Here is a 55677-nt window from a genome sequence, read left to right on the forward strand (position 1 = left end):
TTAGAAAAAGAGTTAAAAAAATGTGAAAAAGAATTAAAGCTTGAAAAAGACAAGGATAAAAAAGCTTTTTTTAAATCTCAAATTCAAATGCTAAAAAAAGAGCTTACAAAATGCAAGGAAATCACGCCGTTAAACCTTAGCGAAGCACCCTTTGAAATCCCTAACACTTGGGCGTGGGTAAAACTTGGGGATATTTGTGAGATAGTAAGCGGGACTTCTTATAGCAAAGATGATTTAAGCGATGAAGGCATAAGGATTTTAAGAGGCGGAAATATCAACAAAAACACGCAAAATTTAGATTTATTATCTAATGATGTTATTGTCAAAGAAAAACTACTCAACGAAGAAAAATCCATACAACAAGGCGATATTGTTATAACAGGCACAAATGATATAAGTAATATAGCTAAATGTGCATTTGCAAATGCACATTTAAAAAACACGCAAATCGGTGCATTTTTACGCATTATAAGAATTGCAAAAGAGCAAAATGCAAAATATATTTTTTATATTGTGGCAAGTGGATTTTATGAAAAATATATTCAATCTTGCGTGAGTGGCACGGTAAGCAGTCTTTTAAATATAAAAAATGAATATATAGAAAATTTTCTTATCCCCCTGCCGCCATTATGCGAACAGCAAGAAATTGTAAAAAAACTCGATTTGCTCGTTGCACTCGCAAATGATTTTGCTATCACTAAAGAGAATTTAAAGAGAATTGAAAAGAGAATTGAAAAGAGTTTGCTTAAACTTGCCCTAGAGGGCAGCTTAAGCAAACTTTATCGCAGAAGCTCCTCTACACTCTCCGCCTTTAATGAAATCAGCACTTACAACGAAGCCATAAAAGAAAAACGCAAAGAGTTAGAAAAAGAGTTAAAAAAATGTGAAAAAGAATTAAAGCTTGAAAAAGACAAGGATAAAAAAGCTTTTTTTAAATCTCAAATTCAAATGCTAAAAAAAGAGCTTACAAAATGCAAGGAAATCACGCCGTTAAACCTTAGCGAAGCACCCTTTGAAATCCCTAACACTTGGGCGTGGGTAAAACTTGGGGATATTTGTGAGATAGTAAGCGGGACTTCTTATAGCAAAGATGATTTAAGCGATGAAGGCATAAGGATTTTAAGAGGCGGAAATATCAACAAAAACACGCAAAATTTAGATTTATTATCTAATGATGTTATTGTCAAAGAAAAACTACTCAACGAAGAAAAATCCATACAACAAGGCGATATTGTTATAACAGGCACAAATGATATAAGTAATATAGCTAAATGTGCATTTGCAAATGCACATTTAAAAAACACGCAAATCGGTGCATTTTTACGCATTATAAGAATTGCAAAAGAGCAAAATGCAAAATATATTTTTTATATTGTGGCAAGTGGATTTTATGAAAAATATATTCAATCTTGCGTGAGTGGCACGGTAAGCAGTCTTTTAAATATAAAAAATGAATATATAGAAAATTTTCTTATCCCCCTGCCGCCATTATGCGAACAAGAACACATCGTGCAAATTTTAGACACCCTTTTCACACTCAAAAAGGGCTTAAGGGTGGATTAAGAGATAAAATACGCATTAATCAAAGCTTTATCCTCAAAGGCTTGGCATTGAAATTCTTGCTCTTTAAAGCCTAGTTTATAGGAGTTTTGAGGGTCATTTTTAGTGTAGGTGAGGGCGATTTTAAGTGCTAAATTTAAATCCTCCTCGCAAATATCACTACTGACTAAGGAATAAGCGCCGATTAAATCAAATAGCTTAATTTCTTCATATTTGCTTGTTTTCAAAGTCCTTAAAAGCTCGTTTTCAAGCTCGTTACGCCCCACAATCATCTTTGCACCTTTTGGAAGCCTTAAATGGCGTCCGTATTTTAAAAGTTGGGCGTCATTGACCTCCATATTGCTATCAAATTCTTTAAAATCTTTAATTTTTTTCGCAAAACTTTCTAGCGTGAGTAAGCACCCACCGCCCGGGCTTTCAAAGTCATCTATGCCAAATTCCTCTGCCATTTCAAGCTGTCTTTTTCGGCTACGCCCACTTATGCCCTCAAGTTTTGCTCTATCGACCCAGCCTTCTCTTTCGGGCTTGGTTTCGGGCAGGTTTTTCGCACACATAGGACGCAAGATTAAATCCTCCTCATCAGCGGCTAGGCGTTTAACTTTCGCCATAGCATCATTTCTTTGACTCATAGGGCGTTGTCCTAAAACCTCGCCTGTGATGATAAAACTCGCCCCCTCGTCTTTAAGCATAGCAAGGGCTGTTTTAAACATAAAGGCGTGGCAGTCTATGCAGGGGTTAAAGTGCTTTCCGTAGCCATATTGTGGGCTAAAAAGCACTTCTTTAAGATAAGAATTCCTTACATCAATCATTTCAAATTCCGCTCCTACTAAGGCGGCACGGCGTCTCATCTCCTCGCTTTTATCGCTTCTTGAGCCAAAGCCTATGTTGATATTTAAAGCCTTGACCGCTATGCCTTGTGAAGTAATGAGCTTCATCGCTAATAAACTATCCAAACCTCCGCTAAAAAGTGCTAATGCTTTCATAATTTTCCTTTAAAATGATATAAATAAAAATGATTTTTTGCCGATATAAAAAAGTGTAATTGTAGCATAAGGAGTGATAATGAATACAATCAATACTTTAAATGCAACTTTACCAAATTCGCAAAATATCGCGAGTCGTAAGGAAATTTTAGAACTTAAGCAAGAAGAGCAAGATAAAGTTAAAGTCGATGACATCTCAAACACAAATTCGGGCTTTAAGGTGGTGTTTGAAAACAAAAAGGGCGAATTAATGGCGGTGAGAATTAATGAGGAAAATTATCAAAATTTGCAAAATCATTTTAGCTCTTATACAAATTATATCGCTAGAGAGGACGGCTCTATCAGGCTTAATGGTGAGGCAAATGCCTTTGTGGCGGAGTGGTTTGAAAAGGTGAGCGATACGCTTTTTGACGCAAATTCTCTTCTTCAAAATGAGACCAATTTCACTTCTTTAAGCTTTCATAAAAGAACGACACTTGAGAGCTTACAAAATCTAGCCTTGAGTAAGGGGGATAGTTTAGCTAGTGGTGCAAATTTGGAGGAGAAATTAAATTTCGCTTTAGAAAAGGACATTAATCAAGACGGAAAGGTAAGTGAGCTTGATGTCAAAAAAGAAAATTTGAGCGAAATTTTAAGAGGCTTAAAGGAGGCAAGTGGTGGCGGAGCTAATGCTAACACTATGCAAGATAGTGAAAAAATAGAAGTCAAAGATAAAAAAGAAGAGGAGCTTAAGAGAACGCCTTTAGAAAAGGCTTTAGAAGAGGGCTTTGCCTCACTTAGTGCGGAGGAAAAAGCAAAGCTTGAAAGCTCACATCCGCAGAAATTCAAAGAATTTCAATTAGAGCAAAGCTTCACAAAGGATTTAAAAGCACAAATTGCGCGTGGAGAAAGCCCTCTTGTAGATAAGCTTGTCTAAAAAGGCGAGCTTTCTAAACCAAGATCTAGGGGGCTTATATTTTTTTGAGAGAAAATTTGATGCCAAGTTTTAAGGCGTGTTTCTAAAATTTGTGTATCTCTTTCGCTTTTGATAAAACTTAAGGCTTCTTTGTAAAATTCAAAAAGGGCGTTTTCATCAAGCTGTTTTTTAAGCTTTTCGGCGTTTTTATCTAAAAGGCTTAAAAGCTGTTTTTTAAGCCCTAGATGAGGCTTTGTGATAGCAAGGGCGTTAAAAAAGGCAAGATTGATTTTACAAAGTAGGCATAAGAAATCATTAAGATGAGTGATAGTGCCTAAATTTCGAAGCTCAAGTTCTCTAATGTCGCTATCCTCAAGCCCACAACCTGCCAAAACTTTTTCGCAAAGTTCCTTATGCTTAAAACAAGCCTTATCACTCATCGTTAAAAATAAAGCCCTAGCTTCACTTGAAGCTCTAAGAAAGCTTAAAAGCTCTAATTCGCCTAAATGCACCTTGCTTTTTTGCGTTTCTAAAAGAGGGATTTTAGGGGGGTGGCTGGCATTTTTGCTTAAAACGATGAGATTTTTTTCTACGCCTAGAAGTTTTGAGACTAAATTAGTATAAGAATTTGCCACTAAAGGTTCAAGCAAAAAGGTGTATTTTTGCACGGATTCTAAGGCTTTTTGTTTATCAAGGGCGGAATTTATGCTACCCCTTAAAAGCTCTCTTATGTAAAACTCTCCAAGCTCCATAGCTCTTTCTAAAAGGGCGTGAAGCTTTTTAGCCTCATCATTTGCCACAAGCTCGGCAGGATCCTTTCCGCCCTCAAGCAAGACGACTTTGCCATCAATCTTATTAACACTAAGTAAAAAAGCCGAACGAAATGCCGCCTTGCGTCCTGCCTCGTCATTATCAAAACAAAGCAAAACCTTTGCTTCATAACGGCGGATAAGGGGGAGATGATGTTCTGTTAAAGCTGTGCCAAGCACTGCCACAGCGTTAGTAAAACCTGCTTTATGAAAGGCAATGGCGTCCATATAACCCTCGCAAATAATCATCTCTTTTTGCTTTGCTATGCTATCCTTAGCAAGATGAAAGGCGTAAAAAATGCGTGCTTTGTCAAAAAGCACACTTTGGGGAGAATTGACATATTTAGCGGCGTTATTTGCGTTTAAAGTCCTACCCCCAAAGCCTACTAATAAGCCTTTGTAATCATAAATGGGAAAGGTGATTCTATGGATAAAACTCGCATAAAATCCTCCTCTTTCATCTTTTTTAATCGCCCCCACATAAAAGGCGTCCTCGTTTGAAATTTGCTCGTTTTTAAGTAGCCTTAAGCTTTCTTCATTTCCCACTGCATAGCCAAGTTCAAATTTTTTAATGTCCTCATCGCTTAATTTTCTTTGATAAAGATAGTCTAAAACCTCTTTATGTTTAGCTAAATTTTGCTTATAAAAGGCGTTTAAAAGGGGCAAAATGTGCTTAATTTCTTTTTTATTTTCCTCTTTTTCTTTGGTGTAGGTGAGGGTGAAATTACTTAAATGTGCCACTTTTTCTACCGCTTCAGCGAAATTCACTCTTTCAAAGTCCATTACAAATTTAAAAACATCGCCTCCAGCCCCACAGCCAAAGCAATGGTAAAAATTTTTTTGGGTATTGATGTGTAGGGACGGATTTCTATCATCGTGAAAGGGGCAAACGCATACATAAGAAGCCCCACTCCTACGCACCTGGACAAAATGAGAAATAATGCTTAAAATGTCTGCTCTTTGGCTTAAAAGTTCTATGCTATCTTTTGCTATCATAATGAAAATTATACAAAGTTTTGGCTATAATTTGTTAATTTCATTTTGCGGATATTTTATGGATTTTTTCTTTGTGGAATACAGAGACCCCATAGTGGGGCTGATTTTTCTTACTCTGCTTATTTTAGTCGCGGCTTTGGCACATTATGCGTGGAGGATTTTTGCAGACAAAGATGAGGAGCAAAAACTAGAAAAATTTATTAAAAAATTTGAGCTTGAAAACGCCCATAAAGAGCTTTTAAGAAGTGAGAATTTAAGCTTTTCAAATCTTAGCTTTTTGGCTGAAATTTTTACTAAGAGTGGCGAATTTGAAAAGGCAAGTGGAATTTATTTAATCGCTTTGGAAAAAACAAAGGATAAAAACGAGCAAGAGGAGGCTTTTTTAGCTTTAGCGAAGGTCTATTTTAAGGCAGGGTTTTTAGAAAAATGCACCGAAGTGCTTTTAAATGCCCTTAAAATTCGCCCTCGTAATAAAGAAGCCTTAAAACTGCTTAAAATAAGCTATCTTAAGCTTAAAAAATATAAAGAAAATTTAGAGCTTTTGGAGTGTTTGTTTGAACTTGGCGAGGACATTAAGGAGGAAGCTGAATTTATCAAAGCTTTAGCACTTGAAAATAAAGAAAACGCTAAAGAAAAAATTTTAAAGCTTGATGAAAGTTCTGCTTTAAAACGCTACTTGTTTGAAAAATATGGCATTTTTAAAAAGCAAAATTTAGTGCAAATTTGCGATTTGCTTTATAAGAGTAAAGAGCCTATTAATTTGGACGATGAGGAATATTATGAGTTTTTTTATATGCTTGATTTAGTGGAGAAAAAAGAGGGCTTTTCTTTTAAAAATTCACATTTTAAGATGTATCACATTTTAAAGCAAAATCATTTTAAAGCGAGACTTGAATTTTCTTATATGTGTTTGGAGTGTAAAAACATTATGCCGCTTTTTTTCTATCATTGTCCTGTGTGCTATGAATTTAATCGTTGTAAAATTTTATATGAGGTTAAAAACGATGAAACGCGTTGAAATTTATACAGATGGCTCTTGCTTAAATAACCCGGGCTTTGGGGGTTATGCTTATATCGTGCGTTATAAAGAACACGAAAAAGTGGGTGTCGGCGCAGAGGAAAACACGACCAATAATAAAATGGAGCTAAAGGCTATCATTAAGGCTTTAGAGATACTTAAAGAGCCTTGTGAAGTGTATCTTTACACAGACTCAAATTTAATGGTGCAAAGCATTAATGAGTGGCTTGAGGGCTGGGTCAAGAAAAATTTCAAAGGTAGGAAAAATGCCGATTTATGGCGTGAGTATTTATGCGTCTCAAAAGAGCATAAAATCAAGGCTTTTTGGATTAAAGCACATAACGGACATAAGGAAAATGAGCGTTGCGACACTCTAGCAAGAGAAGCAGCACTTAAGCTACAAAGAGAACATAAGGAAGCACAATGGCTAAACTCGAACGCTTAGAAGCAAAGCTAAATTACAAATTTAAAGATAAAAATCTTCTTATCTGTGCTCTAACACACAAAAGCGCAAAGAAAAATTACAATAATGAAAGGCTAGAGTTTTTAGGTGATGCGGTGCTTGATTTAGTTGTGGGCGAATTTTTATTTCATAAATTTAAAAATGAAGCAGAAGGCGATTTATCCAAGCTTAGAGCCGCCCTTGTCAATGAAAAATCCTTTGCTAAAATCGCCACTTCTCTTAATCTAGGTGCTTTTATCTTTATGAGTATAGCCGAGCAAAATAACGGCGGCAAAACCAAGCCATCCATACTCTCAGATGCCTTTGAAGCTCTAATTGGTGCTTTACATTTAGAAGCTGGTTTTATAAAGGCTAAAGAAATCGCACTAAGGCTTATAGAGGAGAATTTCCCTAACATTGACGCAAAGAGCCTATTTAAGGACTATAAAACAAAACTTCAAGAAATCACACAAGCTAAAATGGGCTTAACACCCGAATATGAAACGCTAAGAGCCTTTGGACCTGACCATCAAAAAAGTTTTGAAATCGCCTTAAATTTGGAAGGCAAAGAAATGGCAAGAGCCATAGCAAGTAGTAAAAAAGAAGCCCAGCAAATGGCGGCTAAATTGACCTTAGAAAAATTAGGAGCGTTATGAATACTTTTGGGACAAGATTAAAAATGACAAGTTTTGGAGAATCACACGGAAAAGCCATAGGCGTGGTGATTGATGGTATGCCCTCTAATGTGAAATTTGACGAGGAATTTTTACAAAAGGAGCTTGATAAAAGAAAGGGTGGAAGCAAATTTGCCACGCCTAGAAAAGAAAGTGATGAAGCAGAAATTTTAAGCGGAGTTTTTGAGGGTTTTACCACAGGACAGCCCATAGCTATGCTTTTTCGTAATGAAAACACGCGCTCAAAAGATTATAGTGAGCTTAAAAGCCTTTTTCGCCCCTCGCACGCGGATTTTAGCTATTTTCAAAAATATGGCATAAGAGATTATAGGGGAGGAGGGCGTTCAAGTGCTAGAGAAAGCGTAGCTAGAGTGGCAGCTGGAGCGGTGGCTGCTATGCTTTTGAGGGAATTTAATATCGAGGTTTTAAGCGGAGTTTTTGGTGTGGGCAGGTGCGTTTCGACCCTTAAAAATAATGAATTTGACTTTGAATTTGCAAATAAAAGTGAAATTTTTTGCCTTGATAAGGATTTAGAGGAAAATTTTAAGCAAGAAATTTTAGAAGCAAAAAAGGCAAAAGATAGCGTTGGAGCGGCTGTTTTTACTAAGGTTAGCGGAGTGAGGGCGGGGCTTGGGGAGGTGCTTTATGATAAGCTTGATTCTAAACTCGCTCACGCTTTAATGGGGATAAATGCTGTAAAAGCCGTAGAAATAGGCTCTGGTATAAGCTCAAGCCAAAAAAGAGGCTCGCAAAATAACGACTTTATGCAAAATGGCAAATTTTTAAGCAATCATAGCGGAGGGATTTTAGGTGGCATTTCAAATGGCGATTTAATCGAGCTTAAGAGCTATTTTAAACCTACGCCGTCCATTTTTCTAGCTCAAAAAACGATAAATGAAGACGGCGAAAATGTCTTGTGTGAGCTAAGTGGTAGGCACGACCCTTGCGTGGGTGTGAGAGGAAGTGTGGTTGCTAATGCTATGGTTAGGCTTGTGATAGCTGATGCTTTGCTTTTAAATGCGAGTGCGAATTTAGAGCATCTTAAAGCAATTTATAAAAGCTAATCAAGACGCAAACAATAAGCCTCACCCTCATCTTTAAAGGTGAAAATTTTATCCTCACAAGGATAGCTTATAGAGGCGTTTTGAAGAGGAAATTTGCCTCCTTCAAATTCTTTTAAGAGAAAGGGGAGTTCTTTTAAGAAAACGCGGTGATTTGAAATGCCTCCGTGAGTTAAATCTCTTATGATTTTATGGTCGATGTCCTCTTTTTTAGCTAGATGTAGCTTTGCCTTAAAGCCCATTTTTTCATAAATTTCATATAAAAGTTTTTTATCTTTTGCGGTTTCAAACTCATCTTCACTACTATGATAACTCACATAATGAATATGCCCGCAATGTGTTTTTTGAATTTGTAAATGGGACGGAGTTAGCAAAGAGCGTATTTTATAATGTGCCTTTGTGAAATTATTCTCATTCCAAAAAGTTTTGGTAAAGCAATGTGATGAAAAATCATCTGTGTTTATAAAAAATTCCCCATGCCCTAAAGTCCTACCCATAAACATCTCAAAAAAGGGCAGAGGTGCGCAGGCTATATCAATGACAGCGTTGGTGTGATGAGGGGCGATTTTGGCGATTAAGTGTGCTAAATAGCCTCCATAACATCCGCCCCCATAAATGACGGGTAAGTTACCCCCCCCCCCCCGTGAGTTTTGAGATCTTTTAAAACATTGATATGATCAAGTGCTGCCATAATGCCGTAATTTTGATATTCTTCATTAGGTGGGAGGAGGGTGTAGGTGAGGGTGTTGATTCTAAAATCTTTAGCTAAATTTCCCTTTTTCTTTTCTTTCTGTATGGATTCTTCTATAAATTTTAAAGCTTCTGTACTTGTTAAATTTGCATAGGGTAAGCCTACATCTTGACAAAGCTTGATTAAATTTGCTTTATCCTCTTCAAGTATAGCGATTTGAGCGCTATATTGTTGCTCTAAGTTATTCACGCGACAACAAAAGCAATGATACAGCACATTTACAGCCACCACGCCAAATTTAGAAGCGATTTGTTTTCTAGTAAAATCCATCATTCTCAAATCGGTATTTGTTCCAAAACCACCGATGATGAAAAAGATTGCCTTAGGATTTTGTGGGGAGCTTAGGCGGTATTCAAGCTTGGAATTTCTTTTAATACCAAGTTCTACATCATCACAAGAAGAAATAAAAAATTGCTTATCTATCATTTTTAGCCTTTAAATTTATAAATAAATTTAACATAGCTTTTTAAACTATCATAAAATTTGATAATTTTTAATGCTCCTTAAAAATCATCCCATTTCTTAAGGTTTTATAAGAGATGAAAAAGACTGCAAAAAGTGCTAAAATGAGTGCTAAAACCCCTAAAAATCCATAAAAATACTTAAATTTATAAGTGATAAATAAATCAAAACTTGCTATGCTAAAAGCACGAAAAATAAAGCTATAAAATACACCATTAAGCTTAAAATGCTATGTGTTTGAAAAAGACTATGAAAATCTAGCACAAAAATGCTAGGCGGAGCGATGAAAATAAAAAGCGTAGGGATAAATTTAGTCTCCAAACTTTGCTCAAAAATAAGCCTTTGCATAATCATCGCACTTAAAATAATCCAAAAAAGCACCCTATGGAAAAGAAAAAAAGTAGCATATCTTTTGGTGCATTGATGAAAGCACCACTAAGTGGGACTATTAAATTTCCAACAATGGGGATAAACCACGCAGGAGTTTTCATACTTTCTTTAAACCAAAAACTCATCACATATAAGCTTAAAATAAGCTGTAAAGCACTCGCCACATAAAAACTTCCTAAAATTCCCCACCAAAATCCACTTTCTTTAGAGATAAAATCACTCCAAAACGCTGTAATAATAAGCATACTTATAGGCACACTTGAGAGAAAATTAATCTTAACTTGTGATGTGTGAAATCCTCTTTAAAAGCCTTAAAATGATAGAGTATTTTCGCACCATAACACACAAATAAAAGCGCAAAAACAATCAATGCTAAAATCGCAAAAATAAAGGCAGACCGCGCTAAAAAAGCTTGATGATTAAAAGCCACACTAGCTTTTTTAAACGCAAGAGAAAGCCCTCCAATCCCCATAACCGAAGCAAATAAAACTATGGGAAAATTTGCAAGTTTTGAAATTTTTTCGATATTTTCTTGCATTTTTACTCCTTATCTGCCATTTTAACGCCTTCTTCCCATAAACTATGTCTTTCCTTAATATAGTTAGCATCGACCTTGCCACTAAACATAGCCCCTAAAAGAGGGCGATTTGCTTTAAAGATAAAAGCTGCTAAATGCCCTATAATGCCTAAAATAATTAAAATCATACCAAGATTATGTAGCTGTGCGCTCCAAAAATAAAGCCCCTCGCTTAAATTCCACCCCGCTAAATTTTTAGCCGTTTTAATGAGTCCTGTGATAATTAAAAGAAGCAAAACAAGCCCGATGAAAAATAAGCCAATCTTTGCTCGGGTAAATATTTCTCACTCTTTGGCTCAACCCCTCCAAAAAGCATAACTTTGATAATTTTAAGACTTTTTACTCCATCGCCTTTTTTAGGAAAGATGTCAAATTCCGCTCTAGCTATGTGGAAAAATAAATGAAACGCCACGAAAAAAATGAGGCTAAAAGCCCCTACATAGTGCATTATAAGACTGATATGATAGTCCCCACTCCACGCCATTAGGGGCAATTCGTTAATCATGTATCTTTTTGAAACGGGCATTTGAAACATACCGCTAGCAATTAGCATAAAAGTGCTTACCGCCACACCCCAATGCACGATACGATTTTGCAGACTTTGACTCAATATCATTTTTTTAATTTTTTTCATAACTCTTCCTTTTTTATTTTTCTAGCTTTTGCCACAGCGATAGCCCCAGCTACTACGCCTACAAGAGGTGCGGTTAAAACGCCTTTGATGAGAGTGGAGTCTTCATTGATGAAATTATCCACCTTAACTTTCATATGCGGTGCCCGGTATTTTCATATTTTTTAGCGATGGCTTCATCGATTTTGGTAAAATCCACAGAAGAAATGTAAAAAGTGCTCGTTCCGCCATTTTGCGTATCGCCATAGATGAATTTTCCCTGCTTTTTAGCCTTTTCGACAAGATTAAAATTTTAGCCTTGTCGTCAAAAATTATGGCATTTTTTGGGCATTGTGTTTCACAAGCTGGTTTTTTGCCTTCTGCGAGTAAGTCCGCACACATATCACATTTAAACATAGCACCCCCACCAGCTAATTTTGGAGCGATTTTAAGATAAATTCCAACCCCAGCTTGTCTTTGAGGAATCCCCCAAGGACAGACATCACGGCACTTTGCCCCACCAAAGCAAAAATGTTCATCGATATTAACGGCGTTATTTTTATCCTTAGAAATCACTCCAAAAGGGCAAATTTTTTGACAAGTAGGATCATCGCAGTGCATACAACGACGCGGAATAAAAATTTTTTTAGAATCCACCTCCACAAAGGTCCAGTTATAAGGACTTAAACGGGAAATGTCGTTTTGTTTTTGTGAATAATCCTCATTGATTTTACGCGGAAAATAATTAGGAATTTCTTCCACAGGCTTAGGAAAACGCGCCGCATTTTTCTCCTTACACGCACTTACACATTTTGGCATATCAAAGCCAGTGCAGCCATCGCAGCGGTCTAGGTCTATAATGCTAGCCCTGCCTTTAATCTTACTAAAGTCTAAATTTGCACCTGCGACTAAAACGGGGCTTAATGCTAAGGATTTTAAAAATTTGCGTCTTTGCATAATGCTAACCTTTTAAATAATTTCTAGCATTGTATGTAAATTTAAGTGCTTTGTGTGTAACTTTATTACAAAAAAAGGCTTTTAAAGGCGAGATAAAATGTGTAATGTAAAAATATTTTGCTTTATGTTTCTTATATGATAACAAATATTTTAATACATAAGGAGACACAATGAAAAATGTTATCAAATTAGGTTTGCTTAGTGCAATTGTTGCTATTTTATTCTCTGCTTGTTCAAAGCCAAAGAGTGTGCAATATTATGAAGATCCAAAAAATGCTAAAGAATTGGAAGCTAAAATCAAAGAATGCGATAAAAACGCTAATTCTGCAGAAAATGATACAGAATGTGCAAATGCTTACAAGGCACGATACTCAAAATCACTTCAAAATTTTCAAAATGAAAAACTTACAGACGAAGAAATTAAAAAGTATTCTAAACATAGAGATAATAAATGAATTTTTTCAAACTCTAGGTTATAGAACAAATTATTAATGCCATTAGACAAACAGGAACAAGCGATAAGATTGCTGAACTTTAAGCCTTTATATCTTTAAAGGCTTAATTTTATCTAATGCTACAAAGTCTTTTTCTGTATGTAAAATGCAATTTTTTAAAGTGCTTATAATTTCTGCTCTTTCAAAGCTTCACTTTGATGATGAGCGATTAAAGGCTCGATAAGCTCGTCAAAAAGCCCTCCCTCCATAATGGCATCAAGTCTATAAAGCGTAAGATTAATGCGATGGTCGCTAATGCGGTTTTGTGGGAAATTATAAGTGCGTATGCGTTCGCTCCTATCGCCACTTCCCACTTGAGACTTGCGTGCCTCGCTTTCTTTGGCTAATCTTTCACTTTCTTGCATTTCATAAAGTCTCGCTTTTAGGATTTTCATTGCACTTTCTTTATTTTTATGTTGAGATTTGCCGTCTTGATTGACGACAACTAAGCCACTTGGTATGTGAGTGATACGAACGGCTGAATCTGTGGTATTAACACTTTGTCCCCCGTGTCCTGAAGAGCGCATAACATCGATTTTAAGGTCGTTTGGATTGATTTGAATTTCTATATCATCGACCTCTGGCATAATGGCGACTGTAATGGCTGAGGTGTGAATTCTGCCTTGAGATTCTGTTTGAGGGATTCTTTGCACTCTGTGTGTGCCACTTTCAAATTTGAGCCTTGAGTAAGCTTCTGTGCCTTTAACAAGCATAATAAGTTCCTTAAAGCCTCCCGCACTACCCTCACTTGAGCTAACAATTTCAATCTTATAGCCTCTTAAATCCGCATATCTTGCGTAAGCTTTGACTAAATCTCCCACAAACAAGGATGCCTCGTCCCCTCCCGTCCCTGCACGAATTTCAAGGAAGATATTTTTTTCATCGTTTGGATCTTTAGGTAGAAGTAAGATTTTAATTTCTTCTTCAAAATTGATTTTTTCTTCTTCTAAATTTTTCAATTCTTCTTTAGCAAGTTCGCTAAATTCTGGGTCATTTAAAAGGGCTTTATTATCTTCAATTTGAGTGAGCGTATTAAAATAATCTTTTGTTTTTAAGACTATGGGTTCTAAATTTTTTTGCTCTTTGGAAAGAGAGGTCATTTTTTCTATATCATTAATAATTTTTGTATCGCTAAGAAGAGTGTTTAATTCTTCATAGCGTTTGAGAAAGGGTTGTAATTTTTCCGCTAACATTTAGGCGATTTTGTTGATTAAAAGGGCAAGTCTGCTCACGCGGCGTGCGGCAGTTTGTTTTTTAAGAAAGCCACGACTTACCATAGCGTGGATGCTTTTATTTGCGATTTTAAAAGCTTCGTTAGCTGCGTTTTTGTCATTATTTGCAGCAGCTTCTCTAACGGCTTTTGTGATGTTCTTAAGTCTAGTTCTATAAAATCTATTTCTTTCTGTTTTTTTGATGGTTTGTCTTGCTCTTTTTTCGGCGGATTTGTGATTTGCCATAAAATTTCCTTATCTTAAAAATTAAAAGCTAAATTATATAAAAACAATATTAAAATAGACTTAATTTAAGTAAAAATTAAAACAAAGCTTTCAAAGAAATATCCCAAGCGACTAGATTAAATTTAAGCAAAAAGCCGTAAATCACTGCACATAAAAGCCCAGCAAAAAGCCCTGCTAACATATCATCAAGCATTACGCCTAAGCCACCCTTGACCTTTTTGTCTATTTTGCCGATGATAGATGGCTTAGTGATGTCAAAAAAACGAAAAAAGATAAAGGCTAAGACGAAATTTAAAAGTGAATTTTCTGCACTTGCCGCAATAGCACAAGCTAAAAAAACTCCCGCCACTTCGTCAATGACGATGTGTTTATCATCGTGTTTTTGTGTCTTTTTTTCATAATCATCAATCACGCGTATTGAAGCGATGAAAATCAAAATGGAAAGTAAAAAAAGCGTTTGTTCTCCTAAATATCTAAGCACAAAAAAGGCAGGAATCATCGCCGCTAAAGTGCCAAAGGTCCCCGGTGCTTTTTTCACACTTCCTGAATAAAAAAAGGTTAAATAAAATCTTTGCATTTCACACCATATAAGTCATTTGATGAACTTCTAAAAGTTTTTGGTAAAATTCCTCATCGCTTTTATCTTCTAAAATCCCATCTGTTGGGAAGAGATTTTGGTAAAGTTGCTGCAAATTTTTAAGGCGTTGTGGAAAAAGTGCGCTTAAGATAAGACTTGAAATTTCCTTACGCATAAAAACAGCAGGAGGGATTATACCAGCTCTTAGTAAATCTTTTAAAGAATTGGCATTATAGTGCAAATGATGATGTGTGCCGTGCGGACAAGAGCGTGTTGAGACGATCATTTTGCATTGATCGCAAAAAACAAATTCCGGTAAAATAATCGTTTCTATACCATAATCTTTAGAAAATTCATCAAGAATGCTTTTGGGTTGATTAGCATCGTAAAACATACCCAAACCGCTATGATTTTGCCCTACGACAAGCTTAGTGCAGCCAAGACTTTTTGCGATAATGCTTTCAAGCCCGGGATTTAAGTGTGCGTGAAAAATATTAATATTTTTAAGCGGAAAGACAAAAATGCATTCTTTTGGCAGATAATTTTGAATAAAAGTTTGTAAATATTTTTCTTTAAGCTCAAATTCAAAGCCATTTGCTTCATAGGACTCGATGAGAAAAACTACTACCAAATCAGCCTTATCAATGGTCCAGCGAAAAATTCTTTCATGTGCTCTATGAAGTGGGTCAAAGCTTGAAACAATTGCGGTGATTTTTTGTGCGTTTCGTGCGTTTTTAATGCGATTAAATTCTTGTTTATAAAAGGAGAGTTCATTGCGGTAGAGTTCTATTTCTCCATAGATGTAAAAACTATTTTCATTATTAAGTGGGCAGATGTTTGGATTAAAAATATTGATAAAATTTTTATCATCTTTGAATTTATCTTGATAAATAATATGCCCTACAATTTCGCCGTTTAATTCAAGCTCTAGCAAATCCTTAGGCTTTAAATCTTTCAAAATACTACAATCGCTTGGAGCGAAGCTTAAGGGGTATGGGAAACTTTCATTTTTAAATTTGCCCGTTTTTAAAATTTGCTTACTTTCTTTTTCACTCATCAAGCGTGAGCAAGAGCCTAGTAATCCCTCCTTAATGAGTGAAAGTATGCCAAATTCACTAGAATTAATCTTAATGCTTTTATTTTTTCTTACTGATTTCATATTTTTTCCTTTTTTCCCATAAGGATTTGCGTGAAATTCCAAGTTTTTTGGAGAGTTCTGTGTCTGCGAAAACATTTTGATAGCTTAAAATAATGTGCTTGATATATTCATCTATGGTTAAAATTTCATTATTATTAATATCCTTTTCATTATGATTAAAATCGATACAATGAAATCCAAGCTCTTCGAAATTAAGTTCGCAAATTTTGTGTGTATGGATAATAATAGCTTTATTTTTGACAAATTCTAAAAGTTTTTCTTTTTCATTATGTTTTAAAATTTGAAAATGGCTTAAAAAAAGCACTTTATTTTCTAAATCAAGCTTCATCACCTTATCCACAGAATTTGGCACAGATAAATCGACATAACAAAGTTCTACATTACACTCGTTCATATAGGAAAAGGCGAAAGCATCTGCGTAATTTTGCTTGTTGGTTTGTAAGATAAGAGGGAGTTTGAGTTTTTTATATGAAAAATGTGGTAATTTTACCGCACTAAGACGCGATTTGATATAGTTTTGATAAGTAGAATTAAGCAATAAAAGATGTCTAAAATCTTGATGATGTTTGATTTTTCTTAACAATTCTTCCATCATAAAAGGCTTTTGTATATAATCGCTCGCCCCCATTTTTAAAGGTGTGGAAACGGTGTCTGTGCTAATGTAAGAAATAAGCAAAATGACGATGTTGTTTTTAAATTTTTCCACAGCTTTTAAGAAATTTGGCGTGTTAGAGGAGATTAAAACAATTTCATAGTTTTTTTGCCCTATTAATTCATCATAAGAATTAAAAATTTCGCAACTATATCCCAAATCACTTAGCCTCATCGCTATACTTTGTGCTAAGTAAAGTTCATTTTCTATAATTAAAACTCGCATTATTTAGTCCAATCAAAATATTTTAAATTCACACTTGCTTGCACGGCTATACCCTCACTTCTTCCTATAAATCCTAGCTTTTCTGTGGTGGTGGCTTTGACATTGACTCTAAATTCATCAAGGTCTAAAATTTGGGCGATATTTTTGGCTATTTCTTTTTTAAAATCGCCAATTTTAGGTTTTTGTGCTAGGATTGTGATGTCGATATTAACACAAGTGAAGCCGTATTGCCTTATTTGCGTGTAAATTTGGGCTAAAAGTTTCATAGAATCGGCATTTTTATACTTTAAATCTGTATCTGGAAAAAGCTCTCCTATATCTCCAAGCGAGGAAGCACCCAAAAGTGCATCGCTAAGAGCGTGTGCTAAGACATCGCCATCGCTATGGGCTTTTAATCCCATTGTAGGGTGGATTTCAACCCCTCCTAAAAGCAAAGCGCGTTTTTCTCCAAATTCATGCACATCAAAGCCATTTCCGGTGAAAATATCCTTGCTAGGAACAGGAAGCTTAAGCTTTTTAAGGTCTTCTTTAAAGGTGATTTTACGCGCATTTTCTTCGCCACTTACAAACCAAATTTTACCTCCCACAGCAGCGATAGCCGTGCTATCATCTGTGAATTCTTGTCCTGTTTGAAGAGCTTTTTTAAGTAGGGCGGTGCGGGAGAGTTGTGGGGTTTGTATGAGCTTGATTTTCTCCCTTTGCAAACTTTGTTCATTTTCATAAAGTGCGGTATCACAAACTTTTAAGGTGGGTGTGATACAGTCTGCATTATGGATATTTTCTAAAAGGCGGTTGAATAAATTTTTTGAGATTAAAACTCTTGCCACATCACTTACCATTACAAATTCACTTTCAACTAAATCAAGAGCGTTTTTTAAAGACTGCATTCTGCTTGCTCCGCCTTGCACAAATTCGTAATTTTTTGCAAATTTTTTCATATAAGAAATGTTACTAGATGTAACAATTATCTTTTTAAAAGAATAAAAAGAGCTTAAATTTTTTGTCGCAAAAAGCCAAAGGGGGTCATCGCCTAGGCGGATAAATTGTTTTTTTACGCCCATATTAAAGCGTGTAGAATCTCCAGCTGCGAGCATAATTAAGCTTATATTTGACACTTTTACTCCTTGCAAATTCTTATGTTACTATATTATACACTTTAAGAAGCTAATTTTTAACTTTTTAAGAGTAAAATTTATTTTATTAAGCATAAGGAGAAATGATGATAGAAAAGATTAAAGAAAGACTAGCTAGAGTGAAATATCCTAATTTTGAAAAGGATATTATGAGTTATGGCTTTGTCAAAGAAATCAGAGCAGACGATGAAAAAGCTTACATAAAGCTTGAGATAGTCGCGGCAAATCCTAGCATAGCGGATACTTTGAGAAGGGATATTGATGAAGTCTTAAAAGATCTTAATTTAAAGGACATTAAGCTAGAAATTTTACAACCACAAATCGAAGAAGAGAAAAGCAATTCAAAAAGTGGGAAAAATGTCGCTCCACAGGTTAAAAATTTCGTTATGGTTTCAAGTGGTAAGGGAGGCGTGGGTAAAAGCACGACCGCTTTGAATTTGGCTATTTCTATAGCGAAAATGGGCTTAAAGGTGGGTATAGTCGATGCGGATATTTATGGACCTAATATCCCAAGAATGCTAGGGGAAGTCGGCACTCAACCTGAAGTCGTGGGAGCGAAATTAAGACCTATTTTAACACACGGAATTTATATGATGAGTATGGGCGTTTTGATAGAAGAGGGGCAAGGGCTTATGTGGCGTGGAGCGATGATAATGAAAGCGGTGGAGCAGCTTTTAAGCGATGTTTTGTGGCCTGAGCTTGATGTGCTATTTTTAGATATGCCTCCTGGAACGGGCGATGCGCAAATTACCTCCGCACAGAGTATTCCTATTAACGCTGGTGTGTGCGTTTCTACTCCGCAAATTGTTTCTTTAGATGATAGCAAGAGAGCTTTAGATATGTTTCAAAAGCTTCATATTCCCATAGCTGGAGTGATAGAAAATATGAGTGGCTTTTTATGTCCTGATAATGGCAAAGAGTATGAAATTTTTGGCAAGGGTAATGCTAAAGCTATGGCAGAGCTTTATCACTGTGAGCTTTTAGCACAAATTCCTCTTGAAATACTTGTAAGAGAGGGTGGTGATGAGGGTAAGCCTGTGAGCTTTTATCAAAGTGAAAGTGTGAGTGCGAAACGCTACGCTGAGGCGGCACAAAAGCTTTGGGATTTTATCCAAAAAAATGGCAGTAGTGATAATGCGGCGATTCAGCCTGTGATGAACGGCAAAAGCGCTTGTTCTAGTTAGATTTTAATTTTCGTAAATTTTCTAATAAAATTTTTTCCTCGCCTATGCCTTTAGAATAGTAGAATTTAAGGGCTTGGCTGAGGTATTTTTGCTCGACATATCCTCCAAAGTCGTGTGGATAAAGATAATCCTTGCTTTGTGGAGCGTTATTGTTTAAGTAAGCTGGGATTGGTAGAGGTGGATTATTTCTTACGAAATGCAATGCCTCATTAATGGCTTTATAGCTGGAATTTGACTTCATAGCACTAGCTAGATAAATGACGCATTGTGCTAAAATAATTCTAGCTTCTGGATAGCCTATATTTTTAACCGCTTCAAGTGTCGAAGTTGCTAAGATAAGAGCCTTACTATCGGCATTTCCTATATCTTCACTGGCAAATATCACTAAACGCCTCGCGATAAAATCTGCACTCTCTCCCCCATCAATAAGCCTTGCAAGATAGTAAAGTGCCGCATCGACATCGCTGCCTCTAAGGCTTTTTATCAAAGCACTTGCTAAAAGATAGTGCGTATCTTTAGAGCTTACTCCTTCGCTATTTGTGGTGTTTCTAAGTTTTTTAAGATTTTTAAGATTAATGTGCTTTTGCTCTAAAACAAGCACAAATTCGATTAAATTAAGCATAGATCTTGCATCGCCACTTTTAAGCAAAAAGTCCTTAGCATCATCATCAAGCGTAAAATTAAGGTTTTTTTGCACTTTTTTTAACAAAAGCTCTAATTCCTCCACGCCTAAAGCTTTAAAATGAAAAAGCATACTACGACTTCTTATGCCTTGACTTAGGACAAAATAAGGATTTTCCGTGCTTGCACCGATTAAAATAAGACGATAATTTTCCATAGGGATTAAAAGCATTTCTTGTTGGGTTTTACTAAGACGATGAATTTCATCAATGAAAATGAGAGGTTTATAGAGGCTATTTTTGTAATTTTCTAGGATTTTTCTCAATTCCTCAAGTTTAAAATTTCCTCCATCAAATTCATAAAAATCTAAGCCAAATTCCTTAGCCACCACTCTTGCAAAGCTTGTTTTACCAGAGCCAGCTACGCCAAAAAAGAGACTATGGGGAAGTTTTTGCATCGCAATGAAGCGTTTAAAAACTTCCACCAAATCATTTTGTCCTAAAATTTCATCTAAATTTTGAGGGCGTAATTGTAAGGTTAAAGGCATCACCTATCTTTAAATAAACTAGGACTATCTACCATCACGCCATCGGCTTTTAGCACTTTTGCTTTTTCATAAGCTTGAGGAGTGTTGATGCCAAAAAGTATCACCTTGCCCTCATTTTGTCCAAAACACTCCATAGCTTCATTATCCCAAGTAAGAGTCGTTTCACTCACGCCCTCTCCTAGAGTAAATTTCTCAACCACCTTAACCGCTCTTTCAAGTTCCAAACCGTAATACACATTTTTTTGCTCTTCTGCCTTGCAAAAATGTGTCAAACTTACATCGGCTAGTTTTTTACGAGTTGCACCTCTAGTTGCAAAGCTTGGTATTTCTTTACTTAAAGCAAGTATATAATTATCTTCAGTGGAATAAAGTCGCACTCTATCCAAACTCTTCGTTTTTTTCAAAAGTTCTAACAAAATTTTAGCTTGCTCTTTATCGTTGGCGTCGGGACTTTTAAGGTCGATATAAAATTGCGTTCGTGGAAACTGCTTTAAAACCTCTTCAAGTAAGGGAATATAAAGCTTGTCATTACTATAAATAGCTTTATTAGCTGGAGATTTTGTAATATGAATGCTTTGAAGTTGTTTGGCATCAAATTGAGAAATTTTACCTTGCTTATCTGTTAAGGCACTCAAATCGCTAGGACGATAAAGGACGAATTTTTTATCCTTGCTCAGCTGCACGCTAATCCAAATCACATCGGCTTTGTTTTTTAAAGCAAGTTTAATTGCTGCAAGTGTATTTTCTGGTGCATCAGCTGTGCCAGCACGATGTGCAACAAGCAGTGGATTTGCCGATAAAGTTAAAGCCAACATTAAAACATACAAAACTATTTTCATCAAATTTCCTTACAATTTTGTATAAAATCCTAAAAAATTTAGGATTTTTGTTCTAAAACATAAAGCTTATTTTCTCCATCTTGATAGGATAAAATGTGAATCTTGCCTTCTTTAAAAAATAAGCTTCTTGCATTGGTGATGGTGCTTGGATAAGCTATTACCTTTACAACCTCTTCTTTTGAAGGATTTATAACGGCTATAACATTATGATTTTTACTTAAAGCGTAAATTTTACCATCTTTAAACGCCATAGAGCTTACATATAAATCACCCAAAGTTTTGCCTTCTTTAAGTGCTGCTTTTGGACTAAATTCGCCCGAAAGAACTCTATCTTTTAGAGAAACTTTAGAGATGATGAAGTCTTTTGCGTTTTTGTTATTTGGCACTGTGGCTAGGTAGAAATAATTTGCATCATTTGTCATACTAGCGACATGGTGAAATTTCGCTCGCACTGTATCAAGTCTGCCACGACCTAAATCTTTGCCTTGTCCTTCAAATTTATCCGCTCCTTTGATAAAATCTGCATATTGCAAAACTTCATCGGCGTTTTCATTTTTAGCAAATCTTAAGAAAGATTTATTTGAACCCATAAGTAAGAATTTATCTTGCATATAAGGAATAATGCCTATGATAGGATCAATGGTCGCTGAGAAGTAAGGGTCAAGCTCAAAAGCACTTTTGATATTAAAATTTTCGTCCATAAATGCTACATCAAATTTAGAACTTGCCACAAATTCGCCGTTTATAAAATCAAGAGTGTTAATAGGTTTATCAAAGCTAATATTTTGCTCACTTACGATTTTTAAATCTTCATCAATTTTTGTAAAAGGAGAGTTTTGGCTGTCATTGTCAAAAACAATGCCTAGTTTCTCACTTGCAGGAGCGAAAGCATAATCAGGAGCTTTCACATCGCGTTTTCCTAAGAAAGAGATATTTTGCCATAAGCCGCTCCAGCCTTTATCGCTCCAAATGATGTATTTTGGATTAAGAGTGAATCTTACAGGGTCTCCTTGCCCAACATAAGGAGGCACACCCGTGCTAACAAAAGCTTGAAAAACATTAGAGGCTACGATGAAAGTGCTGATTAAAACAGCGACAAAACTAAATTTAGTCCATTGTCTAAATTTTTCTCCTGCCATTTCTGTCTCAAATGCACTAAATTTCGGGGCAAAAGCAAAAATCACACCTAAAATAAGCACCACAGCCCAAAAGACAACTTCAGCCCAAAAATAAGTATGAATTCCAAACACGGCTAAACCAAAGCCTTGATCTAAGTCTCTGTGAGCGTGATTACCAAAATGGGCGAAAGATTGATAAAGACCAAAAGCTGTCATAATCAAAAGAGCCGCCAAATACTTGCCCTTAAGCCCATAACGCACGATAAAAAGAGCGATTACGCCGATGAAAATCATCGCTTCTCTTTGTCCCCAGCAAAGTGTGCAAGGGCTATCTTTTAAAACATAACCAAAAATTAAATTTGCAATACCAACAGGCAAAAGTATGATTAAAAAGCCCGCTAAACACATTAAAGTGTAGAAATTTTTTGTTTTATTGAGTTCGCACATCTTAGCTCCTTACAAGTTCATAATGGTTAAAAACGCACTGGACTTGTGCCCAACATAATAAAAAATCATAATAGCCCAAGATACCATCACTAAACCAAAAGCAAGTTTTTCTTTTTCTGGTTTTGCTAGGATTAAAACAAGGGCAATTAAAACAAGTAAAAGTTCTAAAAACTCCATTTTGTCTCCTTTAAAATAAAAAGCGCGTAATTTTATAGAAAGAAACATAAGAAAAAATTAAATTTTTATAATTTTTTCATAAATTTAACCCCCCCATAGGCTTGTAATGAATTTTTAATTATTTTATAATCGCATAAATTTTTCAAGGAATTTTTATGAGAATTATTGCGTTAATTTTATGCTTTATTTGTGCCTTATGGGCAAGTCCAAAAGATACGCTCATCGTAGCTGTGGAAAATGAAGCGCCCAAAATCAATCCCGCTTATAGTGAGGATCATGATGCGGTGATAGGTTTGATTTTTTCGGGTTTAATTCGCTTTGATGAAGATATGAAAGCAAAGCCTGATTTAGCAAAGTCTTGGAGCATTAGCAAGGACGGCTTGGTGTATGAGCTTGAGCTTAGAGATGATGTTTTGTGGCACGATGGGGTTAAATTTAGCGCCAAAGATGTGAAATTTAGCCTTGAAGCCTTTAAAAACCCTCAAAATAATGCTGAAATTTATGTCAATTTTAAGGATATTGAAAAGATAGAAATTTTAAGTGATTATAAGATCAAAATCACACTTTCGCGTCCCTTTGTCGGCTTTTTGGACTCTTTAAGTGCTGGTATGCTTCCTTCTCATTTGCTTGAAAATGAAAATTTAAGCACAAGTGAATTTAATCAAAATCCAGTCGGCACAGGTGCTTTTAAATTTGAAAAATGGAAAAAAGGCGAGTATGTCAGTTTGGTCGCAAATGAAAATTTTCATTTAGGAAAAGTGAAGAGCAAAAGACTGATTTTAAGGCATATTAACGATGCAAATGTTGCTGCTGTGGAGCTTAAAAATGGTAAGATTGATGCAGCTTTGATTGACTCTTCTTTATTAAAAAGCTTTGAAAATGATAAAAAATTTAAGGTTTTAAGAGAAAAATCGGCTGATTATAGGGCTTTAATGTTTAATTTGGAAAATGAATTTTTAAAAGATAAAAATGTCCGTTTAGCATTAAATTACGCAGTTAATAAACAAGCCATTGTTGATAATATTTTACACGGATACGGCTTCATCGCCTCACATCCCTTAGAGAATTCTTGGGTAGCACCTAAGGAATTTAAAAGCTATACTTATGATGTAAAAAAAGCTGATGAACTTTTGCAAAAAGCAGGTTTTAAGAAAAATGAAAAAGGCTTGTATGCAAAAAATGACAAAATTCTAAGTTTTGACATTTATACGATGAGCAATGATCCCTTACGCGTGAGTTTGGCTGGAATTTTACAAAGTGAATTTAAGAAATTTGGAGTGGAAGTTAAGGTCGTGGCTAAACCTGCTGGAAGCTTTGATTATTCTAAAGTTGATAGTTTTTTAATAGGCTGGGGCAGTCCGTATGACCCTGACTTTCATACTTATAGAGTGTTTGAAAGCTCACAAGATACAAATAAAAATTCTTCAGGCTGGAATTTTGGGCATTATAATGACAAAAATGCCGATGAGGCTTTAGAAAAAGCAAGAAATTCACTAGATCCTCAAGAAAGAAAAAAATATTATGCCCAATTTATTAACGCTCTTTATGAAAATCCGCCCTTTATTTTTCTAACTTATTTGGATTTTGCTTTGGTTTATAAGGCGAATTTAAAGGGGATTAAGCCACGAATTTTAGGACATCACGGCGTAGGCTTTACTTGGAATATTTATGAGTGGAGTCAAAATTAGTGTTTAAACGCCTCATTTTTGTGGTATTTATCGCCTTTTTTAGCACCTTTTTATGTTTTAGTATGCTTTATTTTAGTAAGGGAAGCATAGCCTATGCAAAAGGCACAAATGCCATAAGCTTGGAGGCGAAAGAACGCCTTGAAAAAAGTTTTGATTTAGATAAGCCCTTATTAAAGCAGTATAGCTCTTGGCTTTTTAAAGCTTTAAGGGGTGATTTTGGCGTATCCTTAATCCACGGCGAGGAAATTGTAAGTCTTATTAAAGAACGCTTTTTTAATACGCTTATTTTAAGCTTGAGTGCGTTTTTTGTTTTATTTTTAGCTTCTTTAACGCTTGGAATTTTATGCTTACTTTATCCTAATTCACTCTTAGAAAAGTTAATTCATATCCTTAGTATGAGTTTTTTTGCTCTACCTTCTTTTGCCTTATCTTTAATTTTTATTTTGTTTTTTGCGGTATTTTTGCAAATTTTACCAAGCTCAGGCACCACAGATATAGGCTTTGAAGATGATATTTTAAATAGAATTAATCATTTAATTTTACCTGTTTGTGTTTTAGTTTTATCTCATTTAGCCGTTTTTATGCAAGTGGCTAAAACTTCGCTTTATCAAAGCTATGAAAAGCCCTTTATTTTGAGTGCTTATGCAAGAGGTCTTAGTCAAATAAGAATTATTTTACACTTTACATTAAAACACGCTCTAAGTCCTATTATTTCATATTTTGGAGCTTGTGCTTTAAGCTTTATGATGAGTGCTTATGTGGTGGAGAGTGTTTTTGCTTATGGAGGACTTGGGAATTTGATGATTGAAAGTATTATTTTTAAGGATTATCCTGTGGTTTTAGCTTTGGTTTTTGTTAGCGTTTTGTTAGCGGGATTTTTTACCTTTTTGGCTGATTTAATTTGTTTATTTCTTAATCCTCGCTTAAGGGGTATCAATTGAAAATTTTTTATCTTTTAAGTCCTTTATTTTTAGCACTTTCATTAGCTTTCTTTACGCCTTTGTTTAGCTCCTATGACCCACATTTTGGTGATATTAATGCAATTTATATTGTTCCTAATTTAAAGCATATTTTAGGCACGGATATGCTAGGTAGAGATTTATTTACACGCATACTTTATGGCATTAAAACTTCTTTTTTTATAGGCTTGTTAAGCTCTTTTTTGACCTTAGTTTTGGCACTTTTTTATGTCTTTGTGGCAAGATTATTTTTTTATACTTTTTTTATGCGTTTGCTTGATATGTTTTTAGCCTTACCTTTTTTACTTTTAATGATGTTTTTTTCGGGTTTTATGAGGGGAAATGATTTGAGTATGATTTTAATAATAGCCTTAACGCATTGGAGTTTTGTAGCGAAACTTTTTGCAAGTGAGTTAAAAAGGCTTGAAAATTTGGAATTTTATCAAGCAGCCTTAGTGCTTGGAAGCACAAAAACTAAGGCGTTTTTTAAGGACTTGCTACCGCCTTGCTTTTCACTTTTATCTGTGCTTTTTGTGCTTAATATTGTGCATGCTATTAGCACAGAGGCAACTTTGAGTTTTTTTGGTTTAGGACTTGATTTTGAAATCGCCAGTTTAGGAAATATTCTAAACGAAGCGTCAAAGGCTGTTTTTATAGGAGCTTGGTGGATTGTTCTTTATCCGCTTTTAGCTTTACTTATTCTTATCTTGCCGCTTTTAGCCTTAAGTGCGTATTTAAGAAAATATTTTGGTGTGAGCTTATGATTTGTTTGGAAAAATTAAATTTAAGTTATGAAAATACAAGACTTTTAAGAGATATTTCTTTAAATTTACAAGAAGGAAAACATTTGGCGATTATGGGCGAGAGTGGGAGTGGCAAGAGTCTATTTGCTAGGGCTTTAATTGCTTTATTTTCTCAAAATTATCGTTTAGAAGCCAAGCAATTTTTGATTAATGAAAAAAACCCTACCAAACTTAAAAAGAAAGCCTTGCAAGAGTTTAGAAGTGAAGTTGCTTTAATTTTTCAGGACGCACAAAATAGCTTTTATCCTTATCTTAATTTGGGAGATCTTTTTCACATCGTTTTAAAAACACACACAAATTTAAATGCAAAAGAGCGTAAAAGCAAAGCTTTTGAATGTATGCAAATGCTAGGATTAAAAGACTTGGAACTTTTATGGCACTCTTTTGCATATCAGTTTAGCACGGGTATGGCAAGACGCATACAATTAGCTCTAGCTCTTTCAAGCTCCCCAAAATACTTAATTTGCGATGAGCTTACTGCTTCACTTGATAAAGAAAATGAGCAAAAATTAATCGCACTTTTAAAAAATTTGCAAAAAAGTTTAAAATTTATCCTTATCACGCACGATTTTAACTTACTTTCTTTGTGTGATGAGCTTTTATTATTTGAAAAAGGAAGCGCGAAGCAGTTTAAGGTGCAAGAGTTTTTAAATTCACAAAATGCACGGCTTAAAGCTTATAAGGAATTTAATGTTTGAAGTGCGTCATTTGGCTAAAAATTATCCTTTAAAACGCCACTGGTATCTTAAAGAAGAGCAAAGAAGTATTTTTGAAAATGTTAATTTTAGCTTAAATTTAGGCGAGAATTTGCTTATAAGTGGAGAGAGTGGAGCAGGTAAAAGCACTTTGGCTAGGGTGCTTTGTGGTTTAGAAAAACCTAGCTTTGGAGAGGTTTTGTATAGGGGGAAAAGTATGCATTTGGGTGAAAATTTACATTTTAAAAAAGAGGTGCAATATGTCTTTCAAGATCAAAAATTAGCTCTCAATCCTTACAGAAAGATTAAAAGTCTTATAAATGATGTGTGGGAAAATTTTGCTTTGAAGAAAGATGAGGTTTTTTTACAAGAGCTTTTGGGAAATTTGAATTTAAAAGAAGAAATTTTTGCACTCAAATCGACACAATTAAGCGGAGGAGAAGCCAGTAGAGTAGGACTTTTAAGGGCTTTTTTGTTGCGTCCTAAAATTTTGATTTTAGATGAGCTAACGAGTGCTTTAGATATTTTAAATATTGTTAAAATTGTTGAATTTTTAAAAGAATATCAAGAGAAAAACGCCATTTCTTACATTTTTATCACACATCAAGAAGAATTTTTTAAAGATTTTGCGTATAAAAAAATTATCATTTAAATTTAGATTAAGTTAAAATAAAAATTTCGTAGTTTTTTACTCTTATATAAGTTTTGATTTTAGAAAAATTATGTAAAATTCTTATAAATTATTTTTGAATTTAAGGAAAATAAATGACTCATATGAGTGTGGCGCATCCTTATTTGGGTATTTTTATTATGCTAGTTCTTGCTAGTGTCATTTTTTTTGGTTTAGTGTTTTTGGCTTCAAAAATCGGCAATAATTTTGCCGCAAAGAACCGCAAAAAGCTAGGACTTGGAATTTATGAGTGTGGTCCCATCCCTGTTAAACAGGCTAATAAAATTAATTCTCAATTTTTTGTTTTCGCGTTAATTTTTATTTTGCTTGATATTGAGGTTGTTTTTTTATTTCCTTGGGCGTTGATTTTTAAAGATTTGGGCTGGTTTGGACTTTTGGAGATTATTATTTTTCTCGCACTTTTGGCGGTGGGATTTTTATACGCATACAAAAAAGGAGGCTTTAGATGGCAGAGCATCAAGTAAATTATGCTAGTGGTTTGCCTGTGGTTTTGACAAGTGTTGATAAGCTTGTGCAGTGGGGTAGGAGCAATTCTTTGTGGGCGTTATCTTATGGCTTGGCTTGCTGTGCGATTGAAATGATGGCAGCGGGGGGTTCAAGGTATGATTTTGACCGCTTTGGGACTATTTTTAGGGCTTCACCACGCCATAGTGAAGTGATGATAATCGCAGGCACACTTTGCAAAAAACACGCCGAATTTACACGCCGTCTTTACGATATGATGCCTGATCCTAAATGGGTGATTTCTATGGGAAGTTGTGCAAATACGGGCGGTATGTTTAACACTTACTCCACTGTGCAAGGTGTGGATAGGATTATCCCTGTTGATATTTATGTGCCAGGCTGTGCTCCGCGACCTGAGAGTTTTCAATTTGCCTTAATGATTTTACAGAAAAAAATTCGCAAAGAAAAGGCTTCGCGTAAAATTCCACCTAAAAGGCTTGTGTGATGAGAAAATATAGCGATAAAAAAAACGCTCAATTAAAAAATTATTATGAAGATAGATTTTACCACGCTCCGCATACGAAAAAATTGCCTGTGGAGGAGAGTGCTTTTAAAGATTATGAGGTTTTGCTTAAAAAGGAACTTGAGCTTAAGAGTTCTTTTGTGGAGCTTGATTTTTGGGTGCTAGAAATTCAAAAAGAGGACAATGTCAAGGCTTTAACCTTGCTTAAAGGCTTAGGATTTGAAGTTTTCACGGAGGCTAGTGCTGTGGATTTTGTCGCTTCAAAAAAGGGTTTTGTGGTATTTTATCAGCTTTTAAATTTAAAGCAAAAATTAAGAGTGAGGGTAAAAACTTTTGTCGGCGTTAAGGAAAGGGTGCAAAGTGTCGTAAGTGTGTTTAAGGGAGCTAATTGGAGCGAGAGAGAAATTTATGATATGTTTGGTATTTTTATCGTGGGGCATCCTAATTTAAAGCGTCTTTTAATGCCTGATGATTGGTTTGGACATCCTTTTTTAAAGAGCTATCCTTTGCAAGGTGATGAATTCGCAAAATGGTATGAAATTGATAAAATTTTTGGTAAAGAATATCGCGAAGTGGTAGGTGAAGAGCAGAGGGATCCGGGCTTTGCCGATGATAAAGACACGCTTAATTTTTCAAGGCTTTATCACGAAACGCAAAAGGGTGCTTTGCAAAATGAAAAATCTTTCAAACAAGAATATCAAGAAGAAAGTGGCGTAGCTTTTGTCAAAAAAGTCAAACGCGACCAGGCTAAAATTTTGGATAAAAGGCGTTAAAATGCAAATTCCTAGTAAATTAAAACCTTATTATGAAAATATCGCTTTTGAGAGAGATGATACCAAGATGATTATCAATCTAGGTCCCCAGCACCCCTCCGCACACGGAAATTTACGTCTTATCTTAGAGCTTGATGGGGAGCAAGTTACCAAAGCGCGTCCTTGCATAGGCTATATGCATCGTGGTATGGAAAAAATGGCGGAGAATATGATTTACCAAGAATTTATCCCCACAACTGATAGGATGGATTATATCGCTGCTTCAGCAAATAATTATGCTTACTGTGCTGCGGTTGAAAAGCTTTGTGGGCTTGAAATTCCACGCCGTGCGGCTGTGATTCGAATGATACTTTTAGAGCTTAACCGCATTGCCTCGCATTTGCTTTGGCTTGCTACACACGCCTTGGATATAGGGGCTATGAGTGTGTTTTTGTATTGTTTTAGAGAGCGTGAGTATGTGCTTGATTTGATAGAAAGATATTGTGGGGCTAGGCTAACTCACTCTTCGATGCGTATTGGTGGAGTGATGCTTGATTTGCCTGATGGTTTTTTGGACGAACTTTTGGCTTTTTGTGCGAAATTTCCAAACGATGTGAAAGATTATGAAGCGCTTTTAGATGATAATAGAATTTGGCGTTTAAGAACAGAAAATGTTGGACTTGTTACCAAAGAGCAGGCGATGAATTGGGGTTGTTCTGGCGTGATGCTTCGTGGAAGTGGAGTGTGCTATGATATTCGCAAAGAAGAGCCTTATTTGCTTTATGATGAGGTGGATTTTGGTGTGCCTTACGCTACGCAAGGGGATTCTTATGCAAGATATAAAGTCTATATGCAAGAATTTAGAGAGAGTCTTAAAATTTTAACGCAGTGCGCTAGACTTTATAAGGACACTCCGCCAGAAATTTTGGCAAACCACCCTGAGTATGTGAGTGCTTCAAAAGAGCAAATTATGACGCAAAACTATTCTTTAATGCAGCATTTTGTCCTTATCACTCAGGGGCTTAAGCCTCCTAAGGGCGAGGTCTATGTGCCGACTGAAAGCCCTAAGGGAGAGCTTGGCTTTTTTATCCATAGTGATGGTACGGGTCGTCCGTATCGTTTAAAGGCGAGAACGCCGAGCTTTTGGCATTGTGCATTTTTTGAGGAAATGCTTGTGGGGAGCTATTTGGCTGATGTGGTGGCAATTATGGGAAATGTAAATATTGTTTTGGGCGAGATAGATAGATGAGACGGGTGGATTTGAGAAATAGCAAGGATTTTTTTGCAGATTTAACTCTTGTTATTCGCGAGGCTAAAGAAGGTGAAGTTCTTATTGTGATGTTTGAAATAGGTGATTTCAGTGTGGTTGAAAAAAGCTTTTCTTTCGTGAAAGAGCAAAATTGCGAACTTTTAAATTCCTTGAAATTTAATGAGGTGGATTGGAGTATAGTGATTAAAAAGGTCAAAATATGAAAGCTCTTTGCTTTGTTGATATGCTTTCTTTGAAAAACCCTTCTTTGTGCGAGAATTTGGAAAAAGAGAGCATTAATATTTCTTGCCTTGAAGATAAGGCTTTAAAGGCGAGATTCTATAAATGTGAGATTGAAAGCGTGAGTTTTGTTTTGGCTCTTCTTTGCAAATTACATAAAGCTTTGGAATTTGAAGCTTTAGACGAGGGCTATTTGAGTGCGGAGTCTTGTTTTGGAGAAGACGAGGCTTTAGAAGTGCTTAAATATCTTAAAAAATTTGAGACCTTAATCTTTGATGTGGGGCTTAAAAAACACAAAGATTATGAAAATATTAAATATTTTTTAAATTTTTTAAGCAAGGAATTTCATTTGGAGCTTTTGGATAGTGAGGGCGTAAAATGGGATTTTAGTGAGGCTGTTTTGACAAAGTTAAAAGAGCTTGATAATTATGATGGCTTAGTGCTTTTTAATGCCCCTTTAAAGGATAAAATGCTCCACGCTTCAAAGCAATTTTTATCAATTGCTAAGTGTCAAAATGAAGCTCTAGTCGAGCTTTGTGGCGAGAATTTAAAGATAGAAACTAAGATTATTTTAGATGAAAATTTGCAAGGAACAATAGCTTTTTTAAATTATGAAAATGCGAAGGAAAATTTTGTAAAAATTAGGCTAAAGGAATTAGGATGAAAGTGAAAATTAATGGCGTAGAATGCGAATTTAGTGATGGAGAAACAATTTTAAATATCGCAAGAAGAAATGACATTTTTATCCCTGCCATTTGTTATCTTTCAGGTTGTAGTGCAACTTTGGCTTGTCGTATGTGTATGGTTGAAGCTGATGGAAAAAAGGTTTATTCTTGTAACACTAAGGCTAAAGATGGTATGGTTGTAGAGAGTGATTTGGGCTCTTTATGGGAGGAGAGAAATGAGATTATGCAAGCATACTGCATTAATCATCCTTTGCAATGCGGCGTTTGCGATAAATCGGGCGAATGTGAGCTGCAAAATTTTACACACAAAGCAAGGGTAAATACTCAAAAACACTGGATACAAGATACGCACAAGCCTCATAAAGAATGGGGCTTTATTAATTATGACCCTGCACTTTGCATAGTGTGCGAGCGTTGCGTTACTGTGTGTAAGGATAAAATCGGCGAAAGTGCCTTAAAAACGACCCCAAGAGGCGGAGTTGCTGTGGATGCGACTTTTAAAGAGAGTATGGGAAAGGACGCTTATGCGATTTGGACGAAATTTCAAAAAAGTCTCATTGCTCCAGCAACTGGAGATAAGCTTGAGTGCTCAAGCTGTGGAGAATGCACGAGCGTTTGTCCTACTGGTGCTTTAATAGGAGCTAAATTTCAATACACCTCAAATATTTGGGAGCTTAAACGCATCCCTGCTTCTAATCCACACTCAAGTGATTGCGAATTGCTTTATTATGACATTAAGCAAAGCGGTATAGCTGTGCAAAAGCCTAAAATTTATAGAGTGAGTAACGATTTTTCCTTTGCTAGTTTAAATAAGGCTGCAAGATATGGATATGATACACAAAATGAAGCCTGTAAAGATGAAAAAGCCTTCAAGCTTTTATGTGAAAAAATTCAAAATGGTGTGATTAAAAATATTAAATTTAACAGCTTTATTACAAATGAAGAAGCTTTAATTTTGCAAAATTTAAAGAAAAAATTTGATCTTCGTTTGCTCAATGATGAAGCTTTGAAATTTAAGGAATTCTTGGAGGAATTTAACCAAAATGCCGGTGAGTTTTATATGGCAAATAGTGAGGATATAGCAAAAAGTGATTTTATCGTTGTGGTTGGGACTTTGTTGCGTTATGATGCTCCAAGCTTAAGTTATAAAATCAATAATGCCCTAGTGATGAATAAGGGTGCCGGACTTTATTTTCATCTTTTCAAAGATAAGGGCGTGGAAAAATATTCTAAAAATTTTCTTTCTCATACACATAAAAGTGGAGAAGAGGAGCAAATTCTTTATTATTTACTTCAAAAATTTAGCACAGACGAAACGCTTAAAGAACGCTTAAATTCCTTTTTTATCGAGGAGGAAAAGGAGATTGAGGAGAGCGTTAGTGAAGAAGTAAGCGAAATGATAAGTGAGACAAACGAAGCGGGTGAGAGTATAGAAAAAGAAGTGAAGAAAAACATTACAAAAAAGATTAAGAAAAAAATCCCTATAAAGCGTAGCCTTTTTGCTAAAAATTTGGAGCTTGATGAGGATAAAATGGAAGACTTGTTGCTTAAAAAATCGCATTTTACTTTAGTTGTGGGAAGTGATTTTTATTTCAGTAAAAAGGCAAAAAAGCTTGCAAAATTACTTGCCCTTATTCAAAAAACAACACCTTTTAAGGTATTTTTAAACCCTACACATACAAATACTTTAGGTGTAGCTTTGATTTGCGATTTGGATAAAAAACCACAAGATGGCGAAATTTTAGGTTATAACGAAAGAGGAGATTTTAGTTTTTCTTATGAAAAGCATTGCGATTTGGCAAGCTCAAGCCTTAATCAGCAAGAAGGCACTTTTGTTAATTTTGATAAAAGAATCGTCCCAACAAATGCCGCTTTAGAATTTGAAGGCTATTTTTTAAACGATGTGGCAAATGCTTTAGGCTTTGATGAGGAATTTAGCATTAATTATACGCAAAAGCTTCCTATTAATAAGGGTTTTTCTCCTATCCATTTTGATCATTTGGATAATTTTTACACGAATGGCGGAGAGAATCAAAGAGGCTATTTGCTTGATTTATCTCATTATGAAAAAACGCCAAATTTAAGTTACGAAGAGCCTGAATTTAAGGCTTTAGACTTAGAAAATTCTTTTTTGCTTTATAGTGCAAATCCTAGCTATCAATTTGGTCGTTTTTCTAATCGTGCAAGTGCCTTAAATGAAGCGATTTTTTTGGGGCTTAGTGAGGATTTAGCGCTTAAATTTGATGTAGACGATAAGGATTTAATTAAGCTTAAATTGGAAAATAAGGATTTAAATTTGAGCGTTAGGGTAGATAAAGATTTGACTGGAGTAGCTTATTTGCCTTATTTTGATGAGAAAATTGACACTTTAAGTTTTTTTGAAGAAAGAGTTTTGAGAGCAAATTTAGAGAAAATAGGGGGAATCGATGAGTGAGCTAGGATTTTTCATCTTAGAAAGCGTCATTAAATGCTTGTTTGTTTTGGCTGTTTTTGCGACTTTAGCAGGGTTTGCGACCTATGCTGAAAGAAAGGTTTTGGCTTATTTTCAAAGAAGAATCGGACCTGATATGGTCGGTCCTTTTGGACTTATTCAACTTGTGGCAGATATGATAAAACTTTTTACAAAAGAGGACATTATCCCATCAAATTCTCAAAAACTTATCTTTGCCATTGCACCCTTAATTGCTGCTATTTGCGCCTTTGTATCCTTAGCAGCGATTCCAATGCTCCCCGAATTTACGCTTTTTGGACACACGATACGCCCTATTATAGCTGATATTAATGTAGCTTTACTCTTTGTCATCGGCACTTCAGGACTTTGTTTTTATGCTATTTTTTTGGGCGGACTTGCAAGTCATAATAAATATTCTATCATAGGCGGTGCAAGGGCTTTGGTGGCGATTATTTCTTATGAGAGTGTAGGGGCTTTAGCTTTAATTGCTGTGGTGATGCTTGTGGGATCTTTTTCTTTGATTGAAATCAATAATTATCAAAATGATGGCATTTTATCGTGGCTTATTTTTAAGCAACCCTTAGCCTTTGTGCTTTTTGTCATCGCCCTTTTTATAGAGACAAATCGCACCCCCCTTTGTTTGACTGAAAATGAAGCGGATATTGTTTCTGGCTATGGCACGGAGTATTCTGGGCTTCGATGGGGTATGTTTTTTATCGGTGAATATGCTTCGATGATAGCAGGGGCGATTTTAATCACACTTTTATTTTTGGGTGGATTTAATGATTTTTATTTTATTCCGGGTTGGATTATGATGATTTTAAAATCAAGCTTTATTTTCTTTTGGTATTTTTGGGCTAGGGCAGCTTTTCCGCAGCTTCGCCCCGACCAAGTAATGAAAATGTGCTATTTGATTTTAATCCCTCTAGCGGTTTTAAATCTCTTAATCACTGCTTTGTTTGTATTAATTTAGGAGCGATGATGAAAAATTATTATTTGGTTGATGAAAAAAGAAGAAATCCTCAAAACACTTGGGAAAAAATAACAAGAGCCTTAAAACGCAGCGTAAAGCTTGAGCTTTTCGTGGGCTTGTGGGTTGTGATGCGTGAATTGCTTAAAAAGGGTAATTCAGCGACCATTAAATACCCTTTCGAAAAGGTTCAAATAGACAATCGCTACCGTGCCGTGCATAGACTTATGCGTTTTATAGAAAGTGAAAATGAAAGATGTATAGGATGTGGGCTTTGTGAGAAAATTTGCATTAGTAATTGCATAAGAATGGAAACATCCCTTGATGAAAAGGGACGCAAGAAAGCGAATAATTATAGTATTAATCTAGGGCGTTGTATTTATTGTGGTTTTTGTGCTGAAGTGTGTCCTGAGCTTGCCATTGTCCATGGGAAAGAATATGAAAATGCAGCTGAACAAAGATCTTATTTTGGCTATAAAAAAGACTTTTTAACGCCTATTGATAAGCTTAAAAATCAAGTCGAATTTGAGGGTGCTGGTAGCCTTAGAAAAGATGCGGATAATTTTGTGAAAAAAACGCCTCAATATTATGAAATTTTGCAAAAAAGAGAGCAAGATTTGTGCGATGATACAAACTGCGCACTACCTAAAGGAGAAGCATAATGATAGAACAATTATCCTTTATAGTTTTTTCTGTGCTTATTTTGGGCTTTTTCTTAGTCGCTGTTTTGAGTAAAAATATGCTTTATTCTCTTTCGGCTTTAGCTGGAGGAATGGTATTTTTATCAAGCTTTTATTTTATGCTTGATGCGGAATTTTTAGGTGCGATACAAATCATCGTTTATAGTGGAGCTGTGCTTGGAATTTATAGCTTTGCGATGATGTTTTTTGACGCTTCGAAAGATTTTAAAGAAAGATTGAAATTTAAAAAAAGTTTTTTTGCTTTAATCGGTCTTAGTTTGGTAGGACTTTTTGCAAGTCTTATGAGTTTTAAATTGAACTCCGTAAATGTAGATTTACCATTTATTGACACAGCTTTATTTGATTTAAATAAACAACTTGCCTTTGCAATTTTTTCTAAATATTTACTAGCTTTTGAATTTGTAGCCCTTCTACTTTTAATCGCTCTTGTTTGTGCAATTGTTTTAACACATAAAGAACTTATTAAGGAAAAGCAATGATAGAAAAATATCTTTTTGTGGCTTTATTAATGTTTATTATAGGACTTGTAGGTATTTTAAGAAGACAAAATTTAATTATGCTTTTTATCTCGAGTGAGATTTTACTCAATGCCGCAAATTTAGCTCTTATTGCTGGTTCAAAAGCACATAATGACCTTAATGGACAAGTTTTTGCCCTTTTTGTTATGGCAATTGCTGCAGCTGAAGTGGCTGTGGGCGTGGCTTTGTGTGTGCTTTGGTATAGAAAAACAGGCACTTTAGAATTAAAAAGTTTAAAAGAAGTGGAGAATTAATATGCAAAATTTAGCCTTAATTTCCCTTTTTGCACCTTTTGTATCCTTTTTGTTTGCTAGTATTTTTGCTTTAAGGCAAAGAAGTATTTTGCTTGGCTTTATTTGTTCTTTGCTCATTGCTTTAAGTGCGATTTCTTCTTTGATTTTGTTTTTTGAAAATGCGAGTTTTAATATTACGCTTTTTGAATGGTTTGTGGGTGTAAATTTTGGTTTTGACATTGATGCTGTCTCTTTAAGTATGATGAGTATTGTTGGTATAGTAGCAACCTGTGTGCATTTTTATAGTATTTTTTATATGGAAAAAGACGAGGGTTTTAATAAATTTTTTGCCTATCTTGGACTTTTTGTTTTTTCTATGCTTTTTTTAGTGATGAGTGATAATTTCTTGGGACTTTTTGTCGGTTGGGAGGGCGTTGGGCTTTGCTCTTGGTTACTCATTGGCTTTTGGTATCATAATGATAAATATTCCTTCGCGGCAAATGAAGCCTTTATTATGAATAGAATCGCTGATTTGGGTATGCTGCTTGGAATTTTCTGGCTTTATTTGCAAGCTGGAACGCTAAAATATAGCGAAGTTTTTGTTATGGCTAGTAGCCTTGAACATAATGCTTTAATACTCATAGCAAGTTGCCTTTTCATCGGTGCTATGGGAAAGTCAGCACAATTTCCACTTCATACTTGGCTAGCCGATGCTATGGCAGGTCCTACACCTGTTTCAGCACTTATTCACGCTGCGACTATGGTAACGGCTGGGGTTTATTTGGTGATTAGAGCTGGGGGGATTTATGACCTTGTTCCTGAAGTGGGTTACATTATCGCCATTTTGGGTGCTTTTGTGGCACTTTTTGCCGCTTCTATGGCTCTAGTGGCTAGAGATTTAAAACGCATTATTGCCTATTCTACTCTTTCACAGCTTGGTTATATGTTTGTAGCGGCTGGACTTGGTGCTTATGCTTTAGCTTTATTTCACTTAGGCACACACGCTTTTTTTAAATCTTTACTTTTCTTAGGCGCTGGTAATGTGATGCACGCGATGAACGATGAGCTTGATATTAAAAAAATGGGTGGATTGGCTAAGCCCTTAAAAATCACTGCCATTTTTATGACTATTGCTTCTTTGGCTTTGGCAGGAATTTATCCTTTGGCAGGTTTTTTCTCTAAGGATTTGATTTTGGGTTATGCCTTTATATCCTTTCATCACGGCATTTTTTTAACGCTTTTAATTGCTGCTTTTATGACAGCTTTTTATAGTTTTAGACTTTTAATGCTTGTCTTTTTTACGCCTAAAAGACATCATGCACATCCGCACGAAGCAAGTAAAATCGCTCTTTTTGCTATGAGTCCTTTGGTGATTTTAGCTCTTATTTCTGGTTTTTTTGAGCATAGCTTTTTGGAATATCTTAGCACTAAGCTTGTTTTTATTGACGCACAAAATGGCTTAGTGATGATTTTAGCAAGTGTTGCTGCGGTGCTTGGTGTGCTTTTGGCTATTATTGCTTATCGTAGAGCGTGGTTTAAAGAAAGTATCGAACAAAAAAGCATATATAAGCTTTTGCAAAATGACTATTTTATCCCGCGTTTTTATCATTATTTTCTAGTAGCAAAATATGATTTGTTTTGTGAGTTTGCAAGAAAATTTGATGTAAAGGTTTTAGATGCCTTTGTGCGTGGAATTTGTGCTTTTGTCTTAAGAATTTCACAAGCAATTCTTATGCCTAATAGCCTTAACTTAATGCTTTATTTTATAGTAGGAGCTTTTGTGGTTTTACTTCTTTTGGTATGGGGGGTTTAAATGTTAAATATTTTAATTTTCTTTCCTTTATTGGTCGCTTTTTTAAGCTTTTTTTTAGGGCGTGGCGGGATTAAAATTTTTAGCGTTGTGGCAAGTTTGCTTATTTTAGGACTTAATTTGCAAATTTTTTTCGATTTTTTGCAGGGCGTGAGCTTTGAGAGTCATTTTAGCCTAGGCTTTGCGAAATTTTTCAGTTTTCACATTGGTGTTAGTGCTATATCGTTGAGTTTGATGTTGCTTTGCTCTTTGATGATTTTTTTAAGCTTCTTGTTTTTAAAGATTGAAAATAGAGCTATTGTTAGTGCGATTTTCTTCTTAGAATTCGCGATGATGGGTCTTTTTAGCGCACAAGATGCCTTGCTTTTTTATATCTTTTGGGAATTTTCCCTCTTGCCTTTGCTTTACATTTTGGGTGTTTATGGTAAGGATTTTAAAGCGGGGATTAAATTTTTCATTTATGCCTTTGCAGGTTCTATTTTAATGCTTGTAGCCATACTTTATCAAGCTTCTTTAACCCAGCAAGTTTTAGGAATTTTCACCTTTGACTTAGAAATTTGGAAAAATAATGTCTCCGTCACGCCACTTTTAGAGCAAATCGTGCTTTTCTTAGCCTTTTTCATCGCTTTTGCGATTAAAGCACCTTTATTTCCTTTACACACTTGGGCGCCTAAGGTTTATGCAAATTCGCCTATTTTAGTATCTGTTATGCTTGTAGCCTTTAAAATGGCACCTTTTGGCTTTTTGCAATTTTGCCTACCACTTTTTCCTGATGCAAGCGTTTATTTAATGCCTTTTGTGCTAGTTTTATGTGTGATTAGCGTTGTCTATTGTGCGATGATAGCTTTTAAAACGAAAGATTTAAAAGAGCTTATTGCTTATAGTTCGATTTCTCATATTGGCATTATGGTGGCTGGAATTTTTACTTTTAGCACTTTGGGGATTAGTGGAGCCGTTTTTTATATGTTTGCTCACGGCTTGGTTACAGGGACTTTATTTTTATTAGCACATCTTTTGGTGAAAAAATACGGCACCAGTGAGCTTAATAAGCTTCACTCCCTATCGCTTAAAGCTCCTGGTTTTGCGATTTTCTTTGCTTTAGTTTTACTTGCTAGCGTGTCTTTGCCTTTGACCATATCTTTTGTGGGAGAGTTTTTGGTGCTTTTAGCCTTAGCTAAGATTAACATTTTCTTGGCTTTATTTGCAGGGCTTGTGGTGATTTTAGGTGCGATTTATATGTTAGCAGTGTTTAGAAAGATCTTTTTTATGCAAAAAGAAGGTGAAATTGCTAGTTTTGGACTTAAAATGCGAGAAATTTTAGCTTTAATCCCTGTTGTTGCTTTGATTTTTTACCTAGGTATAGCTCCAAATATTTTATTAAAACCCTTGCAAGATGAAGCTAAATCTTTACAAGAAATGATGCATTTAAGGGCTTTGGAACAAAAAAGTGTGAATTTTTTAGTAGGAGGGCAAGATGAGTGAATTTTTAAATGGAGTTGATTTAAATGTCGAATTAGCCTATCCTTTTTTACTCTTAATTGCTGCGGCTATTATTTTATTACTTTGCTCGACTTTTTACCGATTTAAGGCAAATTTTTATGCCGCTTTGAGTCTTTTAGCCTTAATGACTAGTTTTTTTTTAGAGCTTTCTAATGTTAATGCCTTTGGCTTTAACTCAAATGCTTTTTTAGGCACTTTAAATAATGACATTATCGCCTTTTATGCGCAATGTGTGATTTTGCTTTTTTCTTTTTTGTATCTTTTAATGGACAAAAAGGATCATATTGGCGAATTTTATGCTTTGTTTTTATTTATGATTGCTTCTTTAATGCTTATGGTTTCAAGCTCAAATTTACTTTTGATTTTCATAGGACTTGAAGCTTCTTCTTTAGCTCTTTATACACTTATTGCGATGCAGGGAAGTCGTAATGCTATCTCATCGGCACTTAAGTATTTTAGCGTTGCGGCTGTGGGGAGTGGATTTTTCGTTTTAGCTTGTGCTTTTATTTATTTTAAAATGGGAAAATTTGACCTATCTTTAAGTTTAAATGGTGGATCAAAGGACATTTGGCTTTTGAGTGCTGGGGTGCTTATTTTTGTTCTTTGTGCCATTAAACTTTCTTTAGCTCCTTTTCATTTTTGGTTACGCGATGTGTATTATGCTAGTCATTTTAATTTGGTTGCCTTTATTTCTGTTGTGCCTAAAATAGCAATGTTTGCTGTGCTTATAAGACTTTTTGATTTTTTCAATTATGCAGAATTTGGCACTATTATCGCTATTTTAGCTGTTTTTTCTATGATAGTCGCTTCATTGGCAGCTTTAAGTCAAAATGATGTGAAGAAGATGTTTGCCTATTCTTCTGTGGTCCATTCTTCTTTTGTATTGGTCGCACTTGTGCCTATGTTAAGTTTTAAATTGGGAGATGATTTAAATTTTGTATTTTGGGTGGTTTTTGGCTATTGGATCTTATTTGCTTTTGCAAATTATGGCGTTTTTCTAATCTTAAGCACTTTGCAAAAAAGTTCTTTTGAGACCTTAAATTCTCTGTTAAATGTTAAGCCATTTTTAGCTTTTGCTTTGGGGCTTTGTGCGCTTTCTTTGGCTGGAATTCCTCCTTTTGGACTTTTTTGGGGCAAATTTATGGTGCTAAAATCTTTGGTGGAAAACGATTTGGCGTATTTGGCACTTTTTGTGGCTTTGGCTTCTGTATTAATGCTTTATAATTATTTAAAAATTATAATTCATGCTTTTTTTATGAGAGAAAAGGTTGCAGAAAAAGAGCTTTGTAAAGATTTAAAATGGGAGCAAAAATTAGCCTTAGCACTTTGTGTTATTGTAAATGTTTTTGCCTTATTGTTGATGTTATAAGAGTTTTGTTATAATTTTATATGAGAATTTTAATTTTATTATTTTTTGGCATTTCTTTAGCATTTTCTTTTGAGCTTGTTCTTAATTCCGGTCGCGAGGAGAGTGAGCCTTTTGCAGTTTTACACGCTAAAAATGACGAACCTTTTACTTGTGTGCAAAAAATAAGCGAGGCAAAGCTTTTTTTTGAATGTGAAATTATGGGCGTGGTAAATAATGAATTGAAAAATCAAAATTTCGCCCTTTTTGACCTTAAATTTCAAAAAGAAGAACAAAAAATTAAAATGTTTATTATCCCAAAAATTAATGCAAAAATGTTTAATCTTTCTCAAAATATTTATGAAGATAAAGAATTAAGCGTTTTAAATTCACATCGTTCTAAGGGCTTTACCTTTGTCTTTTCGCATCAAATGGCTATGCAACATATGGATGATGGCTTGAATTTTGACATTGTTTTCCCACACGAAACCTTACCATTTGTAGGAGCACTTGATTTAAACTCAGATCCCGTGATTATCCCGCAAAGTGCGGATATTAATACCTATTTGCGTATTAAAAATGAATTTGAAAAGAGCAATTTTATGCAAGTGATTGCCGATGCGCAAAATGCCATAATGCGTTATAAGGGTAGCATTTTTATGAATGAGTTTATGCTTTATAAGCTTAGAGCGCAAAGTGAAATTTATACGCAAAATCCAAGCATTAGAGACCAACAAAGCTTAGAAAAAATGATCGATGAGATTAAAACTTACACGAGAACTTTCACAAGTGATAAAAATTACGCAGAAATTTTACATATTATGCTTAAGACTTATATAGCACTTTCGCAGAGAAAAGATGTAGATTATACAATGTCTATTTTAGAAAATGAGCTTCCTAAAAATAATTTTACTCAGCTCTCTCGTCTTGAATATGCCGATTATATCTATCATCTTAATGAAAAAGATAGAGCGATTAAAATTTATGAGGATATTTATTTTAATACGGACAATTTAGACCTCGCCTCAAGAGCGGCTATGGCTTTGGCTAAGGATTATTTATCAAATCATAATGCTTTTAAGGCTAGAGAATTTACAAATACGATTTTAAAGGCTAATGCAAGTTATTTTAGTAAAGATCTTACGCGCTCTTTAGAACTTGCCAAGCTATTTTATGCGATAAAAGATTATGATATAAGTTCGCAAATTTATTTGCACGCTTTTTCTAAAATGCCTAGAATTGACGAACGCTACGAAGAGACCTTGAAAAATTTAGCTCTTTCTTTAGCACAAAATGCAAAGCCTAATGAAGCCAAACACTATATTGATTTGTATCTTAATGAATACCACGATGGCAAATATTTAGACTCCATTAAAAAAGCTAGCGATGAAGTGTTTTTTGCTGTGGGGGATAATAATGCCACACTTTTACACACGCGTTATAAAGATTTGATGAAGGAATATGAGCTTAAAGATGAAAGTATAGCTCATAAAGCCTTAGATGAAGATGTTAAGCTTTATTTTGAGGAGAAAAATTATCCTGCTGTTTTAGCTTATAAAAATATTATTGAAGAAAGTAAGTTACCTAATGCTACTAAATTTTTGGAAATGGCGGCTATTGAGGAATTAAAAGCAAATCTTAAAAAAGATGAGTGTATTGAGGCTGTGAAGATTTTTACGCAATTTAGCATTTATGAAATAGGACAAAAAATAGAAAATAAAAAGCAAATGTTAGCTTGTTTGCAAAGAACTTCTAAGATTAACCAAGCTTTAGAATATATCGATAAAAACGCTCACGAGGATAGCATTTTCTATCATCTTCAAAAGGCACAAATTTATTTTGATAATAAGCAATATACCCAAAGTATAGACTTGGCAAAGGAGATTAGTGGTTCTAAAGTTTTAAAAAGTGAGGAGGAGGAATTTAGAGCATATTATTTACAATTTGTTTCACTTTTACGCCTAAATCACTACAATGACGCCATTAAAATTTTGCAAATTTTAGAAAGTTTTCCTATGAATTTTACTATGGTTGAAGCTTATGATGAGTTGATTTCTTACGCTAAAGATAAAGATATGACGACTACGATTTTAACTTACGCACCTAAGGCTATTGATTATCAAAATTACAAGGGAATTAATCTTTTTAGCCCTAATTTGGAATTTATCTACCTAGAAACCCTGCAAAAAAATGCCGAATTTGACAAAGCTTTAGAGCTTTTAAAAGATTTAGTCAAGCTTAAGTTAAGTCCTAGTGATAAGGCAAGAGCGCTTTATATAAGAAGTCAAATTTATGAAAGTTTAAAGGATACAAATGCTCAAAAACAAAGCCTTAAAGAATGTTTGGGGCTTAGTGGCTCGTCAAATTGGCAAAATTTATGCAGAGAGAAAAATGCTCTTTTGACTAATTGAATTTCTTGCTCAAAAACTCAAAAGCTTGATGAAAGCTAAGGGATGTGCTTTGGAATTTTTTATTAAAGGTTCTTTGTCTTTTAGCAAGTTGTGCGGTGTGGGTATTGATGAGGATTTCAAGCTCTTTAAGCGAAATTTCATCATTTAAATATGCCTTACACTCTTTTAGCCCTATGGAATTTAGTGGCTTTAAATTCGCATCAAAGCGTGTAAAAAGCTCCCTAGCTTCTTCGATTAAGCCTTGTTTTAGCATAAGTTTTGTGCGTTTTCGTATGTTTTTTGTAAGCTCTTCTTTATCCCAGCACAATTCATAAATTTCAAGCTCTTTTAAAATGCCTTCTTTTTTTGTTCTTTGTAAAAATTTGCTAGGAATTTCTTTTGTGCTTTCATAAATATTTAGCCATTTTTTAAGGCGATAACTATCATTTTGAGCCACCTTAAATTCAGGGTCTATTTGTAGGCAAAGTGTGTAAATTTCACTATTATTAAGTTTTGTTTCCACCTCCTCTACCTTATCACTTAGTCCTTCCATCATCGTTTTAAGATAAAAACTTGTTCCACCTGTGATGATAAGGGGTTTTTGCCTATTTTTAGCAAATTCTTTGGCTTTTTGATACTCTTTGATAAACAAACCCACATTAAAATGCTCCCAAACGCTCAAAAGATTAACCCCAAAATAATCTATTTTTTCTAAAATTTCTTTTTCTACTTTTGCGTTTGCGATGTTGATTTCTTTATACACGCAAAGGCTATCAAGGCTTAAAATGACGGCATTAAATTTTAAGGCAAGAGCATTTGCAAGGGCTGTTTTTCCGCTAGCTGTGGTGCCTATGAGTGCAAATTCAAAAAACATAGTCATTTTTTCCTAAAAATTTATTTATTTTGAGTAAAATTATAGCAAAAATTTAAAGGCTAAAAATGAGTGTGTTGTGGATAAAAATTAAAGATATTTTGGAGCTTGTGGTATTTAAGCATTCTATTTTTGCCCTACCTTTTTTATTAAGTGCGATGATAGTCGCTTCTAAGCTTAAAAATGATAGTGTTTGGTTTGGTTTTAGTGCTTTGATTTTGGGTATTATTTGTGCGGTGAGTGCTAGAAATTTCGCTATGGCTACCAATCGCTTAATGGATGAGGATATCGATAAAGACAATCCTCGCTGCAAAGACCGCCCTAATATTAGCGGTCGTATCGGTAAGATGAGTGTTTGGGGATTTATCCTTGTAAATGCTCTTGTTTTCATAGTTTGTTCTTATTTTATTAATCCTCTTGCCTTTTATCTTTCTTTTCCTGTGCTTTTTTTATTAGCATTTTATTCGGCTTTTAAACGCTTTAGCTCTTTGGCACATTTAGTTTTAGGCTTTTGCTTGGGACTTGCGCCTGTGGCTGGGAGCATTATTGTTTTAGGTGAAATTCATCTTTTTAGTGTGATTTTATGTTTAGGTGTTACTTTTTGGACGGCTGGTTTTGATCTGCTTTATTCCTTGCAAGATATGGAGTATGACAAAAAGATCGGTTTGCACTCTGTCCCTGCGAAATTTGGAGCAAATGCCACTCTTTTTATCTCGGCTTTTTGCCATTTTTTAGCTACGCTTTTTTGGCTTTTGTTTGTGTGGGTGGCACCACTTGGAGGATTAGCCTTTTTTGGGGTGTTGATTTGCGGAGCTATTTTAATGACGGAGCATTTGATTGTGCGTAAGAATTTTGCTCACATTGATAGAGCATTTTTTACCTTAAATGGCTATTTAAGCGTGGTGTTTTTCATTTTTGTATTGGTGGATTTATTATGGAGATGAGCTTATTTCAAACAAGATTTAAGATAGAATTTGATGAATTTGATGAAAGTAAAAGTGAAATTTTAAGCGAATATGCAAATATCAATATCAATTCCAAATTAGTAAAATGGAAAAAACTCATTTATAAAGTTGATTTTGAGGAAAGCGAAAAGGTTATTTTTGACTTACTTTTAAGCCTTAAAGAAGATATTATCCGTATAGAAAATCATCTCTTCCGCCAAGAAGAATTACTTGCTTTAAAATACAAAACGCACATTAAGGCTTTAAATTTTGAATATTTAGCATTTTTAGAAAATATGCTTGAAAGCGGTAAAGATTATTATGCAAGATTTGAGTTAAATCATCAAAAAATAGCCTTCTTTTTTAAAGCACAAAGTGAAAATTTAGCTAAAATTACTAAAATCAAGCCGGAAGATTTGATTTCTTATAATGCTTTTGTGGTTGAAATTCAAAGAAATGCAATTAGAGAAAAAAAGGAAGCTAGTTATGAGTGAAGAATTGCTTTATTTGGTGTTTATTGTGATTTTATTTGCAGCCATTGTCGCTTATATGTATCTTAAAGACAAGGAGCAAAGCCTTAAATTGTCAAAATTTGAAAGTGTTGTGGAGGATATGAGTAAGGAGCTTCATTATGTCAAAAAAGAGCTTTTAAGCCGCGATGCTTTTGATGAGGAGTATAATAACGAGCTTTTGAGAAATGAAATGCAAATTTTGTTAGAAAAAGAGGTGGCGAATAAAATTTTACCGATTTTAAAAAGTTTGCAGGGTATGGAGCATATTATCGAGCAGTTTCAAAATGAACAGCAAGAAAGGCTTTTAAGTCTAGAGCAAAAGGCACAAAGTATCACGAAACTGACACCAAATTATGATGCCGAAGAGCAAAAAATCATCGATTTGTTTAAGGAGGGCAAGAGCATAGAGCAAATTGCTAAAGATTTAAGAATAGGCACGGGTAATGTTGAGTTAGTGCTTAAATTTAAAAAGATTATAAAATAATGTTAATTGATAGTTTTGGTCGTCATATTACTTATCTTCGCATTTCTGTTACACAAAGGTGTAATTTTCGCTGTCTTTACTGTATGCCTAAAATTCCTTTTGACTATGTGCCAAAAGAAGATGTTTTAAGCTTTGAGGAGATGTTTGTTTTTGTAAAAGAATTGATCGATAGAGGAGTTAAAAAAATTCGTATAAGTGGTGGAGAACCCTTACTGCGTAAGGATTTGAGCATTTTTATAAGGATGATAAGATCTTATAAACATGATATTGATTTAGCCCTAACGAGTAATGGCTTTTTGCTTAAAGACTACGCTAAAGAGTTGAAAAATGCAGGGCTTGACCGCATTAATATCTCTCTTGATACGCTAGATTCTAAAAAAGCAAAAAAACTCGCTCAAAAAGATGTTTTAAGCTCTGTTTTGGCTGGTATTGAAGAGGCGATTGAGGTTGGATTAAATGTTAAATTAAATACCGTTGCGCTTAAGGGCTTAAATGATGATGAATTACTTTCCCTTTTAGAATTTGCTAAAAATAAAAAAATGCAAATTCGCTTCATAGAATTTATGGAAAATATCCACGCTTACGGGGCTTTAAAAGGCTTAAAAAAGGACGAAATTATCGACATTTTATCGCAAAAATATCAAATTTCTTTAATCAAAAAGGCTGAATTTGCTCCTGTGAGTTTATATAGTGCAAGTGGCTATGAATTTGGCATTATCGACCCGCATAGCGATGCGTTTTGTAAAAGTTGTAACCGTATAAGATTGAGTGCTGAGGGGCTTTTAATCCCTTGCTTATATCACGAAGATGCCCTAAGCATTAAGGAGGCAATGCGTTCAAAAGATATTGAAAAAGCTTTACAAATTTTAATTAAAGTCTTGGAAAATAAGCCCGAAAAAAACGAGTGGAGATTAAATGATAATCAAATTTCTAAGCGTGCTTTTTATCAAACTGGGGGTTAAATGAAAGTTGTTGAGAGCTTTTTAAGCATACAAGGTGAGGGGAAATTTGCAGGGCGTTTGGCTGTTTTTGTGCGTTTTGCGGGGTGTAATTTTAATTGCGTGGGCTTTAATGTTAAAAAACAAAAAGAGAGCAAGGAGCTTGTGGGCTGTGATACTTTAAGGGCTGTTTTTACTAAAGAATATCAAAATACTTATGAGAATTTAAATGCAAAAGAGCTTTTTTTAAGAGTGCTAAAGATGGCTAAGGACCTTAAGCCCATAATTGTGATAACGGGAGGTGAGCCTTTACTTCATCATAAAAAAAGCGAATTTTTAAAATTTATTAAGCTTTTATTAGAGGCTAAATTTGAGGTGCATTTTGAAACAAATGCAAGCATTAGGGTCGATTTTAAAAAATATCCTTTATATAAAAAATGCATTTTTGCACTTGGCGTAAAGCTTAGTAATAGTGGCGTCTCAAAAGAAAAAAGGCTCAATTACAAAGCCCTTAAAGCCTTTAAAAAAGAGGCAAAAAAGAGTTTTTATAAATTTGTTTTGGAAGAGGAATTTTTAAGTAAGGCTGAAGAGGAAATTAAAGAAATTTTAAGTGTAGTTAAAAATGAGGTTTATTGTATGCCTTTAGGAGAAAACGAAGCAAGGCTTAAGAAAAATGCTCTTGCTTTGGTTAATTTTTGCTTAAAAAATGGCTATAATTATTCGGATAGAACGCACATTAGGCTATGGGGAGATAAGGAAGGCGTATGATTATAAGAAAAATGTTTGAATTTGAAAATGCACATATTGTGAGATTTTGCTCTTCTAAACGCTGCAAAACTAGCATTCACGGACATTCTTATAAGATAGAAGTTTTACTTGAGAGTAAGTATTTAGATAATGCGGGTATGGTGTATGACTTTGGACTTTTAAAAAATGAAATGAGGCAAATTGTAGATAGTTTTGACCATGCTATTACGCTTTTTAAAGATGATGATAAGGCTTATCTTAGGGAAATGCAAAGATATTCTAGTCGTTGGGTGCTTTTGCCCGTTAATGTGAGTGCGGAGAATTTTTGTCGTGTGTTTTTTGTCTTAATTGACGCTTTGTTAGAAAAAACAAAAATGCAAAATGGCGAAAGGGGCGTAAAGCTTCAAAGTATCATCATACACGAGACGAGAACGGGCTATGCGCAAGGTTTTAGAGAAGATGCTTATAGTGAATTTTTACCTAAAATTTCGTTAGAGGATATTGAATTTTCTAAGGCGATTAAGGCTGAGTGGAGTGATGAAAGCTTTTATGAAAAGCTTTGTGGAACTCATATTTTTATCAATCCTAAGGAGTTATAATGAGGATTTTTAGCGTTTTAATCTTATTTCTAGCTTTATTTTTGGCAGCTTGTAGTGCAGAAAAGGAACAAGAAGTCAAAAAAAGTGTTGAAGATGAAGTGGTGCAAATTGAACAAAATGACGAAAAGACCGAATTAAATGACAATAATCTTCCTCTGCCAGTAGAAGATGAGGCACGGTAATGCAAGGATATGAGTTTTTTCTCGCTTTACATCTTTATACGCTTTATGCTAGTGCGTTTTTAATGCTTTTTTATCTTGGTTTAACGCAAGGAAATTTTAAAACAGAATTTATTTTTATCCGTAGAGTCCGGCTCTTTTTACCCGTATTTTATCTTTTTTTAACTCTTGCTTTATTTACAGGCTTGTTACTTTGGGCGCTTAAGGGTTTTGAGGCAAATTTACGCTTTTTTGTGATGCTTTTGATTTGGATTTTGATTTTAGCCTTGGCTATTTTTCAATTTGTTTTATTTAAAAAAGCGCGTAGTGTAAGGCGTTATGTTGGTTTTAGATGGGCTTCTTTGGCGATTTTACTTGTTGAGCTTTTGTTGCTTATGATACCTTTTATTGATATAAATTATGCAATTTTTGTATCATAAAGAGGCAAAAAATTCTTCTATTTTTTTAGAGAAGGAAGAGTTTTTACATCTTAAAGTGAGAAGGGTTAAAGAGGGCGAAAGTCTCAATTTGCGTAATTTGCAAGATGATTTTTTATACACTTATAGGATTAGTGATTTAAAAAGAAATAGTTGCGTTTTAAGCCTTATCTCGCAAGAAGAAAATTTAACTTTTAAAAGCGGAGTTAATTTAGCTTTAGGCGTGATAGAAGCTAAAATTGTGGAAAAAATTTTGCCATTTTTTAATGAAATGGGACTAGAAAAACTTATTTTGGTTTATTGCGAATTTTCGCAAAAAAATTTTAAAATTGATAAAAAACGCCTTGAAAAAATTCTTATTAATTCTTGCCAGCAGTGTGGAAGAGGGGATTTGATGAGGATTGAAATTTATGAAAATGTGGATAGTTTTTTAGCAATTTATCCTAAGGTTGTTTTGGTGGATTTTGAAGGCGAAAAAAAAGAATTTGATAAAGATACGCTATATTTTGTCGGTGCTGAGGGAGGATTTAGCGAGAGTGAAAGAAGGAGAATTAAGGATAAGATCGCTTTAAATTCGCCCTTTATTTTAAAAAGCCAAAGTGCTGCTTTGGGTGTTTTGTCGAAAATTTTGCTTTAATTTTGCTTAATTTTATCTTTCTTTTATGTTAATCAATTATAATTACAGCTTATTGTTTAAAAATTTCAAGGAAAAATGATGAAAAAAGAACTTCACCCAGAATATGTAGAATGCAAAGTGAGTTGTGCTTGTGGAAACACTTTTGTTACAAAGTCTAATAAGGCTGAATTAAGGGTAGATATTTGCTCAAATTGCCATCCTTTTTTCACAGGTAGTGAAAAAATAGTCGATGCCGCTGGACGCGTAGAGAAATTTAAGAAAAAATACGCAATGCAGTAAAATGCTTTATTTTATTCCTACTCCCATAGGAAATTTAGGCGATATTAGCTTACGCTCTTTGGAGCTTTTAAGTGCTTGTGAAATTGTATTTTGTGAAGATACAAGAGTTTGCAAGCATTTGATTACCTTACTAAACGAAAGATTTAAGACCTGTATTAAACCTCAAAAAATTCTTTCTTTACATACACATAATGAAAAAGAAGTGCTTGAAAAGCTTGATTTAAAGATATTTGAAAAAGATGTTGCGTATTTAAGCGATGCGGGGATGCCTGGTATTAGCGATCCGGGCTTTGCCCTTGTTCAATTCGCTCTAAAACATAAGCTTTCTTATGAAGTCTTACCTGGTGCAAATGCTGCTTTAGTCGCACTTGTAAGCTCAAATTTGTGCGAAAAAGAATTTATTTTTCTTGGCTTTTTAGCAAATAAGGGTAAGCAAAGGCAAAAAGAGATAGAAAATTTACTTTTAAATCCTTATCCCACTATAATTTATGAAGCTCCCACACGCATTTTAGCCCTAGTGCAAACCATCGCAAAGCTTGAGCCAAAAAGAGAGCTTTTTGCGATGAAAGAGATTAGTAAAAAATTTCAAACTTCTTTTAGGAGTAGGGCTGAAAAACTTGTTGAAGAGTTTAAAGGTACAAATTTAAATGGCGAATGGGTTTTAGTCGTGGCAAAATCTTCGCAAAATTTTTCTTCAAATTCGCTTTGTGAGAGTGATATTTTGGAGCTTGATTTGCCTTTAAAAATCAAAAGTAAGCTTTTGGCTAAAATGAGTGGAAAAAATTCAAAAGAGCTTTATCAAAAACTGCTTTTAAGTCAAAATGAGGTAAAATAAATGATAGTCTATGGAAAGCAAGTATTTTTTTATATTTTGCAAAAACATAAAGAAATGATTAATGAGCTTTACTTGGCAAAAGAGTGTGATAAAGCCACATTTTCTTTGATAGCAAAAGCTGGATTTAAAATTAAAAAACTAGATTTTAAAAGTGCTCAAGCCTTAGCTAGGGGTGGAAATCATCAAGGTTTTTTAATGGACATTAAAGAATTTGACTTTGTGCCTTTTTGTGAGCTTAAAAAAAGCGAACTTATCGTTATGCTTTGTGGAATTAGCGATGTGGGAAATATCGGTGCTATCATACGCACGGCTTATGCTTTGGGTGTTGATGGTTTGCTTTTTATAGGAAAAAATTTGGCACAAGAGAGCATTGTGCGTTCTAGTAGTGGAGCGGCTCTTGACTTGCCTATATGTTTAAGCAATGACGCCTTATCGGCATTAAATGAGCTTAAACAAATGGAATTTAAGCTTTATGGTGCCGATGGAAAAGGTAGGGAAATTCATCACCTTACTTTTCCAAAAGGTAAAAAGGTTTTGATAATGGGAAGTGAGGGCTTTGGATTGTCCTCAAAAATTATTCAAAAGTGTGATGAGTGCGTTGGTATAGCTATGCAAAATGATTTTGATAGCCTTAATGTCAATGCGGCTTTTGCAATACTTTGTGATAGGATAGTGCATGCAAAATTATAAAAAATTACAAGATTTAAATTTGAGAGAAGTTTCGACAAATACGCAAATTGAAATGGATTTTTTACAGGCTTTAATTGAAAAGGATTTTAAAACCTTAATCCGCTTTAATGTAAAGGGTTTCATTAAAATTTTAGAGCGTGAATATGAGCTTGATTTTACGGAATTTAATGAGGAGCTTGAGCAGTATTTAAGTGAAAATCAGCCTGATTCTTTACATATTACTAAAACAGTAACTCCACCACTTGCTTCTTATAGTCATAAAGGCTCGATTTTACCTATTGTAGTTATTGTTTTGTTTGCTTTTATTGCGGGGCTTGGAATTTATTATTTTGATACATTGAAAGAATTATTAAAAAGCGAGGAAAGCTTCGCGAGTGCGATGAGTTTAGACGCGGCAAAAGAGGCGGAGCTTAATTTAAAAAATCTTGAAAATTCCGTTGTAATTGTGGGCGAGGAAAATTTAAGCGAAAATGAAATAAATGCAAGTGCTAAGACTCAAGAAAATTTAAGCAAAGAGCCTGAAGAAGAGCTTAAAGACACTAATGAGAGCTTAAAAACCGCCCCTTTAATTAACGAAAATAATGCTAGCGAAGTTAATCAAACTAAGCTAGAGGAGACGGATTTAAATTCGCAAAAAATTTTAAAAGAGGTCGCTGAATTTAAGGTCAATAGTAAGGTTTGGGTCGGTGTGATTAACCTTAAAACTAGCAAAAAGATGACTTGGGTTAAGGAGAGCGATTTTGAAATTCCTTTAAATGAAGATCAGCTTATTTTAACAGGCGCCACAGCCTTTGTAGTCAGTGATGAGGAGGGTAATGAAAAGTCTTATCCTGCGGGAATTTCTAAGAGATTTTTGATTAAAGACGGCAAGATTGCTAGCATTAGTGCTGCGGAATTTAAGCAATTAAACAAGGGCAAAGACTGGTAAGATGAGAATTTTTTGTTTGATTGTGTGTTTTGTAACGGGTGTTTTTGGGGTTTCTAGTTTAGAATTGGCACAAAATATTGTAGGTGATAGTAGTAAAAATAGCCAAATTTCTTTATTATTTTCCCATCAAGAATTTAATGATAATAGAGGAAATTTGGACATTGAACGCATTTTAAGAGTATTAAAAACAAATTCTTTATTAAATCTTACTCTTCCAAGTCCTCAAACCTTAAAACTCAATTTTAAAGCAAAAAGTGATGCGGTTTTGTTTTTTAAGATTATTAATGAGGCTTTAAATGATGCTGGTTATGTTTATTTTATCCCTGTGCATTTAAGCTTGAGTGCGGGTGAGATTGATTACACCATACAATTAGAATCTCAATACATCTTAGATCCCGGCACTTTTTACCGAATTTTGAAAACAAATTCGGTTTATATAGAAGATATTAGACAAAGTGCTAAAAATTATTATGAATATGAGCTTGATTTTAGCGAGGCTAAACTTGAAACAAATGTCAATTTATCCCTAAATGTAACGAAAAATTTGGAAAAGCCTTTGAGGGATTATGTTTTTGAACTTAAGGGAGCAAAGAGTATGGAGATAGAGGCAAATGCGGCGGATTCTTGGTTTATCAAAATTCTATTTTTGGATAAAAATTTAAATTTAATTAGTGCGGTTAAAAATGACAAGAAAAATAATCATTTTTCAGGAGCAGTTCCAAACGCCGCAGTTTATGCAATAGTCAGCGATATGTATAATTTAGACAATATCAAAAGAGGCTTAAAAATCACTTTAAAGAGATAAAAATGTTTGACGAAATTCATTTTAATACCATAGAAAGACTTCCAAATTATGTTTTCGCAGAGGTTAATGCGATTAAAATGGCAGCAAGAAGAGCGGGAGAGGACATCATAGATTTTTCTATGGGTAATCCAGATGGTAAAACCCCTCAGCATATCATCGATAAGCTTTGCGAAAGTGCGAATAAGGACAAGACTTCGGGCTATTCGACCTCTATGGGAATTTATAAGCTTCGTTTAGCCATTTGTAATTGGTATAAAAGAAAATATAGCGTCAATTTAGACCCGGAAAGTGAAGTCGTGGCGACTATGGGAAGTAAGGAGGGCTTTGTCAATCTTGCAAGAGCTGTGATAAACCCAGGCGATGTCGCCATAGTGCCAACTCCAGCTTATCCCATCCACACGCAAGCCTTTATCATCGCAGGTGGAAATGTTTCTAAAATGCCACTTTTTTACAATGATAAATTTGAGCTTGATGAAAATGCTTTTTTTGAAAGTCTTAATAAGGCGCTTTATGAGAGCGTTCCAAGGGCGCGTTATGTGGTTGTGAATTTTCCGCATAATCCTACAACAATTACTTGCGAAAAGAGCTTTTATGAAAGATTAGTCGCTATGGCTAAGAAGGAGCGTTTTTATATTATTAGCGATATTGCTTATGCGGATTTGACCTTTGATGGGTATCAAACGCCTTCTATTTTGGAGGTTGAAGGAGCTAAAGATGTGGCTGTGGAGACCTATACTCTTTCTAAATCTTACAATATGGCAGGTTGGCGTGTAGGCTTTGTCGTGGGAAATAAACGCCTCATCGCCGCTCTTAAAAAAATTAAATCTTGGTTTGATTATGGTATGTATACACCTATACAAGTGGCTGCTACCATAGCACTTGATGGCGATCAAAAATGCGTAGAAGAAATTTGTCAAATTTATGATAAAAGAAAAGATGTTTTGCTCGATTCTTTTGCTAATGCTGGTTGGAATTTGCAAAAACCTAAGGCAAGTATGTTTATATGGGCGCGTTTGCCTGAAAATAAGAGGCATTTAAAAAGTTTGGAATTTTCTAAGCAACTTTTACAAAAAGCAAATGTTGCTGTAAGTCCGGGACTTGGATTTGGTGAGGCTGGAGATGAATTTGTAAGAATCGCTTTAATAGAAAATGAAAATCGCATACGCCAAGCTGCAAGAAATATTAAAAAATTTCTAAAAGATTAAAGATGAATATAGCGCTTTTGGGTTATGGCGTGGTCGGCTCTGTTGTGGCTAAGGCTTTGATAGAAAATCAAGAAATCATCAAGGCAAGGTGTGGCGAGGAGATAAAGCCTGTGATCGCTCTTGCAAGAAGTCCTAAAAAAGACGCCCTAATTCCTATCGCTTATGATGTGGAAGAAATTTTAAAACGAAAGGACATTGATGTGTATGTCGAGCTTATGGGAGGCGTTGAGTTTGCTTATGAGCTTGTATATAGGCTTTTAAAAGAAGGTAAAAGGGTCGTCAGTGCAAATAAAGCAATGCTTGCTTATCATCGCTATGAGCTTGAAAATTTAGCAGGAAAATTAGCCTTTGAGGCAAGTGTGGCGGGAGGAATTCCCATTATAAAAGCTTTAAAAGAGGGCTTAGCGGCAAATCAAATTTTAAGCATTAAAGGCATACTTAATGGCACGAGTAATTATATTTTAAGTGCGATGAGTGAAAAGGGGGCTAATTTTGAAGCTATGCTTAAAAAAGCACAAGAATTAGGCTATGCAGAGGCAAATCCTAGCTTTGATATTAGCGGAGAAGATGCGGCACATAAGCTTTTGATTTTGGCTAGTCTTGCTTATGGCATTAAGGCGTTGCCTGAGGAGATTTTGTGTGAGGGTATTAGCGAAATTGACGCTCTTGATATGGAATTTGCAAAGGAATTTGATTATACCATTAAACTTTTGGGGATCGCTAAGAAGCAAGATTTTAGCGTAGAGCTTAGGGTGCATCCTACGATGATACCAAAAAATACGATGATCGCTAAGGTTAATGGCGTGATGAATGCTATTAGCATAGAGGGCGATTTACTTGGCGAAAGTCTTTATTATGGGGCTGGAGCTGGTGGAAAGGCGACTGCAAGTGCTGTGGTGGCGAATTTGATGGAATTTGCAAGGGGGAGTTATACCTCTCCTATGCTTGGTTTTAAACAAAATTTACCCTTTGTTTTGCTTGAAAAGGAAGAAATTATTACGAAATATTATTTAAGACTTAAAGTCGAGGATAAAATAGGCGTTTTGTCTAAAATCACACATTTAATGAGCGAGTGTGGAATTTCTGTGGATAGTTTTTTGCAAAAGCCTAAGATCAATGAGTCTTATAGCACGCTTTTTTTCAC

At 34.8% G+C, this 55677-nt stretch carries 60 protein-coding genes and 3 pseudogenes (1 of these 63 only partly in view); 44 read left to right on the top strand and 19 right to left on the bottom strand.

Features of this window, described 5'->3' with window-relative positions; all coding sequences use genetic code 11:
• Nucleotides 1–1563 (top strand): restriction endonuclease subunit S (locus NYG92_RS05005; RefSeq protein WP_289233706.1); only part of this gene is annotated, 1563 nt, incomplete at its 5' end.
• Here NYG92_RS05005 and NYG92_RS05010 read toward each other — a convergent pair.
• Nucleotides 1560–2543, bottom strand: a complete 984-nt coding sequence (locus NYG92_RS05010) for an ATP-binding protein (RefSeq protein ID WP_289233707.1) — start codon at nucleotides 2541–2543, stop codon at nucleotides 1560–1562. The genes NYG92_RS05005 and NYG92_RS05010 overlap by 4 nt on opposite strands.
• Before the next feature lie 79 nt (nucleotides 2544–2622).
• Between NYG92_RS05010 and NYG92_RS05015 the strand changes: the two genes are divergently transcribed.
• Nucleotides 2623–3459 carry a hypothetical protein gene (locus tag NYG92_RS05015; RefSeq protein WP_289233708.1) on the top strand — a complete coding sequence of 279 codons (837 nt, stop codon included), beginning with the start codon at nucleotides 2623–2625 and terminating at the stop codon, nucleotides 3457–3459.
• Here the strand turns inward: NYG92_RS05015 and dnaG are convergent.
• On the bottom strand, nucleotides 3456–5243 hold the full coding sequence (gene dnaG / locus NYG92_RS05020) for a DNA primase (protein ID WP_289233709.1): 1788 nt from the start codon (nucleotides 5241–5243) through the stop codon (nucleotides 3456–3458). The two genes, NYG92_RS05015 and dnaG, sit on opposite strands and share 4 nt — an antisense overlap.
• Nucleotides 5244–5301: 58 nt before the next feature.
• On the opposite strand from dnaG, the gene NYG92_RS05025 reads away from it, so the two are divergent.
• From NYG92_RS05025 to aroC, 4 genes are read left to right on the top strand one after another with little or no spacing between them, the layout of a single operon-like run.
• On the top strand, nucleotides 5302–6261 hold the full coding sequence (locus NYG92_RS05025; protein ID WP_289233765.1) for a tetratricopeptide repeat protein: 960 nt from the start codon (nucleotides 5302–5304) through the stop codon (nucleotides 6259–6261).
• Nucleotides 6248–6706, top strand: coding sequence for a ribonuclease HI (gene rnhA, locus NYG92_RS05030; protein WP_289233710.1), 459 nt, complete (start codon nucleotides 6248–6250; stop codon nucleotides 6704–6706). The genes NYG92_RS05025 and rnhA overlap by 14 nt, the downstream gene beginning before the upstream one ends.
• Nucleotides 6685–7359, top strand: a complete 675-nt coding sequence (gene rnc / locus NYG92_RS05035; RefSeq protein ID WP_220522718.1) for a ribonuclease III — start codon at nucleotides 6685–6687, stop codon at nucleotides 7357–7359. The genes rnhA and rnc overlap by 22 nt, the downstream gene beginning before the upstream one ends.
• Nucleotides 7356–8441: a chorismate synthase gene (aroC, locus tag NYG92_RS05040; protein ID WP_289233711.1), complete on the top strand. Its 1086-nt coding sequence runs from the start codon at nucleotides 7356–7358 to the stop codon at nucleotides 8439–8441. Before rnc ends, aroC begins: the two co-directional genes overlap by 4 nt.
• Here aroC and NYG92_RS09185 read toward each other — a convergent pair.
• From NYG92_RS09185 to NYG92_RS05080, 6 genes and pseudogenes are all read right to left on the bottom strand, one after another.
• A pseudogene (locus NYG92_RS09185) lies at nucleotides 8438–9615 on the bottom strand (DUF2920 family protein). The gene aroC and the pseudogene NYG92_RS09185 sit on opposite strands and share 4 nt — an antisense overlap.
• 210 nt (nucleotides 9616–9825) lie before the next feature.
• Nucleotides 9826–10286, bottom strand: a pseudogene (locus tag NYG92_RS09190) (SLAC1 family transporter).
• Between the two features lie 2 nt (nucleotides 10287–10288).
• Nucleotides 10289–10579 carry an SLAC1 family transporter gene (locus tag NYG92_RS05065; protein WP_289233715.1) on the bottom strand — a complete coding sequence of 97 codons (291 nt, stop codon included), beginning with the start codon at nucleotides 10577–10579 and terminating at the stop codon, nucleotides 10289–10291.
• A gap of 2 nt (nucleotides 10580–10581) precedes the next feature.
• Nucleotides 10582–11252: pseudogene (locus tag NYG92_RS09220) on the bottom strand (cytochrome b/b6 domain-containing protein).
• Entirely contained in the window at nucleotides 11249–11386 is a 138-nt protein-coding gene (locus NYG92_RS05075; RefSeq protein WP_270976596.1) for a hypothetical protein, read from the bottom strand. Before NYG92_RS05075 ends, NYG92_RS09220 begins: the two are co-directional and overlap by 4 nt.
• Nucleotides 11376–12185 carry a 4Fe-4S dicluster domain-containing protein gene (locus NYG92_RS05080; RefSeq protein ID WP_289233716.1) on the bottom strand — a complete coding sequence of 270 codons (810 nt, stop codon included), beginning with the start codon at nucleotides 12183–12185 and terminating at the stop codon, nucleotides 11376–11378. The genes NYG92_RS05075 and NYG92_RS05080 overlap by 11 nt, the downstream gene beginning before the upstream one ends.
• Before the next feature lie 170 nt (nucleotides 12186–12355).
• Here NYG92_RS05080 and NYG92_RS05085 point away from each other — a divergent pair, with 170 nt between their 5' ends.
• Nucleotides 12356–12640, top strand: a complete 285-nt coding sequence (locus tag NYG92_RS05085; protein WP_289233717.1) for an EexN family lipoprotein — start codon at nucleotides 12356–12358, stop codon at nucleotides 12638–12640.
• A 164-nt stretch (nucleotides 12641–12804) separates the two neighbouring features.
• Here NYG92_RS05085 and prfA read toward each other — a convergent pair whose 3' ends face one another.
• The 6 genes from prfA to NYG92_RS05115 all read right to left on the bottom strand — a co-directional run bounded on the left by prfA (nucleotide 12805) and on the right by NYG92_RS05115 (nucleotide 17864).
• Nucleotides 12805–13872, bottom strand: coding sequence for a peptide chain release factor 1 (gene prfA / locus NYG92_RS05090; protein ID WP_289233718.1), 1068 nt, complete (start codon nucleotides 13870–13872; stop codon nucleotides 12805–12807).
• Nucleotides 13873–14136, bottom strand: coding sequence for a 30S ribosomal protein S20 (gene rpsT, locus NYG92_RS05095; RefSeq protein WP_004276151.1), 264 nt, complete (start codon nucleotides 14134–14136; stop codon nucleotides 13873–13875).
• A gap of 76 nt (nucleotides 14137–14212) precedes the next feature.
• Nucleotides 14213–14713 (bottom strand): phosphatidylglycerophosphatase A family protein, encoded by a 501-nt coding sequence (locus tag NYG92_RS05100; RefSeq protein ID WP_289233719.1) that lies wholly within the window; start codon nucleotides 14711–14713, stop codon nucleotides 14213–14215.
• Between the two features lies 1 nt (nucleotide 14714).
• Entirely contained in the window at nucleotides 14715–15872 is a 1158-nt protein-coding gene (locus NYG92_RS05105) for a sulfate adenylyltransferase (protein ID WP_004276841.1), read from the bottom strand.
• The gene (locus NYG92_RS05110; protein WP_289233720.1) at nucleotides 15850–16749 is read right to left on the bottom strand and encodes a DNA-binding transcriptional response regulator; all 900 of its coding nucleotides are present in this window, start codon (nucleotides 16747–16749) and stop codon (nucleotides 15850–15852) included. Before NYG92_RS05110 ends, NYG92_RS05105 begins: the two co-directional genes overlap by 23 nt.
• A complete protein-coding gene (locus tag NYG92_RS05115; protein WP_289233721.1) occupies nucleotides 16749–17864 on the bottom strand; it encodes a bifunctional 2-C-methyl-D-erythritol 4-phosphate cytidylyltransferase/2-C-methyl-D-erythritol 2,4-cyclodiphosphate synthase in 1116 nt (371 codons plus the stop codon). Before NYG92_RS05115 ends, NYG92_RS05110 begins: the two co-directional genes overlap by 1 nt.
• Nucleotides 17865–17968: 104 nt before the next feature.
• Between NYG92_RS05115 and NYG92_RS05120 the strand changes: the two genes are divergently transcribed.
• The gene (locus tag NYG92_RS05120) at nucleotides 17969–19066 is read left to right on the top strand and encodes an Mrp/NBP35 family ATP-binding protein (protein WP_289233767.1); all 1098 of its coding nucleotides are present in this window, start codon (nucleotides 17969–17971) and stop codon (nucleotides 19064–19066) included.
• Here NYG92_RS05120 and NYG92_RS05125 read toward each other — a convergent pair.
• The 4 genes from NYG92_RS05125 to dba are packed head-to-tail and all read right to left on the bottom strand — an operon-like array spanning nucleotide 19059 to nucleotide 22815.
• Complete coding sequence (locus NYG92_RS05125; protein WP_027303896.1) at nucleotides 19059–20234, bottom strand: replication-associated recombination protein A; 1176 nt, start codon at nucleotides 20232–20234, stop codon at nucleotides 19059–19061. The genes NYG92_RS05120 and NYG92_RS05125 overlap by 8 nt on opposite strands.
• Nucleotides 20234–21073: a glycerophosphodiester phosphodiesterase family protein gene (locus tag NYG92_RS05130; protein ID WP_289233722.1), complete on the bottom strand. Its 840-nt coding sequence runs from the start codon at nucleotides 21071–21073 to the stop codon at nucleotides 20234–20236. Before NYG92_RS05130 ends, NYG92_RS05125 begins: the two co-directional genes overlap by 1 nt.
• Before the next feature lie 38 nt (nucleotides 21074–21111).
• Nucleotides 21112–22638: a disulfide bond formation protein DsbI gene (gene dsbI / locus NYG92_RS05135; protein WP_289233723.1), complete on the bottom strand. Its 1527-nt coding sequence runs from the start codon at nucleotides 22636–22638 to the stop codon at nucleotides 21112–21114.
• Nucleotides 22639–22647: 9 nt separating this feature from the next.
• Nucleotides 22648–22815 carry a disulfide bond formation protein Dba gene (dba, locus tag NYG92_RS05140; protein WP_027303899.1) on the bottom strand — a complete coding sequence of 56 codons (168 nt, stop codon included), beginning with the start codon at nucleotides 22813–22815 and terminating at the stop codon, nucleotides 22648–22650.
• A 155-nt stretch (nucleotides 22816–22970) separates the two neighbouring features.
• Here dba and NYG92_RS05145 point away from each other — a divergent pair, with 155 nt between their 5' ends.
• From NYG92_RS05145 to NYG92_RS05240, 20 genes are all read left to right on the top strand, one after another.
• Complete coding sequence (locus NYG92_RS05145) at nucleotides 22971–24503, top strand: ABC transporter substrate-binding protein (RefSeq protein WP_289233724.1); 1533 nt, start codon at nucleotides 22971–22973, stop codon at nucleotides 24501–24503.
• Nucleotides 24503–25444, top strand: coding sequence for an ABC transporter permease (locus tag NYG92_RS05150; protein ID WP_270968897.1), 942 nt, complete (start codon nucleotides 24503–24505; stop codon nucleotides 25442–25444). Before NYG92_RS05145 ends, NYG92_RS05150 begins: the two co-directional genes overlap by 1 nt.
• Nucleotides 25441–26226: an ABC transporter permease gene (locus NYG92_RS05155; RefSeq protein WP_270976586.1), complete on the top strand. Its 786-nt coding sequence runs from the start codon at nucleotides 25441–25443 to the stop codon at nucleotides 26224–26226. Before NYG92_RS05150 ends, NYG92_RS05155 begins: the two co-directional genes overlap by 4 nt.
• On the top strand, nucleotides 26127–26963 hold the full coding sequence (locus NYG92_RS05160) for an ATP-binding cassette domain-containing protein (protein WP_289233725.1): 837 nt from the start codon (nucleotides 26127–26129) through the stop codon (nucleotides 26961–26963). Before NYG92_RS05155 ends, NYG92_RS05160 begins: the two co-directional genes overlap by 100 nt.
• A complete protein-coding gene (locus NYG92_RS05165; protein WP_270976584.1) occupies nucleotides 26956–27612 on the top strand; it encodes an ABC transporter ATP-binding protein in 657 nt (218 codons plus the stop codon). Before NYG92_RS05160 ends, NYG92_RS05165 begins: the two co-directional genes overlap by 8 nt.
• A 113-nt stretch (nucleotides 27613–27725) precedes the next feature.
• Nucleotides 27726–28115: an NAD(P)H-quinone oxidoreductase subunit 3 gene (locus tag NYG92_RS05170; protein ID WP_289233726.1), complete on the top strand. Its 390-nt coding sequence runs from the start codon at nucleotides 27726–27728 to the stop codon at nucleotides 28113–28115.
• Nucleotides 28097–28600 carry a NuoB/complex I 20 kDa subunit family protein gene (locus tag NYG92_RS05175; RefSeq protein ID WP_004276137.1) on the top strand — a complete coding sequence of 168 codons (504 nt, stop codon included), beginning with the start codon at nucleotides 28097–28099 and terminating at the stop codon, nucleotides 28598–28600. Before NYG92_RS05170 ends, NYG92_RS05175 begins: the two co-directional genes overlap by 19 nt.
• A complete protein-coding gene (locus NYG92_RS05180) occupies nucleotides 28597–29391 on the top strand; it encodes an NADH-quinone oxidoreductase subunit C (RefSeq protein ID WP_289233727.1) in 795 nt (264 codons plus the stop codon). The genes NYG92_RS05175 and NYG92_RS05180 overlap by 4 nt, the downstream gene beginning before the upstream one ends.
• Nucleotide 29392: 1 nt before the next feature.
• On the top strand, nucleotides 29393–30619 hold the full coding sequence (gene nuoD, locus NYG92_RS05185) for an NADH dehydrogenase (quinone) subunit D (RefSeq protein WP_270966297.1): 1227 nt from the start codon (nucleotides 29393–29395) through the stop codon (nucleotides 30617–30619).
• Nucleotides 30616–30843, top strand: coding sequence for an NADH-ubiquinone oxidoreductase subunit E family protein (locus NYG92_RS05190; RefSeq protein WP_289233728.1), 228 nt, complete (start codon nucleotides 30616–30618; stop codon nucleotides 30841–30843). The genes nuoD and NYG92_RS05190 overlap by 4 nt, the downstream gene beginning before the upstream one ends.
• Entirely contained in the window at nucleotides 30840–31523 is a 684-nt protein-coding gene (locus tag NYG92_RS05195; protein ID WP_289233729.1) for a hypothetical protein, read from the top strand. Before NYG92_RS05190 ends, NYG92_RS05195 begins: the two co-directional genes overlap by 4 nt.
• Entirely contained in the window at nucleotides 31520–33979 is a 2460-nt protein-coding gene (locus NYG92_RS05200; protein ID WP_289233730.1) for an NADH-quinone oxidoreductase subunit G, read from the top strand. The genes NYG92_RS05195 and NYG92_RS05200 overlap by 4 nt, the downstream gene beginning before the upstream one ends.
• On the top strand, nucleotides 33972–34970 hold the full coding sequence (gene nuoH, locus NYG92_RS05205) for an NADH-quinone oxidoreductase subunit NuoH (RefSeq protein WP_004276131.1): 999 nt from the start codon (nucleotides 33972–33974) through the stop codon (nucleotides 34968–34970). The genes NYG92_RS05200 and nuoH overlap by 8 nt, the downstream gene beginning before the upstream one ends.
• A gap of 8 nt (nucleotides 34971–34978) precedes the next feature.
• Nucleotides 34979–35629: an NADH-quinone oxidoreductase subunit NuoI gene (gene nuoI / locus NYG92_RS05210; RefSeq protein WP_270976577.1), complete on the top strand. Its 651-nt coding sequence runs from the start codon at nucleotides 34979–34981 to the stop codon at nucleotides 35627–35629.
• Nucleotides 35629–36147: an NADH-quinone oxidoreductase subunit J gene (locus NYG92_RS05215; protein ID WP_004276862.1), complete on the top strand. Its 519-nt coding sequence runs from the start codon at nucleotides 35629–35631 to the stop codon at nucleotides 36145–36147. Before nuoI ends, NYG92_RS05215 begins: the two co-directional genes overlap by 1 nt.
• Nucleotides 36144–36440, top strand: coding sequence for an NADH-quinone oxidoreductase subunit NuoK (gene nuoK / locus NYG92_RS05220; RefSeq protein WP_004276128.1), 297 nt, complete (start codon nucleotides 36144–36146; stop codon nucleotides 36438–36440). Before NYG92_RS05215 ends, nuoK begins: the two co-directional genes overlap by 4 nt.
• 1 nt (nucleotide 36441) lies before the next feature.
• Nucleotides 36442–38232 (top strand): NADH-quinone oxidoreductase subunit L, encoded by a 1791-nt coding sequence (nuoL, locus tag NYG92_RS05225; protein ID WP_289233731.1) that lies wholly within the window; start codon nucleotides 36442–36444, stop codon nucleotides 38230–38232.
• Nucleotides 38233–39711: an NADH-quinone oxidoreductase subunit M gene (locus tag NYG92_RS05230; RefSeq protein ID WP_289233732.1), complete on the top strand. Its 1479-nt coding sequence runs from the start codon at nucleotides 38233–38235 to the stop codon at nucleotides 39709–39711.
• Nucleotides 39704–41098: an NADH-quinone oxidoreductase subunit N gene (locus NYG92_RS05235; protein ID WP_289233733.1), complete on the top strand. Its 1395-nt coding sequence runs from the start codon at nucleotides 39704–39706 to the stop codon at nucleotides 41096–41098. The genes NYG92_RS05230 and NYG92_RS05235 overlap by 8 nt, the downstream gene beginning before the upstream one ends.
• Nucleotides 41099–41118: 20 nt before the next feature.
• Complete coding sequence (locus NYG92_RS05240) at nucleotides 41119–43485, top strand: DUF7494 domain-containing protein (protein ID WP_289233734.1); 2367 nt, start codon at nucleotides 41119–41121, stop codon at nucleotides 43483–43485.
• Here NYG92_RS05240 and miaA read toward each other — a convergent pair.
• A complete protein-coding gene (gene miaA, locus NYG92_RS05245; protein WP_270976661.1) occupies nucleotides 43478–44338 on the bottom strand; it encodes a tRNA (adenosine(37)-N6)-dimethylallyltransferase MiaA in 861 nt (286 codons plus the stop codon). The two genes, NYG92_RS05240 and miaA, sit on opposite strands and share 8 nt — an antisense overlap.
• Nucleotides 44339–44403: 65 nt before the next feature.
• On the opposite strand from miaA, the gene mqnP reads away from it, so the two are divergent.
• The 16 genes from mqnP to NYG92_RS05325 form a co-directional block, all read left to right on the top strand.
• Entirely contained in the window at nucleotides 44404–45279 is an 876-nt protein-coding gene (mqnP, locus tag NYG92_RS05250; RefSeq protein ID WP_289233735.1) for a menaquinone biosynthesis prenyltransferase MqnP, read from the top strand.
• Nucleotides 45270–45773, top strand: coding sequence for a hypothetical protein (locus NYG92_RS05255; protein WP_289233736.1), 504 nt, complete (start codon nucleotides 45270–45272; stop codon nucleotides 45771–45773). The genes mqnP and NYG92_RS05255 overlap by 10 nt, the downstream gene beginning before the upstream one ends.
• The gene (locus NYG92_RS05260) at nucleotides 45766–46275 is read left to right on the top strand and encodes a DUF6115 domain-containing protein (RefSeq protein ID WP_289233737.1); all 510 of its coding nucleotides are present in this window, start codon (nucleotides 45766–45768) and stop codon (nucleotides 46273–46275) included. Before NYG92_RS05255 ends, NYG92_RS05260 begins: the two co-directional genes overlap by 8 nt.
• Complete coding sequence (gene moaA, locus NYG92_RS05265) at nucleotides 46275–47237, top strand: GTP 3',8-cyclase MoaA (protein ID WP_289233738.1); 963 nt, start codon at nucleotides 46275–46277, stop codon at nucleotides 47235–47237. Before NYG92_RS05260 ends, moaA begins: the two co-directional genes overlap by 1 nt.
• Entirely contained in the window at nucleotides 47238–47981 is a 744-nt protein-coding gene (locus tag NYG92_RS05270; RefSeq protein WP_289233739.1) for a 7-carboxy-7-deazaguanine synthase QueE, read from the top strand.
• Nucleotides 47978–48559, top strand: a complete 582-nt coding sequence (locus NYG92_RS05275; protein WP_027303921.1) for a 6-pyruvoyl trahydropterin synthase family protein — start codon at nucleotides 47978–47980, stop codon at nucleotides 48557–48559. Before NYG92_RS05270 ends, NYG92_RS05275 begins: the two co-directional genes overlap by 4 nt.
• Nucleotides 48559–48741 (top strand): cytochrome C, encoded by a 183-nt coding sequence (locus NYG92_RS05280; protein WP_119126284.1) that lies wholly within the window; start codon nucleotides 48559–48561, stop codon nucleotides 48739–48741. Before NYG92_RS05275 ends, NYG92_RS05280 begins: the two co-directional genes overlap by 1 nt.
• On the top strand, nucleotides 48741–49157 hold the full coding sequence (locus NYG92_RS05285; RefSeq protein WP_027303923.1) for a hypothetical protein: 417 nt from the start codon (nucleotides 48741–48743) through the stop codon (nucleotides 49155–49157). Before NYG92_RS05280 ends, NYG92_RS05285 begins: the two co-directional genes overlap by 1 nt.
• On the top strand, nucleotides 49138–49791 hold the full coding sequence (locus NYG92_RS05290; protein WP_270976562.1) for a 16S rRNA (uracil(1498)-N(3))-methyltransferase: 654 nt from the start codon (nucleotides 49138–49140) through the stop codon (nucleotides 49789–49791). The genes NYG92_RS05285 and NYG92_RS05290 overlap by 20 nt, the downstream gene beginning before the upstream one ends.
• A gap of 78 nt (nucleotides 49792–49869) precedes the next feature.
• Nucleotides 49870–50070: a 50S ribosomal protein L31 gene (gene rpmE, locus NYG92_RS05295; protein WP_004276113.1), complete on the top strand. Its 201-nt coding sequence runs from the start codon at nucleotides 49870–49872 to the stop codon at nucleotides 50068–50070.
• Between the two features lies 1 nt (nucleotide 50071).
• Complete coding sequence (gene rsmI, locus NYG92_RS05300) at nucleotides 50072–50905, top strand: 16S rRNA (cytidine(1402)-2'-O)-methyltransferase (protein WP_289233740.1); 834 nt, start codon at nucleotides 50072–50074, stop codon at nucleotides 50903–50905.
• The gene (gene rlmB / locus NYG92_RS05305) at nucleotides 50906–51595 is read left to right on the top strand and encodes a 23S rRNA (guanosine(2251)-2'-O)-methyltransferase RlmB (RefSeq protein ID WP_289233741.1); all 690 of its coding nucleotides are present in this window, start codon (nucleotides 50906–50908) and stop codon (nucleotides 51593–51595) included.
• Nucleotides 51582–52523, top strand: a complete 942-nt coding sequence (locus tag NYG92_RS05310; protein WP_270976560.1) for a RodZ family helix-turn-helix domain-containing protein — start codon at nucleotides 51582–51584, stop codon at nucleotides 52521–52523. The genes rlmB and NYG92_RS05310 overlap by 14 nt, the downstream gene beginning before the upstream one ends.
• A gap of 1 nt (nucleotide 52524) precedes the next feature.
• Nucleotides 52525–53328 carry a hypothetical protein gene (locus NYG92_RS05315; RefSeq protein ID WP_270976559.1) on the top strand — a complete coding sequence of 268 codons (804 nt, stop codon included), beginning with the start codon at nucleotides 52525–52527 and terminating at the stop codon, nucleotides 53326–53328.
• 2 nt (nucleotides 53329–53330) lie between these two features.
• Nucleotides 53331–54533, top strand: coding sequence for an LL-diaminopimelate aminotransferase (locus tag NYG92_RS05320; RefSeq protein WP_289233742.1), 1203 nt, complete (start codon nucleotides 53331–53333; stop codon nucleotides 54531–54533).
• A 2-nt stretch (nucleotides 54534–54535) separates the two neighbouring features.
• A protein-coding gene (locus NYG92_RS05325) for a homoserine dehydrogenase (protein ID WP_289233743.1) crosses the window boundary here: on the top strand, nucleotides 54536–55677 show its 5' portion. It continues 103 nt past the right edge of the window; only the first 1142 of its 1245 coding nucleotides appear in the window; the start codon lies at nucleotides 54536–54538; its stop codon lies beyond the right edge, outside the window.

The sequence above is a fragment of the Campylobacter felis genome, from assembly GCF_030250085.1.
Classification (GTDB): Bacteria; Campylobacterota; Campylobacteria; order Campylobacterales; family Campylobacteraceae; genus Campylobacter_D; species Campylobacter_D upsaliensis.

Coding starts and splice junctions, on each gene's coding strand:
- nuoH (WP_004276131.1), top strand. CDS start 33,972: ATGAGTGAGCTAGGATTTTTCATCTTAGAAAGCGTCATTAAATGCTTG.
- rnc (WP_220522718.1), top strand. CDS start 6,685: ATGGCTAAACTCGAACGCTTAGAAGCAAAGCTAAATTACAAATTTAAA.
- NYG92_RS05025 (WP_289233765.1), top strand. CDS start 5,302: ATGGATTTTTTCTTTGTGGAATACAGAGACCCCATAGTGGGGCTGATT.
- rsmI (WP_289233740.1), top strand. CDS start 50,072: ATGCTTTATTTTATTCCTACTCCCATAGGAAATTTAGGCGATATTAGC.
- NYG92_RS05315 (WP_270976559.1), top strand. CDS start 52,525: ATGAGAATTTTTTGTTTGATTGTGTGTTTTGTAACGGGTGTTTTTGGG.
- NYG92_RS05170 (WP_289233726.1), top strand. CDS start 27,726: ATGACTCATATGAGTGTGGCGCATCCTTATTTGGGTATTTTTATTATG.
- NYG92_RS05130 (WP_289233722.1), bottom strand. CDS start 21,073: ATGAAAATAGTTTTGTATGTTTTAATGTTGGCTTTAACTTTATCGGCA.
- NYG92_RS05260 (WP_289233737.1), top strand. CDS start 45,766: ATGAGTGAAGAATTGCTTTATTTGGTGTTTATTGTGATTTTATTTGCA.
- nuoL (WP_289233731.1), top strand. CDS start 36,442: ATGCAAAATTTAGCCTTAATTTCCCTTTTTGCACCTTTTGTATCCTTT.
- NYG92_RS05215 (WP_004276862.1), top strand. CDS start 35,629: ATGATAGAACAATTATCCTTTATAGTTTTTTCTGTGCTTATTTTGGGC.
- NYG92_RS05085 (WP_289233717.1), top strand. CDS start 12,356: ATGAAAAATGTTATCAAATTAGGTTTGCTTAGTGCAATTGTTGCTATT.
- NYG92_RS05120 (WP_289233767.1), top strand. CDS start 17,969: ATGATAGAAAAGATTAAAGAAAGACTAGCTAGAGTGAAATATCCTAAT.
- aroC (WP_289233711.1), top strand. CDS start 7,356: ATGAATACTTTTGGGACAAGATTAAAAATGACAAGTTTTGGAGAATCA.
- miaA (WP_270976661.1), bottom strand. CDS start 44,338: ATGTTTTTTGAATTTGCACTCATAGGCACCACAGCTAGCGGAAAAACA.
- mqnP (WP_289233735.1), top strand. CDS start 44,404: ATGAGTGTGTTGTGGATAAAAATTAAAGATATTTTGGAGCTTGTGGTA.
- NYG92_RS05065 (WP_289233715.1), bottom strand. CDS start 10,579: ATGCAAGAAAATATCGAAAAAATTTCAAAACTTGCAAATTTTCCCATA.
- dnaG (WP_289233709.1), bottom strand. CDS start 5,243: ATGATAGCAAAAGATAGCATAGAACTTTTAAGCCAAAGAGCAGACATT.
- NYG92_RS05075 (WP_270976596.1), bottom strand. CDS start 11,386: ATGAAAGTTAAGGTGGATAATTTCATCAATGAAGACTCCACTCTCATC.
- rlmB (WP_289233741.1), top strand. CDS start 50,906: ATGATAGTCTATGGAAAGCAAGTATTTTTTTATATTTTGCAAAAACAT.
- prfA (WP_289233718.1), bottom strand. CDS start 13,872: ATGTTAGCGGAAAAATTACAACCCTTTCTCAAACGCTATGAAGAATTA.
- NYG92_RS05235 (WP_289233733.1), top strand. CDS start 39,704: ATGAGTGAATTTTTAAATGGAGTTGATTTAAATGTCGAATTAGCCTAT.
- NYG92_RS05190 (WP_289233728.1), top strand. CDS start 30,616: ATGAGACGGGTGGATTTGAGAAATAGCAAGGATTTTTTTGCAGATTTA.
- NYG92_RS05290 (WP_270976562.1), top strand. CDS start 49,138: ATGCAATTTTTGTATCATAAAGAGGCAAAAAATTCTTCTATTTTTTTA.
- NYG92_RS05275 (WP_027303921.1), top strand. CDS start 47,978: ATGATTATAAGAAAAATGTTTGAATTTGAAAATGCACATATTGTGAGA.
- nuoK (WP_004276128.1), top strand. CDS start 36,144: ATGATAGAAAAATATCTTTTTGTGGCTTTATTAATGTTTATTATAGGA.
- NYG92_RS05230 (WP_289233732.1), top strand. CDS start 38,233: ATGTTAAATATTTTAATTTTCTTTCCTTTATTGGTCGCTTTTTTAAGC.
- rpmE (WP_004276113.1), top strand. CDS start 49,870: ATGAAAAAAGAACTTCACCCAGAATATGTAGAATGCAAAGTGAGTTGT.
- NYG92_RS05195 (WP_289233729.1), top strand. CDS start 30,840: ATGAAAGCTCTTTGCTTTGTTGATATGCTTTCTTTGAAAAACCCTTCT.
- NYG92_RS05320 (WP_289233742.1), top strand. CDS start 53,331: ATGTTTGACGAAATTCATTTTAATACCATAGAAAGACTTCCAAATTAT.
- nuoI (WP_270976577.1), top strand. CDS start 34,979: ATGAAAAATTATTATTTGGTTGATGAAAAAAGAAGAAATCCTCAAAAC.
- NYG92_RS05165 (WP_270976584.1), top strand. CDS start 26,956: ATGTTTGAAGTGCGTCATTTGGCTAAAAATTATCCTTTAAAACGCCAC.
- NYG92_RS05310 (WP_270976560.1), top strand. CDS start 51,582: ATGCAAAATTATAAAAAATTACAAGATTTAAATTTGAGAGAAGTTTCG.
- rpsT (WP_004276151.1), bottom strand. CDS start 14,136: ATGGCAAATCACAAATCCGCCGAAAAAAGAGCAAGACAAACCATCAAA.
- NYG92_RS05240 (WP_289233734.1), top strand. CDS start 41,119: ATGAGAATTTTAATTTTATTATTTTTTGGCATTTCTTTAGCATTTTCT.
- NYG92_RS05105 (WP_004276841.1), bottom strand. CDS start 15,872: ATGAAATCAGTAAGAAAAAATAAAAGCATTAAGATTAATTCTAGTGAA.
- rnhA (WP_289233710.1), top strand. CDS start 6,248: ATGAAACGCGTTGAAATTTATACAGATGGCTCTTGCTTAAATAACCCG.
- NYG92_RS05285 (WP_027303923.1), top strand. CDS start 48,741: ATGCAAGGATATGAGTTTTTTCTCGCTTTACATCTTTATACGCTTTAT.
- NYG92_RS05270 (WP_289233739.1), top strand. CDS start 47,238: ATGAAAGTTGTTGAGAGCTTTTTAAGCATACAAGGTGAGGGGAAATTT.
- NYG92_RS05010 (WP_289233707.1), bottom strand. CDS start 2,543: ATGAAAGCATTAGCACTTTTTAGCGGAGGTTTGGATAGTTTATTAGCG.
- NYG92_RS05145 (WP_289233724.1), top strand. CDS start 22,971: ATGAGAATTATTGCGTTAATTTTATGCTTTATTTGTGCCTTATGGGCA.
- NYG92_RS05125 (WP_027303896.1), bottom strand. CDS start 20,234: ATGCCTTTAACCTTACAATTACGCCCTCAAAATTTAGATGAAATTTTA.
- NYG92_RS05110 (WP_289233720.1), bottom strand. CDS start 16,749: ATGCGAGTTTTAATTATAGAAAATGAACTTTACTTAGCACAAAGTATA.
- NYG92_RS05015 (WP_289233708.1), top strand. CDS start 2,623: ATGAATACAATCAATACTTTAAATGCAACTTTACCAAATTCGCAAAAT.
- dsbI (WP_289233723.1), bottom strand. CDS start 22,638: ATGTGCGAACTCAATAAAACAAAAAATTTCTACACTTTAATGTGTTTA.
- NYG92_RS05200 (WP_289233730.1), top strand. CDS start 31,520: ATGAAAGTGAAAATTAATGGCGTAGAATGCGAATTTAGTGATGGAGAA.
- dba (WP_027303899.1), bottom strand. CDS start 22,815: ATGGAGTTTTTAGAACTTTTACTTGTTTTAATTGCCCTTGTTTTAATC.
- NYG92_RS05280 (WP_119126284.1), top strand. CDS start 48,559: ATGAGGATTTTTAGCGTTTTAATCTTATTTCTAGCTTTATTTTTGGCA.
- NYG92_RS05175 (WP_004276137.1), top strand. CDS start 28,097: ATGGCAGAGCATCAAGTAAATTATGCTAGTGGTTTGCCTGTGGTTTTG.
- NYG92_RS05080 (WP_289233716.1), bottom strand. CDS start 12,185: ATGCAAAGACGCAAATTTTTAAAATCCTTAGCATTAAGCCCCGTTTTA.
- moaA (WP_289233738.1), top strand. CDS start 46,275: ATGTTAATTGATAGTTTTGGTCGTCATATTACTTATCTTCGCATTTCT.
- NYG92_RS05100 (WP_289233719.1), bottom strand. CDS start 14,713: ATGCAAAGATTTTATTTAACCTTTTTTTATTCAGGAAGTGTGAAAAAA.
- NYG92_RS05255 (WP_289233736.1), top strand. CDS start 45,270: ATGGAGATGAGCTTATTTCAAACAAGATTTAAGATAGAATTTGATGAA.
- nuoD (WP_270966297.1), top strand. CDS start 29,393: ATGCAAATTCCTAGTAAATTAAAACCTTATTATGAAAATATCGCTTTT.